Genomic DNA, 57,671 nt, shown 5'->3' with positions numbered 1-57,671 from the left:
ACCGCGTGCCCGGCCGCGATGGCGGCGACACCGGCGACGAGGTTCGCCTCGTCCTGCTCGACCCCGCTCGAGTGGGCGGCGGCTTCTGCAGCGAGGTGGAAGGCGCGCTCGCTGAGTCCCGCCTCCGAATGCTCCCTGGCTATCCGTGTGAGCTCCCCGGCAGTCACCGGTTCGCCGTGCATCGCAGCTCGAGCGCTGTGCCAGTCGGCGTCCACCTGCTCGCCGCGTTCGTGGAAGAGTCGGTGGAGTCGCAGGTGCACTGCAGCAGCCGCGGAGGAGGGCGTCGTCGCTCGCAACCAGATCGCCAAGCGGGGGTCGGACAGACGGACGCGACCGGCGTGGATGTCGAGGAGCGCTCCGAGAGGGCCCGTGGTGAGCTCCGCGGCAGAACGACCGGCGAAATCGACCAGCGGATCCAGCCTGTCGTCGAGGCGCATCGACACCGCGATGAGCACCTCACGGTCGCTGTCGTCCAGCTCCATCTGGGCGAAAAGCGTCTCGACCGATGACACCATCGGCAACGGTGAGGGGAGCGCCCTGAGCCCCTGCCGTTGAGCCGCGTCAAGACGAGCTGCGACGGCCAGGATCGTGGGAGGGTCCTCCGACAGCTCGGCCGCGAGTCGCGCCGCGACATGCGGCGCGCAGCTCAGGTCGTGCTCGAGGAGTTCCTCGAGAATCGTCTCGACAGCTGCCGGTGCGACCGAAGCTGTCCTCTGCGCACGCGAAACGTCGATGCTGAACTCCCCAGTCCCCACGGGCGACCGCCCGTTAGGCCGAGGTTACCAAGACTGCTCACACCCTCAGACGAGGGCGCGATATTCAGGCCTGCGTGTCGTCGTCTTCCTGGCGCAGGTACGGGTCTGCGTCACCGGCGTGCGAGGCGGAGGAGGCGAGCTTCGCCACGTCGGCATCGCGCTGCTGCGCCTCGCGAAGAAGCGCCGAGATGTGATCGGCGTTCTCGGGCAGCGCGTCGGGGATGAACTCGAGCGTCGGAACCAGGCGGGTGCTCAGCTGCTTCCCGACCTCGCTGCGGAGCATGCCGGTCGCGGAGGTCAGCGCCGCACCGCTGGAGAGGCGCTCCTCCTCGGTGCCCAGCACCGTGTAGAACACGGAGGCGTGCTGCAGGTCTCCGCTCACGCGGACGTCGGTGATGGTCACGAATCCGAGTCGCGGGTCGCGCAGACCCTTCTCCAGTCGCTCTGCGAGGATCACACGAATGCGATCGGCCAGACGTGCCTGTCGTTCACCAGCCATTGTTCTCTCCCTCTACGTACCCTTCGGGCGAGGGTGCATGACGCACCCTCGCCCGAAGATATCGAACTCGATCAGCTGCGAGGCTTCTCGACCAGCTCAGTGGTCTCGATCTCGTCGCCGATCTGGATGTCGTTGAACTTGCCGAGGCCGATACCGGCCTCGTAGTCCGTGCGAACCTCGGTGACGTCGTCCTTGAACCGACGCAGCGACTCGATGGCGAGGCCATCGGCGATCACCACACCGTCGCGGATGACGCGAGCCTTGGCGTTTCGCGTGATCGTTCCCGAGCGCACGATGACACCGGCGATGTTGCCGAACTTCGAGGAGCGGAACACCTCGCGGATCTCGGCGACACCCGACTGGACCTCTTCGTACTCCGGCTTGAGCATGCCCTTGAGCGAGCTCTCGATCTCGTCGATCGCGTTGTAGATCACCGAGTAGAACCGGATGTCCACGCCTTCACGCTGTGCACGCTCGCGCGCCTTCGTGTCGGGACGGACGTTGAAGCCCACGATGATCGCGTTGTCGATCGTCGCGAGGTTGACGTCGGACTCCGTGATCGCACCGACACCGCGGTGGATGATGCGGAGCTGCACCGAGTCGTCGACCTCGATCTTGAGAAGCGACTCCTCGAGCGCCTCGACGGCACCGGAGACGTCACCCTTGATGATGAGGTTGAGCGACTCGACCTTGCCCTCTTCGAGAGCACGGGTGAAGTCCTCGAGCGAGATGCGCTTGCGGGCCTTCGCCAGCTGCGCGTTGCGCTCGACAGCTTCACGCTTCTCGGCGATCTGACGGGCCATGCGGTCTTCCTCAGTGACGATGAAGACGTCGCCGGCACGCGGCACGGAGTTCAGACCCTGCACCTGCACGGGACGCGACGGGTAGGCCTCGAGGACCTGCTCGCCGTTCTCATCCGCCATCGCACGCACACGGCCGTACGCCGTTCCGGCGACGATCGCGTCACCGACGCGCAGCGTTCCGGACTGGATGAGCACCGTGGCGACCGAACCGCGACCCTTGTCGAGCTTCGCCTCGATGGCGACACCGCGAGCGGCCTTGTTCGGGTTGGCGGTCAGGTCGAGGCCTGCATCGGCAGTGAGCAGCACCGCGTCCAGGAGCTCCTGGATTCCGGTGTTCGCACGGGCCGAGACATCGACGAACATGACGTCTCCGCCATACTCCTCTGCGACCAGGCCGTACTCGGTGAGCTGCTGGCGCACCTTGGCCGGGTTGGCGTCGGGCTTGTCGACCTTGTTCACCGCGACCACGATCGGCACGTTCGCCGCCTGGGCGTGGTTGAGCGCCTCGACCGTCTGCGGCATGATGCCGTCGTCGGCCGCGACCACGAGGATCGCGAGGTCGGTGACCTGCGCTCCACGAGCACGCATGGCCGTGAAGGCCTCGTGACCCGGGGTGTCGATGAAGGTGATGGCACGCTCGATGCCCTCGTGCTCCGTCCACACCTGGTACGCACCGATGTGCTGGGTGATGCCGCCAGCTTCACCCTCGATGACGTTGGTCTGACGGATGGCGTCGAGAAGGCGCGTCTTACCGTGGTCGACGTGGCCCATGACGGTGACCACCGGAGGACGGATCTCGAGGTCGTCCTCGCTCTCCTCCTCGAGCTCCTGCTCGAGGTTGAGACCGAAGCCCTCCAGGAGCTCCTTGTCCTCGTCCTCGGGCGAGACCATCTGGATCTTGTATCCGAGCTCCGCACCCAGGACCTCGAACGTCGCCTCATCCAGCGACTCGGTGGCCGTGGCCATCTCGCCGAGGTTGAAGAGGATCGTCACGAGGGTTCCGGGCTGGACCGTGTAGCCGGTCAGCGTCTCGATCTTGTCGGCGAAGTCCGAGATCGACGCGCCGCGGCGCATACGGATGATCTCCCCGTTACCGCGGGTGACGTTGACGCCACCGACGACCGGGGCGCTCCGCATCTCGAATTCCTGCCGCTTCGCCCGCCGCGACTTGCGCTGCTTGCTCTTGCCGCCGCCCTTGCCGAAGGCACCTGCGGTACCTCCACCGGGACCACGACCGCGACCTCCACCGCCACCGGGACGACCTGCGAAGCCTCCACCGGGACGAGCGCCGGGACCTGCACCGGGTCCACCGGCACCGCCGGGACGACCGGGTCCACCCGGACGCTGCTGGAACGGTGCGCCACCGGGACGACCGCCCTGACCGCCGCGCGGGGCGCCGGGACGGGGGGAACCGGGACGAGGTGCACCCGGACGCGGCGCGCCGGGACGCGGAGCCTGCGGACGCGGGATGTTGCCCGGCGTCGGGCGCTGGCCCATCCCCTGCGCGGAGGCGAAGGGGTTGTTGCCGGGTCGCGGTCCGTTGGGCCGCTGACCCATGCCCTGAGCGGACGAGAACGGGTTGTTGCCCGGGCGCGGGGCGCCGGGCTTGGGTGCGCCGCCGTCAGCGGGCTTGGAAGCTGCGCTGTCTGCGGACTGGGGAGCTGCCGGCGTGGCGGAAGCCGGAGCGGCGGCCTCGGCCGGAGCTTCGGGTGCCGGAGCGGCAGCAGGCGCCTCGGGCGCGGGCGCGGGCTTGGGCCCTGGCTTCGGTCCGGGTGTCGGTGCACCGGCACCGGGCTTGGCTGCACCGGGCTTGGCAGCACCGGGCTTGGCTGCACCGGGCTTGGCTGCACCGGGCTTGGCGGCACCGGGCTTCGCTGCGGCGGGAGCCGCATCCGCGGAGCCCTTCAGCGAGGCGTCCGACTCGATGGCAGCGCGAAGCTTGCGCGCCACCGGCGGTTCGATGGTCGAAGAGGGGCTCTTGACGAACTCTCCGAGTTCCTTGAGCTTTGCAAGTGCGATCTTGCTGTCGACGCCGAGTTCGGCGGCGATCTCGTGTACGCGTGGTTTACCAGCCACAATTCTCCTGTCTGGGGTCGGTCCACCCGGACAGGGCAGACCACTAGTCGCGGACGGGTCTCATTTCGAGCCGTTCACTTTGTTTCCATAGCCGTTCAGCCTTTGTTTCTTGGTGGGTGCTGTTCGATGATCCGCGTGTCCAGATCGCTGGAGACGCGCAGTGCTCTTCCGAAAGCCCGGCGCCGCAGAGCGGCATCCACGCATTCCGGTGTCGGATGGACCCACGCGCCTCGCCCTGGCAGAACGGCGCGCTCATCGAGGATGAGGATGTCATTCTGGGACACCACTCTGAGAAGAGCGGCGCGGGGAGCACGCGTGCGACAGCCGACGCACGTTCGTACGGGTTCCATCTTACACCTGTGTTCCCGTCCGACTCGCGCGGCTGGCGCGAGTCGGACGTGGCGAGCGGTCAGTCCAGGACGCTGTCCGGCTGGATGTCGATCTTCGCTCCGGTGAGCTTGGCAGCCAGTCGGGCGTTCTGCCCCTCTTTGCCGATCGCGAGCGAGAGCTGATAGTCGGGCACGAGTGCACGCACGGCCCTGGTGTTCGCGTCGAGGATGAACGAGCTCGTGACCTTGGCGGGAGAGAGGGCGTTCGCGACGAACGCGGCGAGCTCCGGGTCGTGATCGACGATGTCGATCTTCTCGCCGGCCAGCTCCTCGGTGACGGCACGAACGCGTCGGCCCATCTCGCCGATGCAGGCGCCCTTCGCGTTGATCGCCGGGTCGTTCGCACGGACGGCGATCTTGGTGCGGTGGCCGGCCTCACGAGCCAGCGAGACGATCTCCACGAGACCTGCGGCGATCTCGGGCACCTCGAGCGCGAACAGCTTGCGGACGAGACCGGGGTGCGTGCGCGAGACGGTGATCTGCGGTCCCTTGAGACCCTTCGCGACGCTGGTCACGTAGACGCGGAGGCGCGACCCGTGGGTGTACTCCTCGCCCGGCACCTGCTCCTCCGGAGGAAGGATCGCCTCAACGGCTCCGAGATCGACGTGGATCATGCGGGGATTCGGTCCCTGCTGGATCACGCCGGCGACGATGTCGCCTTCCTTGTCCTTGAAGTCTCCCAGCACGACATCATCCGCGATGTCCCGCAGGCGCTGGCTGATGACCTGCTTGGCGGCGAAGGCCGCGATACGTCCGAAGTCATTCGGCGTCGCGTCCTCTTCGCCGATGATCGCGCCCTCTTCGTCCTTGACGACCTGCAGCACGGCGACGTGCCCGGTGCGACGATCGAGTTCGACGCGGACCCCCTCGGGGGTGGCGCCGTCGTCCGAGACGTGCTTGGAGTAGGCGGTCAGGATGGCCTGTTCGATGATCGAGACCAGCTCATCGAAGGGGATCGCCTTCTCCTTCTCGATCCCACGCAGCAGACTCAGTTCGATATCCATGACGACTCCCTATTCAGCTCTCGTCGCGCGGGTGTTCACGCGCGACATCCGTACCACGATACCCTGTGCCCACCGCCCGATGCCACGGAGGCGGCCGCACCGACGCGGTGCCGAGCGCGCAGGAGGACTCAGTGACGACGTACGACACCATCGTGATCGGGGCAGGGATGTCGGGTGTGACGGCGGCCCGCATGCTCGACGACGCCGGAGCCGACGTCATCGTCCTCGAGGCGAGGGATCGCGTCGGGGGCAGGATGCACACCGACCGCGCTGCGGGTTTTCCCGTCGATCGCGGTGCGTCATGGGTCCACGGCATCGACGACTCCCCGCTGTGGGATCTCGTGCAGGCGCTCGGCATCCCCACCCTCGAGTACACCGTCGGCAGCTTCCAGGCCGGAGGCAGGCCGATCGAGAACTTCGACGGGGAGGGCAGGGCGATGGATCCTGCGAGCACTTCTCAGTGGGTCGCCGATGTCGAGCAAGCAGATCGACTGTTGGCCGAGGAGATCACCCGGTCCTCCCCCGGCGACACCTATCTGGATGTCACGGAGCGCGCGCTCGACCGCTCGGGCTTAGAGCCGGAGCGCATCGATGAGGTCCGCGAGTTCTTCCGTCATCGCGTCGAGGAGCAGTGCGGTGCATGGGTCGGGGACCTCGACGCGCACGGGCTCGACGAGGATGCGATCGACGGCGACGAGGTCATCTTCCCGCGCGGCTACGATGAGCTCCCGCGTCGGATCGCCGCCGGTCTCGACATCCGACTCGGTCACGTCGTCACCCGCATCGAGCGGACCGACCGGGGCGTCACCGTGTCGACCCGGAACGGAGAGTTCTCGGCCCGCAACGCGCTGGTGACCGTGCCGCTCGGCGTGCTCAAGGCGGAGTCGATCGAGTTCGCCCCTCCGCTGCCCGACGCTGTCGGCGGACCGATCGCGCGACTGGGCATGGGGGTGTTCAACAAGGTGTTCATCCAGTTCCCGGAACGCTTCTGGCGCGAGGACAGCTACGTTCTCCGGGCGCTCGGCGAGGCCGGTGAGCACTGGCACTCCTGGTACGACGTCTCGGCGGTCAGCGGGATCCCGACGTTGCTGACCTTCGCCGCCGGCCCGTTCGGCCGCCGGATGCAGGATCTGTCGGATGAGGAGGTCGTCGCGGACGTCGTGAGCGCCCTGCGGTTCCTCTACCCGGATGCCGTCGGCGACCCCACCGCGCACTGGATCACCCGATGGGGACAGGACGAGTTCTCGAACGGGTCGTACTCGCATCTCGCGGTCGGCTCGTCACACCACGACCACGACGAGCTCGCGGGGCCGGTCGACGCAGTGCTGCACTTCGCCGGTGAGGCGACATGGGGCGACGAGCCGGCGACCGTGGGGGCCGCGTACTACTCGGGGCACCGCGCCGCTGAGCGCATTCTCGGTCGGTCGATCGACCTGGCGGAATTCGCGGCAGGCATCACAGCGCGGGAGCGGACTCCAGCGAGTTGATCGCGCCGATCAGACGGAACAGGTTGCCGACCTGTCGCTGGTCGAGATGCAGGGAGAGACGAGGAAGGTGCAGCAGATCGTCGTCTGCGACCTCCGGCGACCGCGGAGCTGTCCGTTCGATCCGTCCGCTCGCCAGCATCCCGGCGAACCGGTCGTTGAGATCCTCGAGCTCTTCGTCCGTCGGCTCTCCACGCAGTCTCAGCACGAGCGAGTCCCCCACCCAGCGCAGCGAGTCGTAGTTGCGCCAGAACCCGGCGATCACGGCGGCTGCCGACTCGACGGAGTCGGTGATGACCACGCGATCGAAGTCGCCCTCCGAGATCACCCCTGTCGGCGCCAGGTCCTCGTCGATGAATCGCTTGAGGCCGTTCCAGAACGTGCCTCCCGGCTCGTCGAGCAGCACGATCGGCGTCGGCTCGGCCTTTCCGGTCTGCTGGAGGGTCAGCAGCTCGAACATCTCGTCGAGCGTGCCGAATCCGCCAGGGAGACAGATGAAGCCGCTGGACTCCTTGATGAGCATGAGTTTGCGGGTGAAGAAGTACTTCATCGCCACCACATGCTCGCTCGCCGCGATCAGGCTGTTGGCCTTCTCCTCGAACGGCAGCCTGATCGACACGCCGAGCGAGAGCGCGGGGCCGGCACCTTCAGCGGCAGCCTGCATGATTCCCGGTCCTGCTCCGGTCACCACCATCCATCCGTCCGCTGCGAGAGCAGCCGCGACATCACGCGCCTGGACGTAGAGCGGATCGTCGTGGAGGGTACGCGCCGAGCCGAACACCGTGACCTTCGGCACCCCTTCGAACGGTGCGAACAAGCGGAAGGCGTCCCGCATCTCGGCGAGGGCGGCGGAGGCGATCTTGAGATCGAGGCGGTTCGTGCCGTCCTCCCCCAGCAGGACCGCTGTGCGCATCATGCGCATCACGAGTCTGCGATCGGTCTTGACCCCTGCTTCGTCGAGGACGTTGTTGATCTCGGCGCTCAGCGACGCCGTCAGCGGTTCGTCGGTCATGCCCTCAGCCTGTCATGGGAGCGCGTCGGGCGGGCCGCCGCAACGCCGCCCTCCGCCCTCACCACGCTCACGTCCCCGTGTCAACGCCCGTGCCAAGTCAGGTCTCCTGCGGGACAGTGGCTGCATGACAGAGATCACTGGACCGGAAGCACTGGCACGCGTCACCGAACTCGTCGAGGACATCGACTTCACGATGCTGACGACCACCGACGACGACGGCAACCTCGTGAGCAGGCCGATGTCGACCCGGCAGATGGACGACGCCGGCGACATCTGGTTCTTCACCGCCGAAGACACCGAGAAGGTCGAGGAGGCGCGCGCCCATCGACAGGTCGGCCTCTCGTACTGCGACGCGAAGGGCATGCGATACGTGTCGGTGGCCGGCAACGCGTCCGTGGTGCACGACCGCGCGAAGATGGAAGAGCTCTATTCGCCCTCGCTCGACATCTGGTTCGAGGACGGGCTGGACACTCCCGGCATCGCACTTCTCAAGGTGACGCCGACGGTGACCGAGTTCTGGGAGCCCTCCAAGGGCAAGATCGCGATGGCGGCCGGCGCGCTCAAGGCCCTCGTGACCAAGGACACGCCCGATGACGACATCATGAACCACGGCCGGATCGTCTGCTGACGTCCGCTCCGAACGACAGAATGCCGCGCACCCGGTGAGGTGCGCGGCATTTCTCTGTCGTCGAGGTCAGCGCCGGGTCAGCTGATCGACGGCGTCGGCGACGGACACCGCGCTGCGATCCCCCGTGCGCCGGTCCCACAGCTCGACCTGACCGTCCGCGGCCCCTCGGCCGACGATGACGATCTGCGGAACGCCGACGAGCTCGGCGTCTCCGAACTTGACTCCGGGCGAGACCTTCGGGCGGTCGTCGTAGAGCACGTCGAGACCGGCGGACTCGAGCTGAGCGGAGAGCTCAGCTGCCACGTCGAAGGCCACCTGGTCACGACCGGCAGCCACGACCTGCACATCGAAGGGCGCGACCGATGCCGGCCAGATGAGACCCTTCTCGTCGTTGTTCAACTCGGCGATGATCGCCAGGATGCGCGTCACGCCGATGCCGTACGACCCCATCGTGACCGTGACGAGCTTGCCGTTCTCGTTGAGCACCTTGAGTCCGAGCGCGTCCGCGTACTTGCGACCCAGCTGGAACACGTGACCGATCTCCATTCCGCGCGCGAGCTCGACCGGACCGGAGCCGTCAGGAGCCGGATCGCCCGCGCGGACGTTGGCGATCTCGACGATGCCGTCGGCGAAGAAGTCACGTCCGGCGACAACCGAATGCGCGTGCTTCTCGTCGAGGTTCGCACCGGTGATCCAGCTCGTGCCCTCGCTCACACGGGGGTCGACCAGGTAGCGGATGCCGGTAGCCGATTCCTCGCCGAGCACAGCTCCCGTGGGCGACCAGGGGCCGATGTAGCCCTTGACGAGCAGCGGATTCTTCTCGAAGTCGTCTGCCGTGGCGGTCTCGACCTCGGCGGGCGCGAACGCGACCTCGGCCCGCTTCTCGTCGACCTCGCGGTCGCCGGGGATGCCGACGACGACGAGTTCACGGGTGCCGTCGAGGTGCGTGAGCGCGAGCACGACGTTCTTGAGCGTGTCCGCAGCCGTGTAGTCGCCGTCGAGGTGCACGTTCGAGTGCGCGACGAGAGTCTCGATCGTGGGCGTGTTCGGCGAGTCGAAGATCACCGGTGCCGCATCCGCGTCGAACGCGATGGCGTCGGGAACGGCGGTCGTGAATGCCTCCACATTGGCGGCGTATCCGCCGGCGCTGCGGACGAACGTGTCCTCGCCGACGGGAGTCGGGTGCAGGAATTCCTCGCTCCGCGAACCGCCCATCGCTCCGGCATCCGCCTGGACGATGACGTACTCGAGACCCAGGCGCTGGAAGATGCGCTCGTAGGCATCGCGCTGAGCCTGGTAGCTGAGATCGAGACCCTCATCGGAGGAATCGAACGAATAGGCGTCCTTCATCGTGAACTCGCGTCCGCGAAGCAGTCCTGCCCGCGGACGCGCCTCATCGCGGTACTTGTCCTGGATCTGGTAGAGCGTGAGGGGAAGATCCTTGTACGACGAGTACAGGTCCTTCACGAGCAGCGTGAAGGCCTCTTCGTGCGTCGGGGCGAGCAGGTAGTCGCCGCCCTTGCGGTCCTGGAGACGGAACAGCAGGTCGCCGTACTCGTCCCAGCGTCCGGTCGCCTCATACGACTCGCGGGGCATGAGAGCCGGGAAGTGCACCTCCTGTGCGCCTGCCGCGGCCATCTCCTCGCGGACGACGGTCTCGATCTTGGCCTTCACGCGGAGACCCAGCGGGAGCCACGCGAAGATACCGGCAGCCTGCGGCCGGATGTACCCGGCGCGGATCAGCAGCTTGTGGCTCGCGACCTCTGCGCCTGCAGGGTCTTCACGGAGCGTGCGGAGGAAGAATTTCGAAAGACGAGTGACCACCGGGCAAGTCTACTGACCGGTGGTCGCTCGTTTTCGCGATGCGTCAGTTGAGCGCGGGCAGGCCGTTCGGGATCACGCCGCCCGCGTAGAGGCTTGCCGCAAGATCCTGGACTGCGGTCAGGGCGACCCGCTGAGGGAGCGGGCCGTAGGAAATGCGGGCCACACCGAGCTTCTCGTACTCCGAGGCGGCGAGGGTGCCGGGGAGCCCGATGACGCTGAGCTTGCCCTCGCCGAGCCCCTCCACGAGCTGACGCGTGATGTTGGCGTCGAGCATGCCCGGAACGAAGACAGCCGTGGCGCCGGCGTCGAGGAACGCCCGGCCGCGCTGGATCGCATCGGCGATGCTCTCGGCGACAGGACGGTGGCCGGCGCGCACGAAAGCGTCGGTACGAGCGTTCAGAGCGAACGGAACACCCTCGGCCTCGGCGGCCTTGACGATGGCCTCGACGGCCGCGACCGACTCGTCGAACGGCTTCAGACGGTCTTCGACGTTGGCACCCACCACGCCGGCGCCGATCGCGAGTCGCGTGGTCTCTCCTGCGTCGCCGTATCCGTCGTCGAGGTCGGCGGTCACCGGAACGGAGACGGATGCGGCGATGCGGCCGACCATGTCGATCATGATGTCGCGGGTGATGGTGCCGTCCTCGAAGCCGAACGAGGCGGCGATGCCGTGTCCGGCCGTCGCGATCGCCTTCGTCTCGGGAAGCTTCGCGACGGCGCGGGCGGACACGACGTCCCACACGTTCACGACGCGGAGGATCTCCGGAGCTTCGTAGAGTCCGATCAGGGTCTGGGCTTTCGCAGCAGTGGTCATGTCCCCACGCTAACGCCCAGTATTCCGGTCAGGGCCGGACGGACACGCGAATCTCAGGTTCCGGGTGGTGCGCATCGCTGCGGCTGACGGCTCGGCCACTCGGCTCCCGCGGTGCTGCCCCGACGGCACCGGCTCGCGAAAGCGAAGGATCTAGTGTGGGGTCATGCCTCAGCGCCGATCCCACGTTGCTCCGTCAGCCGCGCAGACCGAGCTCGCCGTCGCGCTCGCCACCCTTCGGGAATCTCTGGGCGCCCCTACGGACTTCCCTGCGGCGGTCCTGGCGGAGGCTGCAGCCTCGGATGCTGCCACCCCAGAGCTCGATCTGCGCGACATCCCGTTCGCCACCCTGGATCCGCTCGGGTCGCGCGACCTCGACCAGGCCTTCCACCTCGAGCGCCGAGAATCCGGCTACACCGTCCGCTACGCGATCGCCGATGTACCCGCTTTCGTGCGACCGGGCGGCGCTGTCGATGCGGAAGCCCGTCGGCGAGGTCAGACCCTGTATGCAGCGGACGGCACGATCCCGTTGCATCCGAAGGTGTTGAGCGAGGATCGTGCGTCACTGCTGGCCGATGTGGATCGCCCCGCGCTCGTCTGGACCTTCGCGTTGGATTCCGCGGGAGTCGTCGAGGAGTTCCGGCTCGAACGAGCGCTGATCCGCTCGCGCGCGCAGCTCGACTACGCCAGCACGCAGGCGGCACTCGATCAGGGCGAGGCGGGTCCCGCCGAGCTTCTGCCGGAGATCGGCGCGCTCCGCATCGCGCAGGAGAAGCTGCGGGGCGGCGCGAGCCTGAACCTGCCGGACGAAGAGGTCGTGCGGGGCGTCGACGGAACCTTCGCCATCGAACGCCGGCATCCGCTTCCTGTCGAGGAATGGAATGCTCAGCTGTCGCTCATGACGGGCATGGCAGCCGCGTCGCTCATGATCGACGCAGGCATCGGGATCCTGCGGACGATGCCCCAGCCCGACGAGAAATCGTTCGAGGCGTTCCGCCACCAGACCGAGGCCCTCGGCCGGCCGTGGACGACCGGCAGGTATGGTGACTACCTCCGCGAGCTGGACCGCGAAGACCCCATGACCCTCCCGATCCTCGAAGCTGCGGCGTCCCTGTTCCGCGGAGCGGGGTATGTGACCTTCGACGGCCCGGTACCGCCCGACACGGAACAGGCGGCGATCGCCGCCCCCTACGCTCATGCCACCGCACCATTGCGGCGTCTCGTCGACCGCTGGTCGCTCACTATCTGCCTCGCCGCATCCGAGGGTCGCGAGGTTCCGGGCTGGGTGCGCGAGTCCCTCGCCGAGCTTCCTGCACTGATGCAGGAGTCCGGCCAGCGTGCCTCCCGACTCGATTCCGCGACGATCAACTGCGTCGAGGCTGCGCTGATGACACCGCTGGTCGGCGCATCCGTCGACGCGACCGTCATCGAGATGCGCGGTGAGCGCGCGACCGTCCAGATCGCCGATCCCGCCGTGACGGCCTCCGCCCCTGTGCCGCCCGACACCGTCCCCGGCGCGATCGTGCGCCTCCGTGTCGAGCGGGTGGACGTCACCCGAGGTGAGATCGAGTTCGCCGTCTGACTCTCTCGGAACACACGCGGAGGGACGCTACGCTGGCGGCGTGGACCACCTCGCCATCGCTGAACGATTCGTCGACGCTCACTATCCCGGGGCAGACGTCGCGGTAGTGGCGGGGAGCACCGCGCGCGGTGAGCGGACGCCACCGAGCGACATCGATCTGCTGCTTCTCGGCGACCGCCTCTTCGCGGTCGAGGAGCAGACGAGTGAGGCCTCGACGCACGAGTTCGAGGGCGAGATCTTCGAGGTCTTCGCATACACCCCAGCGGGATTCGACGAGTGGGCCGACCGCGGCGTCGCACAGCACCGACCGGTGACGGTGCACATGCTCGTCGAAGGCATCGCGATCCGAGACGACGGTCGCCTTTCCGCGCTGCGCGCTCGATGGCGGAGCGTGCTCGACGACGGCCCCTCCCTGAGCGCGAAGGAGTCCGCCTTTCGCCGATACGTCATCACCGATGTGCTCGACGATCTCAGGGATGCGACGGATGCGCTGGAGCAGCAGGTCGAGGCCGCCATCCTGTTCGAGAGGATCGCGGAGCTCATGCTGTTGAGCGAAGGACGCTGGACGGCGACGGGCAAGTGGCTTCCGCGACGGCTTCGGAGCCTCAGTCGCGAGCGTGCCGACCTCCTGAGCACCCCTCTGCTCGCGCGGGACTACGCCGCCTTCGCCGCCCGGGTCGAGGACGAGCTCATCCGCGCGGGCGGCCGGGTGCAGAGCGGCTTCGTGCGCTGAGCGGGGCTCAGGATGCGGGCACGGCCCGCGTCGTCATGACCAGCAGCTGCGGATCGGTCAGGTCGAGTGTCACTGAGATCGAGACGAACTCGGCGAGGGACGCCACGTGCGTGCCGCCGCAGAGAATCTCGGCCGTACCCTCCGGCAGCTCGCAGTGCCAAGTACGGCGGTCCACGATCGTCGAGCCTTCGGTCACCACCCTGCTCGATGCGCCGGAGGCCACCCATTCGGCCAGCTGAGCGTTGATCGCCGCCTCGCGCTCAGCGAGCGTCGTCGCGAAGGTCTCCGTGTCGAAGCCTGCCCGGCGCAGGCTCTTTCCCAGTCGGTATTCGTCCACAGCACCGTCAACGTGGATGCGGCTGGACTGATTGGCCTTCCCCTCGAAGTTCGGGTTGCCCAGAGCATCCTCGCCCGGGTCCTTCCGCCAGAGGTCGGCGAGAGCCAGGTCGAGCGCCAACGACGCGAGGTGGCAGGCCGTATGTCCGCGGCTGAGACCAGCCCGCCGGGACGAATCGACCGACAGCTCGACACGTGCGCCCTCGACCAGCCAGGACGGGGCCTCCCCCTCCAGCGGATGACCGACGAGCCATGTCCATCCCTCGGCGCCGCGCTTCACCGGGATGTCGGATGCTACGGCGAACTCGCCCTCGTCGGAGACCGCTGCCATCACAGCCTCGGAGACGCGGACTCTCGAACCGTCCTGCTCGATCTCGCCGCTGTCTCCCGGCTGATCGGGCCAGGTGTGGTCGACGGGGTGGAAGGGCGTCGCGTCGACGACGACGACGACACCTGCGGGAGTCGACTCGACCCGCGCGACGGTGCTCGAACCCGAGACGTCGCCACCGGCGAAGGACACGACAGTTGACGAGGACATGGAGCTCCTTGAGGTGTGCTGGATGGTCGCCGTCCCCCGCCGACAGGACCCGCTTTCGAGTCCGAGGGAGGGAACGCTCCGCGGTCAGACCGTGACGACCTGCGCGGTGCCGAGTGGCGCTTCCGGCCCCATGTCGGCCGCGATGCGGTTCGCCTCTTCGATGAGCGTCGCGACGATGTCGGCCTCCGGCACGGTCTTGATGACCTCGCCCTTGACGAAGATCTGTCCCTTGCCGTTGCCCGAGGCGACCCCGAGGTCAGCTTCGCGCGCCTCGCCGGGACCGTTCACGACGCATCCCATGACGGCGACGCGCAACGGCACCGTCATGTCTTTGAGACCCTCGGTCACGTTCTCGGCGAGCGTGTACACGTCGACCTGTGCGCGCCCGCACGAGGGGCACGAGACGATCTCGAGCTTGCGCTCTCGCAGGTTCAGCGACTGCAGGATCTGGTGACCGACCTTGACCTCTTCGGCGGGCGGTGCGGACAGGGAGACGCGGATGGTGTCTCCGATGCCCTCACCGAGCAGGATGCCGAACGCCGTGGCGCTCTTGATCGTGCCCTGGAACGCCGGACCGGCCTCAGTCACACCGAGGTGCAGCGGCCAGTCGCCCCGCTCGGCGAGCAGGCGGTAGGCCTTCACCATGACGATCGGGTCGTTGTGCTTGACCGAGATCTTGAAATCGTGGAAGTCGTGCTCCTCGAACAGCGACGCCTCCCAGACGGCACTCTCGACGAGGGCCTCAGCCGTCGCCTTGCCGTACTTGGTGAGGATGCGCCGGTCGAGCGACCCGGCATTGACACCGATCCGCAGGGAGACACCCGCGGCCTTGGCCGCCTCCGCGATCTTGCCGACGTTGCCGTCGAACTCCCGGATGTTCCCCGGGTTCACACGTACGGCACCGCATCCCGCATCGATGGCGGTGTAGATGTAGCGCGGCTGGAAGTGGATGTCGGCGATCACCGGGATCTGGCTCTTCATGGCGATGATCTTCAACGCGTCGGCGTCGTCCTGATGAGGGACGGCGACACGGACGATCTCGCATCCGGACGCGGTCAGCTCGGCGATCTGCTGGAGGGTCGCGTTGATGTCCGTCGTCTTCGTCGTCGTCATGGACTGCACGGTGACGGGAGCGTCGCCACCCACGAGCACCTTGCCCACCCTGATCTGGCGAGACTTGCGGCGCGGGGCGAGGACTTCGGGGATCTTCGGCATCCCAAGATTCACTGCTGGCACAACCCCCAGCCTACGCCGCCTGAATGCACACAGGCTGGATGTCGCCCGGCTCGGATGCGCGTCATACGACCGGGAACGCGGCGTTCGGTGTGATAGTTTTCAGCCCATGCTCGCGAACTTCACCTGGTGGCCCGCCTCTTAGGCGGTGTGTTCGCGTTCCCACGAATCCAGACCGCCTCCGGGGCGGTCTTTTCGTTGAGCCGAGCCGGAGCCACGCACAGGAGACACCGATGACCCTCTCACGTCTTGCCGAGCTCACCGCAGATCCCACGGCCTCGTTTGTGCTGATCGCCCGCGACGGCGCCGACACCGTCGAGCTGCTCACAGGCGAGGTCGTCGACGTCGACCTGCTCGCCGACATCCCGCTCACGATCGAGGGCACCCCTCGCGAGATCTTCGCCATGGTGCCGTACCGCCAGGTGCGCGAGCGCGGGTTCGTCGCCCAGGACGACGGCGCGCCGCTGCGATGCATCGTGGTCGACGAGCATCTGCATCTCCCGGCTTCCGAACTGGTCGCCGAACTCCCTTCCGCCCCTGTCCCCCTTCGTGACGGCGGCTTCGACATCGCCGACGACGACTACGCCCAGATCGTCGAGACCGTGATCGCCGACGAGATCGGACGGGGCGAGGGCGCGAACTTCGTGATCCGCCGCGACTTCACCGCCGAGATCGACGTCGACGACCGCACGGCGGCCCTCACCTGGTTCCGCGCCCTGCTCACGCACGAACGCGGCGCCTACTGGACCTTCGCGGTCGTCACGCCCGGACACATCGCCGTCGGCGCGAGCCCCGAGGCGCATGTCGTCGCGCGGGGCGGCGTCGTCACCATGAACCCGATCTCGGGCACCTTCCGCCACCCGGCCGGCGGAGCGACTCGGGACACCCTGGTGGACTTCCTCTCGTCGACCAAGGAGACCGAGGAGCTCTTCATGGTCGTGGACGAGGAGCTCAAGATGATGAGCGCCGTCTGCTCCGACGGTGGGCGCATCACCGGCCCGCATCTGAAGGAGATGTCCCGCCTCACGCACACGGAGTACATGCTCCGCGGGCGCAGCACGCTCGACCCGCGGGACATCCTGCGCGAGACGATGTTCGCGCCGACGGTGACGGGCTCGCCGATGCAGAACGCATGCGCGGTGATCCGCCGGCACGAGAAGAAGCCCCGCGGATACTACTCGGGCGTCGCCGCACTGTTCACTCCGAACGTCGACGGCGGTCACGACCTCGACGCCCCGATCCTCATCCGAACCGTGTACCTGCAGAACGGATCGCTCAGCGTCCCGGTGGGTGCGACCCTGGTTCGGCACTCGGATCCCCACGGCGAGGTGTCGGAGACGCATGGCAAGGCCGCTGGGGTGCTCGGCGCGATCGGAGCGATCGACCGAGACCGCGTCGCCGAAGCCCGCGACGACGCGGACGCCCCGGGTCGGCCGCAGACGCTTGCCGACGACCCCGCGGTCTCGGAGCTCCTCTCGTCCCGCAATGCGCGGCTCGCGGACTTCTGGTTGAATCCGCAGGGCGACGACCTGAGCGGTCCTTTCGCCGGGCGATCGGCGATCGTCGTCGATGCAGAGGATCGTTTCACCACGATGCTGGCGCATCAGTTGCGCCACCTGGGACTCGACGTCGCGATCCGCGCCTGGAGCGACGCCGACGACGCGGAGCTCGATGCAGCCGACCTCGTTGTCGCGGGTCCGGGGCCCGGCGATCCCCGTGACGTCGAGAGCGACCGCATCACTCGACTGCGTGAGGTCGTGTCCCGACGTGTCGACGCCGAGGCGCCACTGCTCGCGGTGTGCCTGAGCCACCAGATCCTCAGTGATCGCTTCGGCATCGAACTGACACCCCTCGCGGCGCCGCACCAGGGGCTGCAGAAGGCGGTGCCCGTGTTCGGCGAGAACGCCTCGATCGGCTTCTACAACACCTTCACCGCCAGGGTTGCTCCGGGCACGACGTCGATCGGCTCGGTCGAGGTGTCGGCAGACCCGGAATCAGGCGACGTCTATGCGCTTCGCGGCGACCGCTTCGCGTCGGTGCAGGGGCACCTGGAATCGATCCTGTCCCGCGACGGCATCCGCACTCTCGAGCGCCTGGTCACGCACGCGCTCAGCTGATCCTCGACCGGGCGCAGTCCGGTGGATCGGCCGCACCGGCCGCTCAACCTCCGAAGAGCTTCACGGGGTTGAACACGTCGGCGAGGAGCAGCACGGCCCCCATCGCGATGAGAAGCGTGGCGACGACGACCGTGAGCGGCACGAGCCTGGTCGCGTCGACGGGCGCGGGCGGCGGACGGCGGAACAGCTTCGCCCAGGCGCGCCTGATGCCGTCCCACAGGGCGACCACGACATGACCGCCGTCGAGCGGCAGCAGCGGAATCAGGTTGAACACGAACAGGGCCACGTTCAGGGAGCCGAGAAGTCCGAGAAGCACGGAGAACCGATTGAGGACCGGCGCATCGGTCGCCGCGACCTCACCGGCGATGCGTCCGACCCCGACGACGCTCAGGGGTCCATTCGGGTCCCGCTCCGAACCGGTGACCAGTGAGACGCCCACGTCCCAGATCCGAACGGGAAGGGTGACGATCATCGACCCCACGCGGGCGACGGTGTCCGCGGCCATCTGGGGGCCGGCGGAGAGCGGCTGCGGCACGAAGCCCATCTGAGCGGCCATACCCACGTAGCCGACCTCTCGCACGACGGGTTGCCCGTCGTCGTCGAGGACGGGCTGCCCACTCGCATCCGTGATGGTGCGCTCAGCTTCGATAGGCGTGATGCTCAGCGTCTCCTCGGCACCGTCCCGCAGCACCACCATTTCCAGGGTCTCGCCCGGCGCCGCCTGCACGATGGCGGTCGCCTGAGCGAACGTCGACACCGGCTGCCCGTCCACGGACACGAGGACGTCGCCCGGGAGGATCCCGGCTTCTGCCGCGGGCGTGGCCGGATCGTCCGGCGTGCATTCGGTCGCCGATGAGCCGGCGGGGAGCACGCACTCGTTCACCGAAGCGATCGTCGTGGTTCCCTGCTGGACGCCGATCCCGGAGACGAGGACGGTGAAGATCACGACCGCGAGGATCAGATTCATCAGCGGACCGCCGAGCATCACGATGACGCGCTTCCACACGGGAAGCCGGTAGAAGACGCGGTCCTCAGCGCCCTCGGCGATCGTCTCGTCATTCGCCGTCCGTGCGTCCTGGACGAGAGCGCTGAACACGCCCTTCGCAGGCCCCGATGCGGCGGAAGCCGGGTACATCCCCGACATCGAGATGAAGCCACCGAGCGGCAGCAGCTTGAACCCGTACTCGGTCTCGCCGATTCGCTTGGACCAGATCCTCGGACCGAAGCCGATCATGTACTGGCCGACGCGCACGCCGAACAGCTTGGCCGGCAGGAGATGTCCGACCTCGTGCAGACCGATCGACAGACCGAGGCCGATCAGCATGAACACGATTCCGGCCAGATAGAGCAGTGCTTCCACTCCCCCAAGCTAGTGCTCGACGCCTAGGAATACGCCCCGAGAGCTGCACGGGGCGACCGCGTCGCACGGTTAGGCTTGTCCCGTGACCTCCCGCCAGCTGCGACTTCTGCGCGCAGCGACGGCATCCGGTGCTGCGACTCTCGTCGCCGCCGCATCGCACACCACCGCTGGCGGGGCCGCGCCGCATCCGCTCCTCGTGGTCGCCGTGGCGATCCTCCTGGTCCCGCTCGCCGCACTGCTCATCGGCGTAGGGATGTCTCGCGCGCGGATCGCTCTGACGGTGCTGATCAGCCAGGGGCTCTTCCACCTGGTGTTCCAGCTGCTCGGCACGCCGACCGGAACGGCGGCACCGGCGGGACATCAGCACCACCTCGATCTCGCCGCTCTGGGCCCGGTGGTCGCGACGACCGCCCCCGACTCCCTCATGCTCATCGGCCACGTCGCCGCGGCGATCCTCACCACTGCTCTGCTGTGTCACGGCGAATCGTCGGTGCGGGCCATCGCCGGATGGGTGCGGGCTCGCCTTCGTCACGCGGTCGCCGTGTTCCGGCCTCTGTCCGAGCACCCCGCGCTCCCCGTGTTCGCGATCCGACTGCCGGATCAGGACCTTCTCGCTGCGTCGGTCTCCCGCCGCGGACCTCCCGCACTCGTCTGATCTCGCATCGCCTCCCCGAGGCGTTTCCCCTTCCCGCGGACGACGCGCACACCGACGCGCCCGCAGATCAGCACACAGGAGTACCACCATGCGTTCCACCAACACCCGCACCACCCGTCGCAACGTCACCGCAGGCCTCATCGGGGGTGCCATCCTCGCACTCGCCATCCCCGCCATGGCCAGCGCGCACGTCAGCGTCAGCCCCGACGAGCTGACTGCAGGAGACCACGGTGTTCTGACCTTCTCGTTCGCGCACGGCTGCGAGAACTCTCCGACCACCTCGCTGAAGGTCACGATGCCGGAGGGGCTCGCGTCGGTCGCGCCCACCATGGACAGCGACTGGACGATCGACGTCGAGAAGGGCGACGACGGACTCGTCAGCGCCGTGACGTACACCGCCGTCACACCGGTGCCCAACGACCTGCGCGGAGCGGTCAGCATGGCGGTCGGCCTCGACGAGAACACACCCGCTTCCCTCGCTTTCCCCGTGATCCAGACCTGCGTCGAAGGCAGCACCGAATGGACCCAACTCGCGGAGGACGGCGAGGACCCGCACAGCCTCGACGCGCCCGCTCCCGTGGTCGAGGTGACCGCGGCCGCTGCCGGCGGGCACGGCGAGCATGACTCTGCCGAAGATGCCGGAGATGCAGACTCCGCCGGTGCGGACGCGGCCGACGATGCGGGATCCGCGAATGCGGTCGGCACGGCGCTGGGCGCAGGCGGCCTCGTCGCCGGCATCGCCGCGCTCGTGGTCTCGGTACTGGCGTACCGCCGCGCGGCGTGACGCGCCGGCACGTCTCCCCGATCGCATGCGGCCGGGGAGACGTGCCGCACCCGGTCATCGCGCCGCGGGCGTGAGATCATGAAAGGGACATGTCGATTGAACAACAACCGAGCCTGCCTCCCGTGCTCCGCCCCGCGAACCCGCCCCGGCGTGAGCTGTCCGAACTCGCCTCTCGATTCGCACGAGACGTTCGTGGCGAGGTGACCGGTGTCACCCTGTCCGGCATCACCCTGGCCACCGCCGATCTCCGCCCCGGCGAGGCGTTCGTCGCGATCCGAGGCGTGAACCGCCACGGCGCCGATTTCGCGGTCACCGCCGCGGAGAAGGGCGCCGTCGCGATCATCACGGATGCGGACGGCGCCGAGATCGCCGAACCCGCGGGCCTGCCCGTGCTCGTGGTGGACGACCCGCGCGCAGTCCTCGGCGCCCTCAGCGCCTGGGTCTACGGCACCGGCGCAGGCGAGCCGCTCCCGCTGCTGTTCGCGACGACCGGGACGAACGGCAAGACGAGTGTCTCGCACCTCCTCGAGGGCATCCTCGACCAGCTCGGCGTCGTCACCGGACTCTCATCGACCGCCGAACGACACATCGCCGGCGAGGTGATCGTGTCGAGACTCACCACTCCTGAGGCATCCGAGATGCACGCGCTCCTCGCCCTGATGCGCGAGCGCGATGTCGAAGCCGTGGCCGTCGAGGTCAGCGCGCAGGCGCTCTCACGTCATCGCGTCGACGGCATCCGCTTCGACGTCGCCGGCTTCACCAACCTCAGCCATGACCACCTCGACGACTACGTCGACATGGAGGAGTACTTCGAGGCGAAGCTGCCGCTCTTCCGTCCGGATCGAGCGACCCGCGCAGTGGTATGCCTCGATTCCCCGTCGGGCGCCACGGTCGTTCAGCGCTCGGAGATCCCCGTGGTCACCGTCGGCACGCCCTCCATCGCCGCCGACCCCGATGCCGCGGCCCGTGCCGACTGGGTCGTCGTGATCGACGACGAACGCGCGTCCGGCACCACGTTCACTCTCACCGGCCCGGCAGGCAGGCTCACGACGACGGTTCCCGTGATCGGTCCGCACATGGCCGCGAACGCAGCACTCGCCATCGTGATGCTGCTCGAGGGCGGCTACGCCTGGGATCGAATCGCCACGGCACTCGACCGCGACGGTGGCATTCTGGCGCACCTTCCCGGTCGCACCCAGCTCGTCTCCGGCGACACCGGCCCGGTCGTCTTCGTCGACTTCGGGCACTCCCCCGACGCGTTCGAGAAGACGCTCGCCGCGGTCCGCCGTGTCACACCGGGCAAGGTGCTGATGCTCTTCGGCGCCGATGGCGACCGCGATGCCAGCAAGCGCTACGACATGGCGCGCACGGCCGTCGAGGGCAGCGACATCCTCGTCGTCACGGACCACCACCCCCGTTTCGAAGACCCCGACTCGATCAGAGCCACTCTCGTGGCCGGCGCACGCGCCGCGCGCCCGGACGCGCAGATCCATGAGTACTCGCCTCCCGAGACGGCCATCGTGGCGGCCGTGGGCCTGGTCGGCGAAGGCGACTCGATCCTGTGGGCGGGACCCGGCCACCAGGACTATCGCGACATCCGGGGCGTTCGCACGCCGTACTCGGCCCGCGAGCTGGCGCGTCGTGCCCTCCGAGCAGCCGGATGGCCCGTGCCCGATTCGCACTGGCCGGTCCCCTACCCGGACGAGGACTGAACCGGGCGCGGATGCCGTCGACGACCGCATCCGCGCCCGGGTCGACCGCGCGGCCTGGGCGGAATACCGCCCAGAACCGTTCAGTCAGGCTCGAGCGATGAGCTGGTCGGCTTTGCGGCGCGCCCACTCCTCGGCATCCGCCAGCGACTCGACCGTCAGCGTCTGCGGGGGCTCGTGGGAGTCGACGACCCGAGAGATCGTGTCGACGATCCCGAGGAACGGCAGGCGACCCTCGTGGAAGGCATCGACGGCCTGCTCGTTGGCCGCGTTGTAGACCGCAGGGAAAGTGGCAGCCGCACGGCCGACGGACTTCGCGAGATCAACCGCCGGGAACGCGACGTTGTCGAGCGGCTCGAAGGTCCAGGAGGTCGCCTGAGTCCAGTCGAGCGGGCGACCGACGCCGCCCACACGGCTCGGCCAGTCGAGACCCAGCGAGATCGGCAGACGCATGTCGGGCGGGGACGCCTGAGCGATCGTCGAGCCGTCGATGAATTCGACCATCGAATGCACGATGGACTGCGGGTGCACGACGACCTCGATGTCGTCGTAGGCGACATCGAACAGCAGGTGCGCCTCGATCACCTCGAGTCCCTTGTTCACGAGCGTCGCGGAGTTCGTCGTGACCATCCGGCCCATGTCCCAGGTGGGGTGCGCGAGCGCTTCCTGCGGCGCGACATCGAGCATCTGATCACGCGAACGGCCGCGGAACGGACCACCGGATGCCGTCACGACCAGGCGGCGCACCTCGGCGTGCGTGCCGCTTCGCAGCGCCTGGGCGAGCGCAGAGTGCTCGGAGTCGACCGGGACGATCTGATCAGGGGCAGCTGCTGCGCGCACCAACTCGCCTCCGACGACGAGGGACTCCTTATTCGCGAGAGCGAGCGTTCTTCCAGCCTTCAGCGCCGCGAGAGTGGCGCCGAGTCCGATCGATCCGGTGATCGCGTTGAGAACGACGTCAGCCTCGACGTCACGCACGAGCTGCTCGGCCTCGGTCGCGCCGAGCGCGATGTTCTCGACCCCGAAAGCGGCAGCCTGCTCTCCGAGCATCTCGGCATTCGTTCCGGCCGCGAGCCCGACGAGTTCGAAGCGACGTGGATTCGCCCGGATGACGTCGAGCGCCTGTGTGCCGATGGAGCCGGTGGAGCCGAGGACGATGATGCGACGCATGCCGCCAGCCTATGGCAAGCCCTCGACCCCTCCGTCTTACTGGGCCTGTTCGATCGGCGTGGTCGCGAGGATGTCGACGACGAAGACCAGGGTCTCGCCGGTCAGATCGGTGTCGTTGATCTCGCCCTCGCCATAGCCATCCTTCGGAGGCATGGCGACGATGACCTGCGAACCGACCTTCTGGCCCTCGAGTGCCATCTTGAAGCCCGTCACGACACCGCTGGTCTGGAACTGCGAGGGAGCTGCATCCCGGCTCCAGCTGGAGTCGAACTCCGAGCCGTCCGACCACTTCACACCGCGGTACTGCACAGTGACCAGGTCGCCTGCGCCGACGACGGCGCCGTCGCCCTGCTTGAGGACGGCCACCTCCGTCTCGGCGGGAGCATCGGAGTCCGGGAGCGTGATCGTCGGCGAGCCCTCGTCGTCGAGCTTCACGGTCGGCATGCCTTCGGTCGCGTCGACATCAGAGCCGGATGCGGTCGTAGGAAGCTGTTCGATCGTCTCGACGTAGAGGACGCTCGGGTTCATGCCCTCCTGCGCGGCGGGGAGCGTCAGCACGACACTCGAACCGATCGGGAGGCACTCGGCCGCCACCGTGAACACCGTGGACTGCGTCGGGTCGACGATCTGCTGAGGCTGCTGCACCGCGAGCAGGGCTGACAGTACCCCGTCGGGGCCCCGCTCCGAGGTGCTGAGCACCTCGTTGGTGGTGGCGTCGATGAGCTGGTAGCGCAGAGACACGAGATCGCCGGGCATGACGTCATCGCCGTCACCCTCGACGACGACCGAGCGCTCGGCCTCCGCGAGGTCGGTGCCCGCCGGCACCGTGACCTTGGCGTCTGCCCCGGATCCCTCGACGGTCACGGCATCGGAGCCGGCGCCCGACGCGATGTCCGCCAGGCAGGAGGTCTCGGCGGCAGGGTCAGGAGTGCTCGTGGACTCGGGGTCCGAGCCTCCGGCGCACCCGGCCAGCAGAAGGGTCGCCGCGGCGACGGTGGACAGGACGATAAGCGGACGCTTGCGCACAGTGGAACCTCAGGATCGCGGGCGGGACACCCCATCATCCCCCATACCCCTTTGCCGATGCTGGGAGACTCGCTCCGGCGCTTCATTCCCACTGGGGCATGATCGCCGGGGTAATCTGCTCTGATGACGTCAGAGCAGTCCGTGGAGCCCGAGACTTCGCCCGCAGAGACTGAGAAGCCTCGACACGCCGGCTTCGCCTATGCGCTCGGGCGTAGCCTCATCACGCCCCTCGCGCGCACGATCTACCGGCCCCGCATCGAAGGCAGGGAGAACGTCCCTCAGGACGGACCGGTCATCTTCGCGAGCAACCACCTGTCGTTCATCGACTCGATCGCGATCCCGGTCGCCGCACCGAGGCCCGTGCACTTCCTCGCGAAGTCCACGTATTTCGAGGGCCCTGGATTCAAGGGCTGGCTCAGCAAGACGTTCTTCGAGTCCATCGGGGCGATCTCGGTCCGCCGTGGAGCGGGGAAGGCCGCCCTCGACGCACTCGACGTGCAGCGTCAGCTTCTCGATGAGGGCCTCGCTGTCGCCCTCTACCCGGAGGGCACGCGCTCGACGGACGGACGCCTCTACAAGGGACGCACCGGCGTGGCGTTCCTCGCCCTGCAGACCGGTGCGCCGGTCGTGCCGGTCGGCCTCGTCGGCACGGACAAGGTGATGCCCGTCGGCGCCAAGATGCCGACCCTGAAGGAGCGCATCACCGTGCGCTTTGGCGAACCTCTCGACCTCTCGCCCCACGGACCCGCCACGAGCGGGCGCGCCCGCAGACTCGCGACGGACGAGATCATGGCCGCGATCCATGCCCTGTCAGGGCAGGAACTGGCGGACGCCTACAACGAGGCTCCCGCGCAGGGCACCATCGAGAAGATCAAGCAGGCGCTGCCCCACGAGCGCCGCTGACGCCGCCGCCGCTCAGCTCTGCTCGGCGCGGACCGAGGCTTCGTGCCGCACGGGGAAGTTCATCGAATTCGCGATGAAGCACCATGCGTTCGCCTGGGCATGGGCACGTTCGGCCGCCTCTCTCATCGAGGCGTCCGCGACGACGACCTCGGGCCGCAGCATCACCTCGACGAACGCGCCGCCGCCGCGCCCGTCCTCTCGCATCATGCCGGAGGCCGTATCGCGGTAGGAGACGACGACGACGCCAGCCGTCACGCACGCGTGCAGATACGAGAGCAGATGGCACTGCGACAGGGAGGCGAGGAGCAGATCCTCAGGGTTCCACCGGGACGGATCGCCACGGAACGGCTTATCGGCTGAGGCCAGGATGTCGGGCTTGCCGTCGACCTCGAGCGTGACATCGCGTCGATACTCGCGGTAGCCGCTGGTTCCGGTGCCAGAGTTTCCGGTCCAGGTCGAGGTGAGTGAGTAACGGTGCTCGCCGAGCGGCGCGAGTCGATCTGCCATATCGACAGTCTGCCACTCGACTCTGCCGGACGATGTGCCGGACGATGTGCCGGACGATGTGCCGGTGGCACGGTCGACACCCATCCGACGATATCCTGGGGAGGTGCTGGAGACTCTCACCGTTCAAGATGCCGTGGAACTCGCCGTCGTCGAACGCAGCGGGTTCATCGAGTCCCGCCACGCGGGGGCGGCGGTGGTCCTCTCACCCGACGGCGACGTCGTCGCTCGATACGGCAACGCCGACGCCCTGATACTTCCGCGCTCGAGCCTCAAGCCGCTGCAGGCCGTGGCGTGCATCACCGCGGGTGCCGCTCTCGAGGACGAGCAGCTCGCCATGTCGACCGCGAGCCACAGCGGCACGGATCGTCATGCCTCCGTCGTTCGCGACGTGCTCACCGAGGGCGGTCTCACCGAGGACCACCTGGGCTGCCCGCCGGCGTGGCCGGGCGACACCGCCGCTCGCGATGAGCTCGTGCGCGAACACGGCGCACAGACACGTATCCGCATGAACTGCTCAGGCAAGCACGCGGCCATGCTCCGTGCCTGCGTCGCGACGGGCTGGCCGACCGACAGCTACCTGGACCCGGCGCATCCGCTTCAGCTGCACATCCGCGACGTGATCGAGCGTCTCACCGGCGAGAAGGTCGCTCACACGGCCATCGACGGCTGCGGCGCCCCGGTATACGCGATCACGCTGACGGGCCTCGCCCGATCGATCCACCGGATCGGCACCGCCTCGGACCGCTCGCCCTTCGCCCTGCACCGGGTGGCCGGCTCGCTGGTGCGCGCGGTGCGTGAGCACCCGTGGACGATCGACGGCCCGGGGCGCCCGGACACCATCGCGATCGAGACACTCGGCGTGTTCGCGAAGGGCGGTGCCGAAGGGATCATGGTCATGGTCGCCCCGAACGGCACGACCGTCGCGCTGAAGATGCTCGACGGCGGGGCGCGCGCGTCGACCATCGTGGCGGCGACTCTGCTGGCGCGCGCAGGCGGGCTCACCGATTCGGACGTGGCGACACTCGCCGCCGCGCTGCCTCTCGAGGTGCTCGGCGGTGGGGCGACGGTCGGAGCCGTTCGCCCCGGCAGTGCCATCTGACCAGGAGACGACACGCTTCTCATCGCCGGGGCGCGAGTGCCGGGATCACGATTCGTCGGGGCCCGGAGTCGCCGACCAGCGACCACGCCCGGCCCGCATGCGGTCGCGAATACGGCGGGAGCTCTCGCACACCGGCGAGCTGCCGCAGCTCCGCGGCATTCTCCGCGCGGATGAGCACTTCGCCCTCTCGACGCACCCGCTGCCACAGCGTCCAACTGCGCTGCCACGCGTCTGCATCGCCGAGCACGACGGTGGGACGCGTGGGTGCCTGAGCATCGCGCGGTTCGCCGCTCAGAGTGACGACGTCGCAGTCGGGATACGCAGCCGCCACTGACTCCGCCACCGCAGACACCCCCGGCGTGATGAGCGCCGTGAGGGCACGCCGCGGAGCCCAGCCGTCACTTTCCCGTTCCCGATATCGAGAGGTGCCACTGGATGGACCCGACGACCGCAGTCGCTCCTCGGGGACCCAGACCAGTTGGATCTCCCGATCCCCCATCCGCATCCGTCCCGGACCGCGCTGCGGATCGAAACCTGCGGAGTCCCCACCCGCAGCAAGGTGATCGACCCGACTCGGCATCCTGAGCAGCCCCCGACGCGGCAGAGCATCGAGAAGCCGCCCGACGGGCCCCGATGCTCTCGTCGCCGTGATCGCGATCGTGGCTCCGGCCCCGTTGCGGAGGATCTGCTCCCAGAGCTGCGCCAGCTGTTGGCCGTACTCGACGGGCAGCTCGCCGATCCGGACGTCGATGTCGTCGCACAGCACGAGCCCCCCGCGCGGAACTCCCCCTTCCGCCAGAGCCACGACGGCGTCCCACGAATGCTCTGGATCGGTCGGTATCCAGAGTGGATGCCCATGCTGCTTGGCGAGCGCACGCAAGGCCGAGCTGCGCCCCGACTCGGGTCCTCCGAGGAAGGCGATTCCTCGATCGGATCCGATCGACAGCCGCTCGAGTGGCTGCTCCTGACGTTCCGGCTCGTCGGCTCGACCCAGGATGACTTCGCCGTCCTTGCGTGTCTCAGCCCGAAGCTCCGCGAGAGGAAGCATCCGCGGCAGCACCGGCAGCCACGGGCTGCCCGGAACGTCGGCGTCAGCCCATCTCAGCGCGATCGCCCTGAGATCGGCGACGCCGGTCAGCGCTACTCGCATCGCGATCGGCGCAGCGTCCTGCGGGCGCCGAACCAAGCCAAGCCCCTCGACTCGACGCCGCCCGGGAGCTCAGCCGCGTCGTCGGCACCGATGACGGCCCGACTGTCAGCGGCGTCCGCAACACGCAGGCTCACTCTCAGCGGACAGTTCGCCGCCAACGCATCGCGGATCACGCCAGACGCGCGCTGCGTCCCGAGGACCAGGTGCATGCCCAACGCCCTTCCCCGAGCGGCGATGTCCGTGAACACAGCCCCGAGGTCCGGATGATCCTGGAGCAGCGCGGCGAACTCGTCGACCACGATGACCAGCCTCGCCATGCCGACCTCACGGACGTCTCGTGCGCCGGCCTCGGCGAGGACCGACTCGCGGCGCCGCAGCTCGGCGGTCAGGCTGAAGACGCCCCTCCGCGCCCCCTCCTCATCGAGGTCCGTGATCACTGCAGCCACCTGCGGGAGCATCCGAAGCGGTTCGAAGGCTGTGCCGCCTTTGAAGTCGGCGAGGACGAATGTCACTCGATCGGGTCCATGGCGGCTCGCCATGGCCGTCACCCACGAGACCAGCAGCTCGCTCTTGCCCGTTCCGGTCGTGCCGGTCACGATGGCGTGCGGCCCGTCATCGACGATGTCGAGGAGCATGTCCTCCCGCTCACCACGGCCGATTGCGGCCGGCAGACCGACGAGCGATTCCGGCTGCAGCAGGTCGCTGAGCGCCACCGACGCGGGGACAGAATCGAGTTCCTCTCCCTCTCCTGTGCGACTGACCCCGATCGCGATCGTCTGATCCCGGGACATGCACTCGGCGTCGACCTCGACGATGCCCTGCGCCGTGCGGACGCGCGCCCGGTGCGGCTCGGTGACATCGATGACGGTCGTTATCCCCTCCGGAACATCGTCATCCCGATCCAGCAGCCAGATCACGGCGTCGGCCGCCGGTCGAGGATCAGCGCCCTGCACCACGGCCACCCGGAACGAGCCGCGCCGCGCGGCGTGGGCCTGCGGGAACCCCGCGAGCCCCAGCTCTTCAAGACGGCAGCCGATGATGGACATCTGGGCGGCGCCGAATCTGAGACACAGCTGCACCACGAGCGCTCTCGTCGCGGCGGCGACGAGCGGATACGAGCCGCGCAGTCCGATGCCGCCGCTGAGGGGCACCGTCACCGGCACCCGCTCGACCCTCGCGCATCGCATCCGGAAGTCCCGTTCGCGCTCCCCATCCCCGCCCGAAGCGCGCACGCCGCTGTCGCCGGCACCGCTGCCGACGACGACCTGAGTGGCGGCGGCGGGTGGATCGAGGCCGCGCAGCGGCGGCTGCGCCAGGCCTGCCGATGCGTCGGGATGTCGATGCCACCGCAGCTGACGCTCATCATCGTGAAGCTGCGTCAACTGAGCTTCGACGAGCGACCACGCAGCCTCGCTGTCGGTCGCAGCCACCCGCGATGCCTTGCGTCGGGATCGCGACCCGTCGATCAGCGACGCGATGATCATCAGGGGACCCAGAACCGCGAAGCACAGGGAGAACAGCGAACCGGTGACGAGCCAGAGCACCACTCCAGCGGCTACGGGAACGAGTGCCGCGACGAACGGTGTCGGAGGCCTACGAGCCGGTGCGGGAGCGGCAGGGATCGCGATCGGCAGAGAGTCCATGCCTCCAGTGGACCGCACATGCGGGGCTCAGAATCAGCCCTCCACAGTGAAAGGACGTCAGACGGAGGACTCGTCCGTTGTGGAGGAGGACTCGTCCGGCACCGAGGGCGACTCGTCCGCGATCTGCACGATGACGAGCGTCACGTTGTCGCGACCGCCATTCTCGAGTGCCGCAGCGAGCATCGCATCGACGGCGGCAGCCGGATCGGCGTTCTCGCGGAGGAAATGCTGGATGCCGTAGTCGGTCAGCTCCTTCGTGAGTCCGTCAGAGCAGATCACGAAACGATCTCCCGGGCGCACATCGAGCGTGACGTAGTCGGGAGCGGTGAGCTCGCTCGCCCCGACCGCTCGTGTGATCACATTGCTGTACGGATGACCTTCGGCCTCTTCAGGGCTGATCTTGCCTGCCGCGATGAGTTCCTGCACGACCGAGTGGTCGGTGGTGATCTGCACCAGGCGGTCGTCCCTGAGGAGGTACACGCGCGAGTCGCCGATGTTGAGCGACGTCCAATGCGGCTCGTCGCCCTCGAACTCGAGGAAGACTCCGGTGAGCGTCGTCCCTGTACCCTCGTCTGTGGTCTCCGGATGGTCGGCGATGTCGGCCACCGCCATCTCCAACGCACCCTCGATGGCGCCGCGATCGACCGCGCCGGCAGCGACCACGGCGTCGAGCCGCTTCACCGTGCTACGGCTCGCGATCTCGCCGCCCGCATGGCCACCCATGCCATCCGCGACGATGAAGAGCGGATAGTCCGCGAAGAACGCGTCCTGGTTCGTCTCCCGTCGCCGACCCACGTCGGTGACGCCTGCCCAGGAAAGGAGCAGCTGACGCTGCGCAACCGTGACGCGGCGCGTCTTCGTCGTCGTCTCAGCCACTCGTCGCCTCCGGATTTCCTGCGGTTCGGGCTACCCCAGGACACTCACATATCGTAGTGGACGCCGCGACGGCCGCACGCGCACCCCCGGCCATCACGCGGAGTCCTGCGGCGCCGACTCTGGGCTGCGACATGAGCATGCCTCCACGTTATCGTCTTCCACCGTTGCTCTTCACCACGCCGCGAGCGCCCCCTACAGCACAGAGCCCCCGACCGAAGTCGAGGGCTCTGTGCGGTATGCGATCAGGCCGGAGGCTGCGTGGGATCCGTGGGCGGAACCTGCGGAGCGGCCGGAGGCGCTGCGGGCGGAGCCGGCGGAGCGGTGGGCGGTGCCGTGGGCGGCGTCGACGGAGCAGCCGGCGGAGCACCGGTGGTCGACGGGGCCGCGGGCGGAGCGTAACCGGGCTGCGCGGGCGGAGCGTAGCCGGGCTGCGCGGGCGGTGCGTATCCCTGCGGAGCGGGGGGTGCATAGCCCTGCTGAGGAGCGCCGTAGCCCTGCGGAGCGCCGTAGCCGGGACCTGCTGCCGGACGCGGCTGCACAGGAACGCCATCCCAGACGGTGGAATCGGCGAGGAAGCTGTTTCCTGCCCACGGTGCGGGAACGATGTTCGGGTTCCAGCGCGACTTGTCGAACGCGTTGATGCCGTACCAGACGATCGAGAGCAGAACGAACAGGACCACCCAGACGGCATCCTTCTGCAGCTTCAGTCCGACCCGCCATGCGGCCAGAGCGAGCACCACGGCGAGAGCGATGCCGGTCAGGAAGTTGAGGTACGGAATGAACGAGAGACCGATGCCGATGAGGACGACCCACGGCGAGATGTCACCCAGCTTCGCGAAGATCATCGTGTTGTACACCGGCACCCACGCACGCCACTTGCCCTGGACGCCAGCCTTTTCGAAGATCTTCATGAGGAAGATCGACGAGATCACATAGAACGCCAGCGCGAAGAGCAGACTGATCAAGAAGACGACGAACAGACCGGCGATAGCCGCCCCGTTGTCGTAATAGTCGTTGTACATGATCCCCTCCGGATCCGATGGAGCGGACGCTGTGCGCGCCGCGAGACCCACCATATCGGTGTGCTGATATTCGGGGCAACGACACACGCGGAGACAGCGCACTGCCCGTCATGCACCGTCATTCCGCGACGACGAGCTCCTCGACACCGCGGTCGTCGGTCGGTCGAAGGACGAGACCCCTGCTCGCCGCCCATGTCCGAAGCGTGCGAAGCGACCGAACTCTCGGGCGGTCCTCCGCCAGGGCGCGCACGAGAAGACCCTTGGACTTCTTGTTGAAGTGATTGAGAGCCCGTCCGTGCTCGGTGACGACCCGCACATAAGCGGAGGGCACGGAGTCCGGCACGGGGCCGAGCGCGACGTAGGCCTCACTGCGCAGATCGAGAATGAAGTCGGGGTCCTCTCCCGCTATGGCCGCCGTGGTCGCGTCTGCCCAGTGCCTGCGCAGCGCAGCCAGGCCCGGCACTGAGGTCCCGGCAGCGAGCCGGTACGGCGGAATGAGATCGAGCGCTCCGATCGGCCCCAGCGGCGCCGAGTGGATCCAGACGTGCGAACCGAGCCAGCGGCGAGACGCGGGGTCGAGACGGCCCGCGTCGAGAGCGTCATACAGAACGCCCGTGTAACGGTCGACCGCCGGCATCGTCGCGGCCGAGCGCAGCATCCGATTGTGCTCGACATCGCCTGCCTGCTTGGGGCTCAGCTTCAGCGCTCTGCGCGCTGCCTGCTCGTCGTGCGCCAGATCGATGAGCGCATCGATCACCGCTCGGCGCTCGGCGACCAGCCCGGGGAGCGCCAGCGAGCTCTCGTCGAGAGGCGCATCGCGTCCTCCGGGTCGCTTGGTCTCCGACGGGGGCAGCAGAATCTTCATGAGACCTCGGGATACAGACGCGTCCGCCCCGACCCACTGAGGGTCGAGGCGGACGCGAAGAACTGGGACTGATCAGGCGATGAGAGCCGCGTTGCCTGCCACGATCGTCAGGACGTCGCTCTCCATCGAGAGGAATCCGTCCTGCGCGTTGGCGAGCACCTTGGTGCCATCCGTCTGCGTGATCCGGACCTCGCCCTGGGCGAGGATCGCCAGGACCGGCTCGTGGCCGGCCATGAATCCGATCTCACCCTCGACGGTCTTGGCGACCACGAGGCTCGCCTCTCCCGTCCAGACCTCCGCATCCGCGGAGACGAGGCTGACATGCAGTGCCATGATCAGCCGTTCTCCTTCTGGATCTTCGCCCACTGCTCTTCGACATCGGAGATGCCACCGACGTTGAAGAAGGCCTGCTCGGCGACGTGGTCGAAGTCACCGCGGGCGATCGCATCGAACGACTCGATGGTCTCCTTGAGCGGGACGGTCGAACCCTCGACACCCGTGAACTTCTTGGCCATGTAGGTGTTCTGCGAGAGGAACTGCTGGATGCGACGTGCACGAGACACGACGATCTTGTCCTCTTCGGAGAGCTCGTCGACACCGAGGATGGCGATGATCTCCTGCAGTTCCTTGTTCTTCTGGAGGATCTGCTTGACCGTGGTGGCGACGCGGTAGTGGTCCTCGCCCAAGTAGCGGGGGTCCATGATGCGCGACGTCGAGGTCAGCGGGTCGATGGCCGGGTACAGACCCTTCGACGCGATCTCACGCGAGAGCTCCGTGGTGGCGTCGAGGTGGGCGAACGTGGTCGCCGGTGCCGGGTCGGTGTAGTCATCGGCGGGCACGTAGATCGCCTGCAGCGAGGTGATCGAGTGGCCACGGGTCGACGTGATGCGCTCCTGGAGGAGGCCCATCTCGTCGGCGAGGTTCGGCTGGTAACCCACGGCGGAGGGCATGCGGCCCAGCAGCGTGGAGACCTCGGAACCGGCCTGCGTGAAGCGGAAGATGTTGTCGATGAAGAGCAGCACGTCCTGCTTCTGCACGTCACGGAAGTACTCCGCCATCGTCAGAGCCGAGAGGGCGACGCGCAGACGCGTTCCCGGCGGCTCGTCCATCTGGCCGAAGACGAGGGCCGTCTTGTCGAAGACACCTGCCTCTTCCATCTCGTGGATGAGGTCGTTGCCCTCACGGGTGCGCTCACCGACACCGGCGAACACCGAGACTCCACCGTGGTCCTGCGCGACGCGCTGGATCATCTCCTGGATGAGGACGGTCTTGCCGACACCGGCTCCACCGAACAGACCGATCTTTCCACCCAGGACGTACGGCGTGAGGAGGTCGATCGACTTGATGCCGGTCTCGAACATCGTGGTCTTCGACTCGAGCTGGTCGAAGTTGGGAGCCTTGCGGTGGATCGGCCAGCGCTCGGTGACCTCGATGGTCTCGCCGGGCTCGAGGTTCAGGACCTCGCCGATCACGTTGAAGACCTTGCCCTTGGTGACGTCGCCGACCGGGACCGAGATGGCCTCGCCCGTGTCGCGGACTTCCTGGCCGCGGACGATGCCGTCGGTGGGCTTCAGCGCGATGGCGCGAACGAGGTCGTCGCCGAGGTGCTGAGCGACCTCGAGGGTGATCTCCGTGGACTCCTCGCCGATGACGATGGTGGTCTTCAGAGCGTTGTAGATGTCGGGGATCGAGTCGTGCGGGAACTCGATGTCGACAACCGGACCGTTGACGCGCGCGACGCGCCCGACGACCGCGGTCGCCGGCTGGTCAGCCGTAGCGGTGGGGGTCATTTCTTCGTCTCTTTCCTGATGGTCTATTTGCTCGACGAGAGGGCGTCGGCGCCGCCGACGATCTCCGCGATCTGCTGCGTGATCTCCGCCTGACGCGCGTTGTTGCGCAGACGGGTGTAGTCGGTGATGAGCTTGTCGGCGTTGTCGCTGGCCGACTTCATCGCCTTCTGCGTGGCGGCCTGCTTGGCGGCAGACGACTGCAGGAGAGCGTTGAAGACGCGGCTCTGGATGTACACCGGCAGGATCGCGTCGAGGACTGTCTCGGCATCCGGCTCGAACTCGTACAGCGGGTAGACGGCGCTGCCCGCTTCCGAGTCATCGGCTTCCGCGATCTCCAGCGGGAGCAGTCGCACGGATTCCGGCGACTGCGTCATCATGCTGACGAAGCGGTTGTACACGAGGTGGATCTCGTCGACGCCACCCTCATCCGCACCGCGCGAGAAGTCCTCGAGCAGCGTGGCCGAGATCTCCTCCGCCGTGTGGAACGACGGGGTGTCGGTGTCGCCCGTCCACTCCGCAGCAGCCGCGATGCGGCGGAACTGGAAGTAGCCGACGGCCTTGCGTCCGACGAGGTAGAACACCGGCTCCTTGCCCTGCCCCCGCAGGAGCTCCGCCACCTCGAGACCCTCACGGAGGATCTGCGAGTTGAAGGCTCCGGCGAGACCGCGGTCCGACGAGAAGATCACGACCGCAGAGCGGCGGATCGTCTCGGGCTCGCGGGTGAGCGGGTGGTCGACGTTCGAGTGCGTCGCGACGGCGGACACGGCCCTCGTCACGGCCCGCGCGAAGGGGCTGGACGCTTTGACGCGTGCCATCGCCTTCTGGATGCGCGAAGCCGCGATGAGTTCCATCGCCTTCGTGATCTTCTTGGTCGTCTGAGCAGAAGAGATCTTCTGCTTGTAGACCCTGAGTTGAGCGCCCATGAAATCAGTTCCTCACGCGACTACGCGCGACGACCCTTGACGATCTTCTCCTGGTTGACGTCCTCAGCCTCGGCTGCAGCGTGCTCCTCGTGACCCGGGGCGCCGATGGCCTGCCCCTTGCCACCCTGGAACTCCAGAAGGAAAGCGTCGGTGTGCTTGTCGAGCTCGGCGACGGTGTCGTCATCGAGGACGTTGGTCTCGCGCAGGGTCTCGAGCACCTTCGTGTTGCGACGCAGGTAGTCGAGCAGCTCGCGCTCGAAGCGAAGCACGTCCGAGACCTCGAGGGTGTCGAGCTTGCCCTTCGTTCCGGCCCAGATCGAGACGACCTGCTCCTCGACGGGGTACGGCGAGTACTGAGGCTGCTTGAGCAGCTCCGTCAGGCGCGCTCCACGGGAGAGCTGACGACGCGAAGCCGCGTCGAGGTCGGATGCGAACATCGCGAACGCCTCGAGGGAGCGGTACTGCGCGAGCTCCAGCTTCAACGTTCCGGAGACCTTCTTGATCGACTTGACCTGAGCGTCACCACCGACTCGCGACACCGAGATACCCACGTCGACCGCCGGACGCTGGTTGGCGTTGAAGAGGTCGGACTGGAGGAAGATCTGGCCGTCGGTGATCGAGATCACGTTGGTCGGAATGTATGCCGAGACGTCGTTCGCCTTGGTCTCGATGATCGGGAGACCGGTCATCGAACCTGCGCCGAGCTCGTCTGACAGCTTCGCGCAACGCTCGAGCAGACGCGAGTGCAGGTAGAAGACGTCACCCGGGTAAGCCTCGCGGCCCGGCGGACGACGCAGGAGGAGCGACACCGCACGGTAGGCCTCAGCCTGCTTCGACAGGTCGTCGAAGATGATGAGGACGTGCTTGCCGCCGTACATCCAGTGCTGGCCGATGGCCGAACCGGTGTAGGGAGCGAGGTACTTGAAACCGGCGGGGTCGGATGCCGGAGCCGCCACGATGGTGGTGTACTCCAGAGCGCCGGCCTCTTCGAGCGCGCCCTTCACCGAAGCGATGGTCGAGCCCTTCTGACCGATGGCGACGTAGATGCAGCGCACCTGCTTGTTGACGTCGCCCGACTCCCAGTTGGCCTTCTGGTTGATGATCGTGTCGATCGCGATGGCCGTCTTGCCGGTCTGGCGGTCACCGATGATCAGCTGACGCTGACCGCGGCCGACGGGGATCATGGCGTCGATGGCCTTGATGCCGGTCTGCATCGGCTCGTGCACCGACTTGCGCTGCATGACACCCGGTGCCTGCAGCTCGAGCTCGCGAACGCCTTCGGTGGCGATGGAGCCGAGGCCGTCGATCGGGTTACCCAGCGGGTCGACGACGCGACCGAGGTAGCCGTCGCCGACGGGAACCGAGAGGACCTCACCCGTGCGGGTGACTTCCTGGCCGGCCTCGACGCCGGTGAAGTCACCGAGCACGACGACACCGATCTGGTGCTCGTCGAGGTTGAGCGCGAGACCCTTGGTGCCGTCCGCGAAGGTGACGAGTTCGTTCGCCATCACCCCGGGCAGTCCCTCGACATGCGCGATGCCGTCGGCTGCGTCGATGACGGTGCCGACCTCGGTCGCCGCGGCCCCAGTGGGCTCGTATGCTGCGGCGAAGTCCTTCAGCGCGTCACGGATGACGTCGGGGCTGATCGATAGTTCTGCCATTGTCTTCCCTTTGTATCTGGGTGCGCGGTTCCCCGCGCGAAGTCGTGTTAGCCGGCGAGCTTCTGGCGAAGATCGGCGAGACGGGCGGAGATACTGCCGTCGATGACGTCATCGGCGATCTGCACGCGCAGGCCTCCGACGACAGAGGGGTCGTTGACCTCGTTGAGCGAGATCTTGCCGTCGTAACGACGCGAGAGAGCGTCGCTGAGACGGGTGCGCTGTGCGTCGGTGAGCGGTGTGGCGCTGTGCACCGTCGCGACCACACGGTCGCCCTGGTCGGCGACGACCCGCGTCGCACGGGTGAGCATCTGCCGAACGCGACGGTCACGAGGCTGGCGCACCAGCGACGAGACGATCACGGCGGTCGCGTCGCTGACGCCCCCGGCGAGAAGCCTGTCGACGAGCGCGCCCTTGGCGTCTTCGCCCCCGAGGCGGCTTCCGAGCGCGAGCTCGAGCTCCGCGTTCGCGGCGATCACCCGGGTGAAGCCGAAGAGCTCTCCCCCGATGTCAGCCTGCGGTTCGGCGATCGCGGCAGCCCTGATCGCGAGTTCCTCGACGCCGTCCACGAGCTGGGAAGCCGATGACCAGCGCTCGGCGACGACCGTCTTCAGGACGGTCTGCGCGTTCTGCGAGAACCCGCCGAACACCGCGGCGACGACGTTCTGTCGCGCCACGACCGGAGCCGACGGGTCAGCGAGCGCGCCGCTCAAATGAGACGACTCCGCCACGGCGCGTGCGGCTGCGAACAGCTCCCGCGCCGTGTCGAGAGTGACGTCCGTCGCTGCGGCAAGCGTCTGAGTGGATGCCGCGAGTGCCTGAGTGGTCGCGCTGCCCATTACTGAGCCGCCTTCTCGGATGCTTCGAGGTCGGCGAGGAAGCGGTCGACGACCGCGGTCGCACGTGCATCGTCGGAGAGCGTCTCGCCGACCACGCCACCGGCGAGGTCGATCGCGAGCGAGCCGACCTCGCTGCGCAGCGAGACGAGAGCGGTCTGCCGCTCGGCCTCGATCTGCGTGTGCGCGGTCGCGGTGATGCGAGCTGCTTCGCTCGACGCGGCTTCCTTGGCCTCGGCGACGATCTTCTTGCCGTCCTCACGGGCGGCTTCGCGGATCTCACCGGCCTCGGTGCGTGCCTCGGCGAGCTGACGGGTGTACTCCTCGAGCGCGGCCTCAGCCTGCTTCTGTGCTTCGTCCGCCTTGGCGATGTTGCCCTCGATGGCGGCGGACCGCTTGTCGAGCATTGCCGTGAACTTCGGAAGGGCGACCTTCCACACGACGATGAGGATGACGAGGAACCACAGACCCGACCAGATGATGTCGTACCACGCAGGGATCAGAGGGTTGGGTGTTTCACCCTCTGCTGCGAGGTTCGTGACAAGAGCGTTCAGCATCCTGTCTCCTTCAGAAGTCGGTTCGGATTACGGGAAGGGGATGAATCCGACGGCGATGCCGACGAATGCAAGCGCCTCGGTGAAGGCGATACCGATCCACATGAGGACCTGCAGGCGGCCGGCCAGCTCGGGCTGACGAGCGACACCCTCGATGGTCTTGCCGACGACGATACCCACGCCGATGGCCGGACCGATCGCTGCGAGGCCGTAGCCGACCGATGCGAGGTGACCGTTGATGTCTGCGAGAACCGTAGTAGCGTCCACGGGTTTTTCCTTTCGTTGGGTGGGACGGCAGTTGCCGACCCGCTCAGTGCTCTTCTGCGACCGCGAGCTGGATGTAGACCGCGGTGAGGACGGTGAAGACGTATGCCTGGAGAACGGCGACCAGGATCTCGAAGAGAGTGAAGGCGCCGCCGAAGGCGAGGGTTCCGACACCGAGAGCGGCCCAGCCGCCACCTGCGGTGAAGAAGAAGAACTGGGTGGCTGCGAAGCACAGCACCAGGAGCATGTGGCCGACCACCATGTTCATCAGGAGTCGGAGCATCAGCGTGACGGGCCGGATGATGAACGTCGAGAGGAACTCGATCGGCGTCACGATGATGTAGACCGGCCACGGAACGCCGGCCGGGAACAGCGCGTTCTTGAAGAAGCCCAGCGGGCTCTTCTTGATACCCGCGTAGATGAAGGTGATGTAGCTCACCAGCGCGAGCGTCAGCGGCACGGCCGCGATGCTCGTGCCTGCGATGTTCAGGAACGGGATGATTCCCGTGATGTTCATGAACAGCACCATGAAGAAGATGGTGGTGAGGATCGGCAGGAATCGGTTGCCGTCCTTGCGTCCGAGCAGATCGTGCGCGATATTGGTGCGGACGAAGTCCAGGCCCATCTCGACGACGCTCTGGAAGCGTCCGGGGACGATCTTCATACGGCGGGTTCCGAGAACGAGGATCAGCACGACGGCGACCACGGCGAGGAACTGCACGAGGTGGATTCGGTGCACGGGGATACCCGCGACTTCGAAGAGGATCTCCGGGAAGAACTCGTCGATCGAAGGTCCGTGGAACTCGCCGTCAGAGGCGAGTTTGGGCATCAGGGTCGCAGCAAGATTGAACAGCGCGGGCTCCAGCTTCGGGGCACCGGTCAGAACCGGGGCGACGATGGTCGGTGTGCTTCAAGCGCAAGCGCTCGCGGGCGAGCGGCGGGCACGTCTCAACACTATCAGAATAAGAGGGTGTCCTAAGACCGCGGGGGCTGTTCGTCGGAGCCTTCCTGCGCAGGGGGTTCGGGCACGATGTGGTGGCGCCCGGGCGCACGATCCTCCGGCACGACGGTCGGCAGCTCCACCCCCGGCGCGCGGTCGATCGGAGCCTCGGAGGGAAGGGACGCGTCGCTCACGTGCGGAAGGCGCATCCGCGTGATGACGATCACGTCGATGACGAGGGTCGCCACCACTCCCGTGACGATCGACAGGAAGAACACCATCGGCTCGATCCACGGCTGACCGCTCAGGACGATCATGATCACGACGAAGAGACCGAGCTTCAGAAGCCATCCGCCGAGCACGATCGCGAAGAACAGCTGCACGTAGAGCGGATCGCCGAACCAGCGGTTGGCGATGAGGATGCTGAGGGCCGTGATGCCGAGGAACAGCATGGCGAGCACGACGCCCAGCAGGCCGCTGACGAGACCTTCCGTCCCGCCGACGAGGAGGCCGATCGCTCCGGCGACGATCGCGAGGACCGCCATCGAGACCGCGGACCAGATCAGCGTCCTCCGCAGGATCGGATTGCTGGAAACAGGGCTCGGGCTCACGGGGACTCCACGGGTGTCGGGTCGGACTCAGCAGACGCCGCGGGCTTCCGTCGGCGCAGAGGATTCAGGGTGATGACGAGGCACGCGGCGATTCCCACCAGGCCGAACACGACTCCGGGGAGGTACTGGCCGGGCCAGTCCTCACGCGCGCCCACGTACATGAGGAGGACGGCCAGGGAGATGACCGCGGTCCAGGCGTAGAAGATGAGCACGGCGTCGCGGTCGCGGTGGCCGAGGTCGAGCATGCGGTGATGCAGGTGCTTGCGGTCGGGTGAGAACGGCGACTTCCCCGCGTTCATCCGTCGCAGCACTGCGAGCCCGAAATCGAGGAGCGGCAGCAGCACGACCAGAAGAGGAAGGAGGATCGGGATGAACGCGCCGAGGAGCTGCGATCGTCCGAGTCGCTCGGGATCGAGGGCCGACGGCTCGAGCTGCCCGGTCACGGCGATCGCGGACGTCGCCATCAGCAGACCGATCACGAGCGCTCCCGAATCGCCCATGAAGAGCTTCGCAGGACTCCAGTTGAACGGGAGGAAGCCGAGGCACGCGCCGATCAGCACTGCGGCGAGGAAGGATGCGAGGTTGAAGTAGCTCGATGCTCCGGTGTCACGCGTCAGGATGTAGGAGTAGGCGAAGAACACGCCGTTCGCGATCAGGCAGACGCCGGCGACGAGGCCGTCGAGGCCGTCGATGAAGTTGACGGCGTTCATCACGATGACGATCGCGAACATCGTGATGGTGATGCTCAGCCAGCTCGAGAAGACGATCAGATCGCCGAACGGCAGGGAGAGGATCTGCAGCCCGCCACCGACGGTGATGATCCCGGCGGCGAGGAACTGTGCGCCGAGCTTGATCATCCAGTCGAGATCCCACAGATCGTCGACGACGCCGATGACGGCGATCAAGAGGGATGCGGCGAGGATCGACCACATCGTCTGCGGCGGCATCCACATGGTGGTGAAGAACGGATTCAGAGCCGAGACCCCGATCGCCGCTGCGATGCCGAGGAAGATCGCGACGCCACCGAGACGGGGAGTGGGAGTCGTGTGCACATCCCGCTCTCGGATGCCGGGGTACAGCTTGAAACGCAGGCTCAGCTTCCAGACCGCCCAGGTCAACGCGAAGGTGATCGCGGCGGTCAGGATGATCGTGAGGAGGTACTGCTTCACGAATCCCCGTCCGATTCCGGCGACGGCGCCTCGGGTTCGAGCAGGTCGCCGAGCACCTCCTCCAGCCGTTCGCGGCTGACGGCGCCGGCTCTGAGGATGCGAACACCACCGGCGGCGGGCTCCGCGCCGCGGGGAACCAGGGAGGTCGCGTCGACGATCGTCGACGCGACCCCGTCGCGACTGACGCCGTCTGCGAGATACACCGACACGCTGTCTCCGAGCATCCGCTCGGCATCGAACGCGGAGATCGCCGACTCACGGCCGGTGAGGTTCGCGCTGGAGACGGCCAGCGGTCCGGTCTCCGCCAGGAGCTCCAGCGCGACGCGCCCCTCGGGCATTCTGACGGCGACGGTCCCCTCCGTGTCGCCCAGGTCCCAGACGAGAGAGGGCTGAGCGGGGAGAACGATGGTCAGGCCGCCGGGCCAGAAGGCGTCGACGAGTCGCTGGACGGGCTCGGGAACGGACTCCGCCAGCGCGTGCAGCGTCTCCTTCGTGCCGATGAGCACGGGAGGCGGCTGATTGCGCCCTCGCCCTTTGGCGTCGAGGAGGCGCTGTACGGCAGCGGGAGAGAACGCGTCAGCGGCGACGCCGTAGACCGTGTCGGTGGGCATGACGATGAGTTCGCCGCGGGCGATGGCCTGGCGGGCGTGGCGCATGCCGGCGAGGAGCTGGGCCTCGTCGCCGCAATCGAAGATGGAGGACATGACGATCCGATTCTAGTTGGCGATGTCTGTGCGGTTCGTGTCTGCGCGTCAGGGACGCAGAGCGGTCGTCGCGCGGTCTCGCGACGTGAGGTCGCGGTGCGTCGCGGCGGCACGCCAGCCGTCGCGCGTGAGGATGCTGCGGATCTCCTCGCCCTGGAGCTCGCCGTGCTCGATCACCAGCAGCCCGCCCGGATGCAGCAGCTCGAGCGCACGGACGCTGAGCACACGCACGATGTCGAGCCCGTCTTCTCCCCCGTACAGCGCCATCGACGGATCGAAGAGCCGAACCTCAGGGTCACGAGGCACCGCGGCGTCCGGAACGTACGGCGGGTTCGAGATCACGACGGAGGCAGTGCCGTCGAGCTCCGCGAACGCGTGCGCCAAGTCGTCGTTCACGAGGGTGAGGTTGGCCACCCCCGCCGTGTTCCGAGCCGCCCACGGATACGCGTCGGGCGAGAGCTCGGCGGCGAAGATGCGCGCATGGGGCACCTCGGTGGCCATGGCGAGTGCTATCGCCCCGCTGCCGGTGCCGAGATCGATGCCGATCGGGTCGGGAAGCGCGGACCCGAGGAGCGCGTCGATCGCGTACTGCACGACCGTCTCGGTCTCAGGTCGCGGGACGAAGACTCCGGGCCCGACCGCGAGCTCGAGGTGGCGGAACGGCGCCGTTCCGGTGATGTGCTGCAACGGCTCCCTGCTCGCACGACGGGCGACCAGAGCCCGCAACGCCTCGGCGTTCGCCTCCTCCACCGCATCACCGCGGATGATCGATGCCTGCACCTCACCACGCCGCGCGCCGAGGACGTGACCGGCGAGCAGCTCCGCGTCGACGAGAGGATCCGTGACGCCGGCGTCGGCGAGCTGTCGGGCCGCCGCATGCACGGCGGAGGCGAGGGAGAGATCGGACATGGATCAAGCGTAGAGCGCGGCAGGTGTCATATTGCCCACCCCCCTAGGGCTCTCGCCTAGGCTGGAGCGCGCAGTCCCCCGTACAGGAAGGCTCTCCCCATGCCCGGTATCCACTCCGACATCACCTCCGCTTTCGGCAACACTCCCCTGGTTCGTCTGAACCGGGTCACCGAGGGCCTCGGCGCGACAGTTCTCGCCAAGCTCGAGTTCTACAACCCGGCCTCGAGCGTCAAAGACCGGCTCGGCATCGCCATCGTCGACGCTGCGGAGGCCTCGGGCGAGCTGAAGCCCGGAGGCACGATCGTGGAGGCGACCAGCGGCAACACCGGTATCGCGCTGGCGATGGTCGGCGCCGCACGTGGGTACAAGGTGATCCTCACGATGCCCGCGTCGATGTCCAAGGAGCGGCGCCTCCTTCTCAAGGCGTTCGGCGCCGAACTCATCCTCACGGACCCCACGAAGGGCATGACGAACGCGATCGCCGAGGCGGAGGCGATCGCCGCCCGCACTCCGGGTGCCATTCTCGCGAAGCAGTTCGCCAACGAGGCGAACCCCGCGATCCACCGCCGCACGACGGCCGAGGAGATCCTCCGCGACACGGAGGGCTCCGTCGACTACCTCGTCGCCGGCATCGGCACGGGCGGAACCATCACGGGCGTCGGTCAGGTCCTGAAGGAGCGCGTCCCCGGCGTGAAGATCGTCGCCGTCGAACCCAAGGATTCGCCCATCCTCACCGAGGGACACCCCGGGCCGCACAAGATCCAGGGCATCGGACCGAACTTCGTGCCTCCCATCCTCGATCGTGATGTCCTCGACGAGGTCATCGACGTCACGTTCGACGATGCCATCCGTGTCGCGCGCGAGACCGCGAGCCGCGAGGGCATCCTCGTGGGCATGTCGAGCGGAGCCGCGATCTGGGCCGCTCTGCAGGTCGCCCAGCGCCCGGAGGCTGCGGGGAAGACGATCGTCGTCATCATCCCCTCGTTCGGCGAGCGTTACCTCTCGACCGCGCTCTACGAGGATCTGCGCGAGGCCTGAACTCCCGATGGACATGATCGGCCGAATGCGCGAGGACATCGCGGCAGCCCGACTTCGCGACCCCGCCGCGCGCAGCGGCGCCGAGGTGGCACTGCTGTATCCGGGGATGCACGCGATCTGGGCCCATCGGGTCTCGCACGCGCTGTGGCGCCGCCGGCTGCGGCTGCTCGCCCGTGCGACATCCCAGGTGTCGCGATGGCTCACCGGGATCGAGATCCACCCCGGCGCGCGGATCGGTCGACGCTTCTTCATCGACCATGGCATGGGCGTGGTCATCGGCGAGACGGCAGAGGTCGGCGACGATGTGATGCTGTATCACGGGGTCACTCTCGGCGGCCGCACGCGTGACTCAGGCAAGCGGCATCCGACGCTCGGCGACGGCGTGGCCGTGGGAGCAGGCGCGAAGATCCTCGGACCGATCACGATCGGCGAGGGCTCCGTGGTCGGAGCGAATGCCGTGGTCACGCGCGACGCCCCGGCGGACAGCATCCTCGTCGGCGTGCCGGCCAAGCCCCGTGCACGGGTCATGGGCGAGGACACCCGAGCGGTGCTCACCGCACCCGACTACTCGATCTGACGCGCCCGCGCTCTCAGGCCGCCCCACGGCGAGACCTCACCTTGTCGACCTTCTTGCGAAGGAAGATCAGTGGCAGCAGCACGCTGCCGAGCGCGGTGATCAGCCAGACGATCACCGATCCGAGCAGCCAGCCCACGAGATCGACGATGCGCAGCCCGCCGATCGGCAGCAGGACGACGACCACGAGGGCGATGAGCGTCGAGAAGATGCCGATGCCGCCCATCAGGACCGGTGCATAGCGATCCGCGATCTTGCTGACCCATGGTGAGAGCACGCTCTGCAGCACGGCGAAGATCAGGATGCAGAGCACGAACCCCCACCACTGGTCCCACTGGATCTGGAATCCCTCGAGCGCGAGGTCGGCCACGATGAGACCGAGACCGGCCGAGATGACGTACATCAGCGCGCGGAAGAGGAAGGTGATCACGCGCCGAGCATATCGCTCTCACTGGGCGACGAAGAAGGGGATCGCGCCCGACAGGATGCCGACGGCGAGCATCACGAGCGACACGATCACCGCGCGCCACAGCACCTTCCTGTGGTGATCGCCCAGGTTGACGCTGGCGAGCGAGACGAGCAGCAGGATCGCCGGCACGAGCGGGCTCTGCAGGTGGACCGGCTGACCGATGATCGATGCCCTCGCCATCTCGACGGGGCCGATGCCGAACGTCGCCGCGCTCTGCGACAGCACCGGCAGGATGCCGAAGTAGAAGGCGTCGTTCGACATGAAGAACGTGAACGGGATCGACAGAACACCGGTGATGGGTGCGAGGAAGGGGCCGAGCGCAGGCGGAAGCACGTCGGTGATCCAGGTCGCCATCGCATCGACCATCCCGGTGCCGGTCAGGACGCCGACCAGGACTCCGGCCGCGATCACCATCGAGACGACACCGACGATGCTGGGCGCATGGGCCACGATCTCGGACGCCTGTTCCTTGATCCCTCGGAAGTTGACCAGCAGCGCGACGGCGGCACCGACCATGAACACGTACGGGAGCGGCATGATGTCGAGAACGAGCAGCACCATGACGGCGACGGTGAGCGCGAGGTTGAACCAGATCAGTCGCGGCCTCAGCGTCGGGCGCGCGGGGTCGAGCATGGTGTCCGCCATGGCGGTGTCGGCCGGGTCGACGCTGGCCGCGGCGACGGGCCCTCGCCCACCGGCGACGACGACGATGTTGCCGGTGCGGAGCGCTGCACGGGCGCCGGGCTTCGGTCCGGCACCGCGGAAGATCTTCGGCACTGTAGAAAGAGCACCGCCGTCGGAACCCGTGAGCAGCCCTTCGGAGTCGAGGCGCCCGAGTCGGCGGCGCTCCCCCAGCCCGAGCATCCAGGCGAAGCCCAGCGTCACGACGATGCCGACGCCGAGAGCCGGCAGCATGGGGACGAAGATGTCCGTCGGCTGCAGTCCCAGAGCGGTCGCCGCGCGCACCGTCGGCCCGCCCCAGGGAACGATGTTCAGAGTGCCGTTCATCAAGCCGGCGACGCACGTGAGGACGACCGGACTCATGCCGAGACGGAGGTAGATCGGCAGCATCGCCGACGTCGTGATGATGAACGTCGTCGAGCCGTCGCCGTCGAGCGAGACGGCTCCCGCGAGGATCGCGGTTCCCAGCACGACCTTCGCCGGGTCATCACCGAGAACACGTGTGATCACCCGGATCAGCGGATCGAACAGGCCGACGTCGATCATGATGCCGAAGAACATGATCGCGAACATCAGCAGCGCTGCGGTCGGGGCCATCGTGGCGATCGAATCGAGGATCATGTCGCCCATGCCGAGCCCCGCACCGGCGAACAGCCCGAACACGGTCGGCACGAGGATCAGCGCCACCATGGGCGTCAGTCGCTTCGTCATGATCAGCGTCATGAAGGCCAGCACCATGGTGAATCCCAGGAGGACCAGAACCCATTCGGGCGGCACGAACGCGAGGTCGTAGGTCGGCGCCTCTTCTGCGGCCGTGGACAGGCCGGTGAGTGCATCGAGCATGCTGTGACTCCTTCGTCGAAGCTCCGTCGACTGCGACGGATCCTGACGAGACTAGGCAATCCCTCCCCGCAGAGCGCGGTATGCCGCATTCTCGGATGTTGTGCGCGTAGCGTGGTTTCTGCGCATATTGCGCGGGAGCAGAGAGGGAAGGACCACGGTGTCGACGACGACGACGCGACCTCGGTTCGCGACCCGCACGCTGCTGCTGCATCTCGCCACGGTCGCCCTTGTCGTCGTGATGTGCACCGGCGTGTACCTCCTACTCGCCGTGCAGCAGCTTCGCACCGAAGCCGAGTCCACCGCCCTCGGCATCGCCCGGACCCTCGCCGAGGACCCGCAGGTCCGCGACGAGGTCGCACGGATCTCGGCCGCCGAAGAGGCGCCGGACCCGGACGAGCTCAGGAAGGGCGAGCTCGCGCGCCTTGCAGCGGACGTCTCTGACCGCACCGGTGCACTGTTCGTCGTCATCGCCGATGAGGACGGCATCCGCCTCGCCCATCCCACCAGTTCACGCATCGGCCAGATGGTGAGCACACCCTTCGAGGAGGTGCTCGCCGGGAACGAGGTGGTCGACTGGCAGACCGGAACCCTCGGCGAGTCGGCTCGCGCCAAGGTCCCCGTGCTCGACGATGCGGGGATCCCCGTCGGCGAGGTCAGCGTCGGATTCGAGCGCACAGGCGTCTTCGATGACCTGCCTCCGCTGCTCGCGGTGATCGGCATTACCGCCGCCGGTGCCCTGGCGCTGGCTCTCCTCGCGTTTCTGCTGCTGCGCCGTCGCTGGGAGCGCCTGACGCTCGGCGTGCAGCCCGAGGAGCTCGTGGCGCTCGTGCAGAACCAGACAGCAGTGCTGAATGGCGTGGATGACGGCGTCCTGGCCGTCGACACGGCAGGGATCGTGCGGGTGAGCAATGATGCGGCCGATCGGATGCTCGGTCTCGCCGCCGCTGTGGGACGACCGCTGGCGGAGCTCTCGCTGCCGAGCGCTGTCGTCGAGACCGCGACGGGAGCGCCCACGACGTCGAGCACCGTCGTGGACCACCGCGTGCTCTACCTCGATTCCCGTCCGGTGATCCGCGACGGCAGGCCGCTCGGACATGTGCTGATCATCCGTGACCGCACGGACCTCATAGCTCTGACGGAGCGACTGGAGACCGTGCAAGCCGTGACCGCCGCTCTGCGCGTGCAGCGTCACGAGTTCGCGAATCGGATGCACGTGGTCGCGGGGCTCATCGACGCAGCCAGGATCGACGATGCTCGGGGATTCCTCGATGAGCTCGTCGAGCGCGGCTCGGTCGCATTCCCCGTCGCCGGGCTCGACCTGCTCAGCGACCCGTTCCTGCACTCTTTCCTGGGCGCCAAGGGGATCGAGGCCGGTGAACGCGGCGTCTCCCTGCGCGTCGCGGACGAGAGCCAGCTGATCGGCAGTGTGGCAGAACCGGAGGACGTCGCCGCCGTCGTGGGCAACCTCGTCGACAACGCGGTGACCGCCGCCGTCGCCGGAGCGCGGACTCCCCGCTGGGTCGAGGTCGCGGTGCTCGGAGACGGCGACGCGCTCGTCGTCACGGTCGCAGACTCGGGACCGGGACTCGCGGGGATCGACCCGATGGCTCCGAGTCAGCCGCGCGACGACGACACAGACCGCGTGCACGGCCGCGGGCTCGGCATCCCGTTGGCTCGAGACATCGCGCGCCGCCGCGGCGGCGATCTCTGGATCATCGACGCAGGAGGCGAGGAGCACGGTGCCGTGTTCGCCGCTCGACTCGGTGGCACCGTCACCGACACATCGACGACTGAGGAGAACCGATGAACGATCCCCTGCGGGTGCTGATCCTCGACGACGACTTCCGCGTCGGACGACTGCACCGGAGCATCATCGACGACCAGCCCGGATTCTCGGCACTGGAGCCCGTCCGCACCCTCGCCGAGGCACGGGACGGCATCCGCTCATCACGCCCTGACCTCCTCCTGGCGGATGTCTTTCTCCCGGACGGAGACGGCATCGCCCTCGTGCGTGAGAGCGGCGTGGACGCGATCCTCATCTCGGCCGCCGACGACGCGCCGACGATTCGACGCGCGCTCAGATCGGGCGCCGTCGGGTACCTGCTGAAGCCGTTCGATCGTCGGGCGCTGGTCGGCCTGCTCGAGCGCTACGCGCGGTACCGCAACCTGCTCGCCGGAGATCGTCCCCTTCGCCAGGAGGACACCGATCGCGCCCTGGCGATCCTCCACGGATCCGGGGAACCTGTGTCTGTCTCGCGATCCGCGACCGAGCAGCTGGTGCTCACCGCTCTCGGCGACGGCGAGGCGTCGGCGGCAGAAGTCGGAGAGCGCGTCGGGATCTCGCGTGCCACCGCGCAGCGCCACCTCGCGGCTCTCGCTGCTCGGACGGTCGTGGAGGTCCGCCTGCGGTACGGGGCGACCGGACGGCCGGAGCACCGGTACGCGGCCCGCTCCTGACCCGCGCCGCAGCTCAGCGGCGTCAGCTCAGGAGTCGGAGCCCACCGCGGCGAGTCGAGCCTCTTCGTCGGCCTGGATCGCACTCTCGATGATCGGCTCGAGAGCGCCGTCCATCACCTGATCGAGGTTGTAGGCCTTGAATCCCGTGCGGTGGTCGGCGATGCGATTCTCGGGGAAGTTGTAGGTGCGGATGCGCTCGGACCGATCCATGCCGCGGATCTGCGACTTGCGTGCATCGGATGCCGCGGCATCCAGCTCCTCCTGCTGCTTCGCCAGCAGTCGCGCCCGGAGCACGCGCATCGCGGCCTCACGGTTCTGCAGCTGCGACTTCTCGTTCTGCATCGACACGACGATTCCACTGGGCACGTGTGTGATGCGCACCGCCGAGTCGGTCGTGTTGACGGACTGTCCGCCCGGGCCCGAGGACCGGAAGACATCGATCTTCAGGTCGTTCTGATTGATCGCGATCTCGTCGGGCTCGTCGACCTCGGGGAACACCAGCACTCCGGTGGTCGAGGTGTGGATCCGCCCCTGCGACTCGGTCGCGGGCACGCGCTGCACGCGGTGCACGCCGCCTTCGTATTTCAGGTGCGCCCAGACGCCCTGGGCGGGGTCCGTGGACGATCCCTTGATCGCGACCTGAACGTCCTTGTAGCCGCCGAGATCGGATTCGTTGCGCTCGAGGAGCTCGGTCTTCCAGCCCTTGGAGGCTGCGTACTGGATGTACATGCGCAGCAGATCCGCGGCGAACAGCGCCGACTCGGCGCCGCCCTCCCCCGCCTTGATCTCCATGATGACGTCGCGCGCGTCATCGGGATCGCGTGGGATGAGCAGTCGGCGCAGCTTCTCCTGCGATGACTGCACCCCCTCTTCGAGGGTCGGGATCTCAGCGGCGAACGCCTCGTCCTCGCGGGCGAGCTCCCTCGCGGCGTCGAGGTCATCGGATGCCGCCGCCCACGCCTCATAGGCGGCGACGATCCGCGACAGCTCGGCGTAGCGACGGTTGACGCGCTTCGCCCGAGCAGCATCGGCGTGCACCGCCGGGTCGGAGAGTTCCTCCTGCACCCGGCGATGCTCGTCGATCAGAGTCTGGACGGACTCGAACACCCCGGCTCCGCTCAGCGGATGTTGTTGTCGTGTCCGTGCGCACCCGAGGGGAGCGTCGGAATCGACTTCTGCATCTGCACGAGGAACTCGACGTTCGAGTGGGTCTCCCTGAGCTTGCCCAGGACGACCTCGAGCGCCTGCTGCTGGTCGAGGCCCGCAAGGGCGCGACGCAGCTTCCAGGTGATCTTGACCTCGTCGGTCGACAGCAGCATCTCTTCGCGGCGGGTGCTCGACGCGTTGACGTCGACGGCCGGGAAGATGCGCTTGTCTGCGAGCTGGCGCGACAGGCGCAGTTCGCTGTTGCCGGTGCCCTTGAACTCCTCGAAGATCACCTCGTCCATCTTGGAGCCGGTCTCGACCAGCGCCGTGGCGAGGATCGTCAGGGATCCGCCGTTCTCGATGTTGCGCGCAGCACCGAAGAAGCGCTTGGGCGGGTACAGCGCCGAGGCGTCGACGCCACCCGAGAGCACCCGTCCGGATGCCGGAGCAGCGAGGTTGTACGCACGGCCGAGGCGGGTGATCGAGTCGAGCAGCACGACGACGTCGCGGCCCAGCTCGACGAGACGCTTGGCGCGCTCGATGGCGAGCTCGGCGACCGTGGTGTGGTCTTCTGCCGGACGGTCGAAGGTCGAGGCGATGACCTCGCCCTTCACCGTGCGCTCCATGTCGGTGACCTCTTCGGGGCGCTCGTCGACGAGCACGACCATGAGGTGGACCTCGGGGTTGTTCTGCGCGATCGCGTTGGCGATCTGCTGCAGGACGATCGTCTTGCCGGCCTTGGGCGGCGCGACGATGAGGCCGCGCTGTCCCTTGCCGATCGGGGCCACGAGATCGATGATGCGCTGCGTGAGCTTCTCGGGCGCCGTCTCGAGGCGCAGACGCTCCTGCGGGTAGAGCGGCGTGAGCTTGCCGAACTCCACACGGGTCGCGGCGTCGTCGATCGACAGGCCGTTGATCGAGTCGACCTTCACCAGCGCGTTGTACTTCTGGCGGCCCTGCTGCTCGCCCTCGCGGGGCTGCTTGATCGAGCCGACGATCGCGTCGCCCTTGCGGAGGTTGTACTTCTTGACCTGTCCGAGCGACACGTAGACGTCGCTGGGGCCGGCGAGGTATCCGGTCGTGCGGACGAAGGCGTAGTTGTCGAGCACGTCGAGGATTCCGGCGATCGGGACGAGGACGTCGTCCTCGCCGATCTCGGTGTCGAACTCGTCCGTCGGCGCGCCGCCGCGGCGCTTGTTGCGCTGACGATTGCGGCCGTTGCCGCCCTCGTCTTCGGCGGGTGCCGTCTGCGGCTGCTGCTGCTGCTGGGGCTGCTGCTCGCCGCCCTGGCCGTTGCCGTTCTGGCCGCGTCCGCGGTTACGGCTGCGGTTGCGGTTGCGGTTGCGACCGCCCTGCTCCTCGCCGTCGCCGGAATCAGAGGAGGAGTCCGCCGCGGGTGCTGCCTCGGCCGGTGCGGCGTCAGCGGGCTTCTCGGCTGCGGGAGTCTCGGCCTCGGCAGCAGGCTTCTTCGCCGTGCGGCGTCCGCGACCGGTGGTCTTCTTCGGCTCGTCGGCAGAACCCGCCTCTGCGGAACCGGCGTCCGCGGAGCCGTTGGACTCTGCGGTCTTCGCTGCGGGAGCCTCGGTGGATTCGGCGGGTGCTGGCGCGGAGGCTGCAGGAGCCTCGGCGGTCGTCGCAGGAGACTCAGCGTTCTCTGCGTCAGCCTTCTTCGCACGGCTGCGGCGAGGGGCCTTCGCCTTGGGTGCCGCGTCGGCGGCGGGTGCCTCGGCTGCGGGAGCCTCGGTGGCCGGTGCGCTGTCGGTGGATGCTGCGGCCTTCTCGGCCTTCTCAGCCTTCGCGGCGGCGGTCGCGGTGCTCGCACGGCGCGGAGCGCGCTTGCGGGCCGGTGCGACCTCGGTCGCGGCGGTCGTCGCGGCGTCGGAGCTCGCGGCCTTCGCCGCAGCCTCGGCGGCGGGTGCCGCCTGGTCGTTCTGGGTCTCGGAGAAATTCTCCACGAGTACTCCCTCTTTGGTCTCGGGGACATGAGCGGCACGCGCACAACGGGTGCTGCGCGCGATCGCACGGGCTGACGCTCGGCGTCAGCCAGCCTCTGCACTGGGTTCTCGGAAAGAACGAGGTTCTCGGTGAGAGCAGTGCGACAGGGGTTTTGCGTGCGGGTCTTGCAGAGTTGCAATGGGGCCAGATTCACGCAGTTACGTGGAGCCCTCCGCTCGATTCCCCACTGTACCACCACGCACGTCGACCGCGAGCAGCAGCGCATCCCACGGGGTGTCGGTCGTCGATTCCGCCAGTTCCACGGCGTCCTGACGACTTCCGGGGCCGTCTGCGAGAACCAGCACGCTGGGTCCGGCGCCGGACACCACGGCGGCGAAACCTGCCGCACGGAGCGTCTGGACGAGCCGCTGCGTCTCGGGCATCGCCTCGGCGCGGTAGTCCTGATGCAGTCGGTCGGCGGTCGCGTCGAGCAGCAGCTCCGGGCTCTGCATCAGCGCGGCGATGAGCAGCGCCGAGCGCGAGACGTTGAAGACCGCATCGGCCGTCGACACCTGCGGCGGCTGCAGCGATCGCGCCTTCGACGTCGACATCGTGTACGACGGAACGAGCACGAGCGGCGAGACGCCGCGGTGCACGAGGAGCTTCTTGTGCTGGGGACCTCGTTCGCCGACCCAGGCGATCGTCAGACCGCCGAACAGCGCGGGAGCCACGTTGTCGGGGTGCCCTTCGATCTCGGTGGCGAGGCGCAGCATGTCGGCGTCGTCGATGTCGACGTCGCCCTCGAGCAGGCCCTTCGCCGCGAGGATCCCCGCCGCGACCGCCGCGCCGGAGGACCCGAGTCCGCGCCCGTGGGGCACCCCGTTCTCCGCGACGATGCGCAGGCCCGGGACGGCGCGATCGACGTCGGCGTACACGTGAGCGATCGTGCGGACGATCAGGTTCGAGTCGTCACGAGGGATCTCGCTCGCGCCGGAACCCGAGACCTCGATCTCGAGCTCGCCGGCGGCGAGCTCGGTCACGAGAAGCGTGTCGTAGACGCTGAGCGCGAGTCCGAGCGTGTCGAATCCGGGACCGAGGTTGGCGCTGGTCGCCGGCACGGTCACCTCGACCGTGCGCCCTGCCGCCATCGTCACTCGCCTTCCACGCGGAGCACCGAGACGACCCGCTCGACGACAGAGCTGGCGGCGAGTGCGTCGACCGTGGCGCTGAGCGCGGCGTCCGTGGCCCGGTGCGTGCCGATGACGAGACGAGCGGTGGGCTCGTCCTCTCCTTCGACCGTCTGCACCACGGTCGCGACGGAGACCGATCCGTCGCTGAGGATGCCGGCGACGGTCGCGAGCACACCGGGGGCGTCCGAGACCTCGAGGGTGATCTGGTAGCGGGTGGTGACATGACCGATCGGCACCACCGGGAGGTTGGCCCTGGTGGACTCCCCCACGCCGACGCCGCCGGCGATATGGCGTCGAGCCGCCGACACGACGTCTCCGAGCACGGCGGATGCGGTCTGCACGCCACCGGCGCCTGCGCCGTAGAACATGAGCGAGCCCGCAGCCTCGGCCTCGACGAACACGGCGTTGTTGGCGCCGTGCACCGACGCGAGAGGGTGCGACGTCGGCACGAGGGCCGGGTAGACGCGCACCGAGATCGACTCGGTGCCGTTGGCCTCGATGCGCTCGCACACGGCGAGCAGCTTGATGACGAAGCCGGCTGCGCGCGCCTCATCGATCATCGACGCGGTGATGGTCGTGATGCCCTCGCGGTACACGGCGTCGAGCGGAACAGCCGTGTGGAAGGCGAGGCTCGCGAGGATCGCGGCCTTCTGCGCGGCGTCGTATCCCTCGACGTCGGCGGTCGGGTCGGCCTCGGCGTATCCGAGACGCTGCGCGTCGGCGAGCACATCGGCGAAGTCGGCGCCCTCGGTGTCCATGCGGTCGAGGATGTAGTTGGTCGTGCCGTTCACGATTCCCATGATGCGCACCACGCGGTCACCGGCGAGAGAGTCGCGCAGCGGGCGGATGATCGGGATGGCACCGGCGGCGGCGGCCTCATAGTAGACGGATGCGCCCACGCGGTCGGCCGCTTCGAAGAGCTCGGGGCCGTGAGTGGCCAGCAGCGCCTTGTTGGCGGTCACGACGTCGGCACCGGAGCCGATCGCCTGCAGGATGCTCGTGCGGGCGGGCTCGATGCCGCCGATCAGCTCGATCACGATGTCGGAGCCGAGAATCAGCGATTCGGCATCGGTCGTGAACAGCTCTTTCGGCAGATCGGTCTCGCGCGGCGCATCGAGGTTGCGCACCGCGATGCCGGCCAGCTCCAGCGTGGCACCCGCCCGGTCGGCGAGCTCATCGCCGTGGCGCAGCAGCAGGGCGGCCACCTGGGAGCCGACCGCTCCGGCGCCGAGCAGCGCCACCCGAAGTCGTCGATACTCAGTCGTCATTGCATCTCTCCTTAGGAGGGTGGTTCAGTCGTGCTTCGTCGGGGACCGCGTCGTTCGTCGCGCGGATCACCCGTGGCTCTCGGGGGCCGCGACACCGACGTCGCGAGACAGCACGTCGGCGATCGTCTCACCGCGGACGATGACCGCCGATCGGCCGTCGCTCACAGCGACGATCGGAGGGCGAGGGACATGGTTGTAGTTGCTCGCGAGCGGCGCACAGTACGCACCGGTCGAGGGGACCGCGAGCAGATCGCCGGGAGAGACGTCGGCCGGAAGGTACTCATGGTCGACGACGATGTCGCCGGACTCGCAGTGCTTGCCCACGACCCTGCTGAGCTGCGGCGAGCCGATGCCGACCCGGGAGGCGAGTCGAGCCGAGAACTGCGCGTCGTACAGCGCCGTCCTGGCGTTGTCGCTCATTCCGCCGTCGACGCTGATGTAGCGCCGGGTCGCGCCCGAGTCGAGCGCGACGTTCTTGGTCGTCCCGACCTCGTAGAGCGTCACTCCGGCAGTGCCGACGATGGCCCTGCCCGGCTCGAACGACAACGCGGGCACGGCGATGCCTCGCGCGGCGCAGCCTTCGGCGACGGCGGCGACGATCTCGCCCGCGAGGGTCTCGATCGGCGTCGGATCGTCGACGCTCGTGTAGGCGATTCCGAACCCCCCGCCGAGGTTGAGCTGCGGAACCGGTCCGCCCTCGAGGAGAGTCGCATGGAGCTCGAGCACGCGCGACGCCGACTCGCGGAAGCCCGCGACGCCGAAGATCTGCGATCCGATGTGGCAGTGAAGGCCGGCGAACTCGATTCCCGGGATCTCCCTGATGCGGGCGACGGCCTGCTCGGCCTCGGGCAGCGGGAAGCCGAACTTCTGGTCTTCGTGGGCCGTCGCGAGGAAGTCGTGCGTCTCGGCGTGCACGCCGCTGATGACCCGCACCAGCACCCGCTGCACAGCGCCGGTCCTGGCGGTGATGGCCGCGAGACGCTCGATCTCGATCGCGCTGTCGACGATGATCGTGCCGATGCCCACCTCGACCGCGCGCTCGAGCTCGGCGACCGACTTGTTGTTCCCGTGGAACCCCAGCGACGACGGAGAGACGCCGGCCGCGAGTGCGACCTCGAGTTCACCACCGGTGCACACGTCGACGTTGAGTCCCTCTTCGGTCACCCAGCGCGCGATCGTCGTGGTCAGCAGCGCCTTGCCGGCGTAATACACCCGCGCGGTCGTGCCGTGGGCGGCGGCGGCCGCGTCGAAGGACGAGCGGAAGGCGCGGGCCCGAGATCGCACCTCGTCCTCGTCGATCACGAGCAGCGGCGTGCCGTACGACTCCGCGAGATCGGTGGCGGAGATCCCCGCGAGCCGCAGCGCTCCGTCGTCACCGCGGACGGCGGACGCCGGCCACACGGCGGTGGGAAGATCATTCGCGTCGTCGGGCACGACGAGCCATTCCGGGGCGAGCGAGTCGGCAGGGGAAAGCAAGGAACACCAATCGTGGGACGGGTCTCGGGCGGATGCGCGCACTGCGAGGTTGCCCCCGATTCTAGGGCACCGTGCATGCCGCATCAGTCATGGTGACGCCCGGCGTCAACCCCCTGCGGACACATCCCACCGACTCCTAAGGTGGTGGAGATGAGCACCGAATCCGCAGCACCCGATGCCCGACGCCCCGGCCTGATCGCGCGCGTCAGCGCGTCGGCGATCCGCTGGGCTCTGACACGGCGCCCGGTCCGCGCGTTCCTGCTCTACTCCGAGCGGCGGGGCCCGATGCTCGCCGACAGCGTGACATACCGCGCTCTGTTCAGCGTCTTCGCCGCCGTGCTCCTGGGGTTCTCGATCGCCGCTCTCTGGCTCGCCGGCAATCCCGACGCCTGGAACGCGATCATCTCCGCCGTGCAGTCCGTGGTGCCCGGTCTCATCGGCGAAGACGGCGTCGTCAATCCCGACGATCTCAAGGAGCCGATATCGCTCTCCGTCGCGGGCGCCATCTCGACGGTCGCGCTGATCGGCTCGGCGCTCGGCGCCGTCGGATCGCTGCGCACCGCGGTGCGCGTCCTCGCTGGAACCGCGCATGCCGACGTGCTGTTCATCTGGGTCATGCTCCGCAACCTGCTGCTCGCGGCCGGCGTCGCCGTGCTGTTCGTCGCCGCAGCGGCCGTCACATTCGCCGGTCGGCTCGGGATCACCTGGATCAGCGGTCTGCTCGGCATTCCCGAGGATTCGCCCGCGGCATCCTGGAGCATCCGGATCGTCTCCCTGGTCGTCGTGCTGGCACTCGACACGGTGCTCATCGCCGGGGTGTTCCGCCTGCTCTCCGGGCTGCGCCCCGCAGCCCGCTCGCTCTGGATCGGGTCCCTCATAGGCGGAGTCGGGCTGCTCGTGCTGCAGGAGCTGTCCGGCCTGTTCATCGGCGGCGCGACGAGCAACCCTCTCCTCGCCTCCTTCGCCACCCTGCTGGCGCTGCTCATCTGGCTCAATCTGTCGACCCAGGTCATCCTGATCGCGTGCGCCTACATCGTCACGTCGGAGGAGGAACGCAAGGACCGGGTGCACGCGCGGTTCGGCGCGACGACCTTCCCCCAGCGACGCGTGCAGCGCGCCGAAGCGGAGGTCGCGCTGGCGACGTCCGAGCTTCGGGAGGCGCAGAAGGCCGAGCGCGAGGCCCGTCTCGGAACCGACGAGGACTGAGCCCGTCTCAGGGGCAGGTGCCCTTTCCGAGCAGGGTCTGATCGGTCGCGATCGCACCGTCGACGTCGACGTCGATCACAGCCTCCGATCCGTCGATCTTGAGGCCCGTGAGGGTGATGCCGGCGGGAAGCTGGTCGGCGATGCAGATGCGCTGCGTCTGGGTGAGCTGCTCCCCCAGAGCACCGAGACTCGAGCCGACCTGATCCGCGTCGACCTCGAGTCCGCCGACGGTGAGGCCGACAGGAGTGAGCTCGAGATCTCCCTCGGCCACCCCCGGGGTCACCGTGAGCGATACCGGGATGGCGAGGCCGAGAACGCTCACCGAACCCGCGACCGTCGCGTTCGGCGATTCGAGCGTGACCGTGTCGATCGGCAGCTCGGTGTTCGAGAGCAGGGACGTGAACTGGGACTCGTCGATGCGGATCGTGCCGGATGCG

At 68.0% G+C, this 57,671-nt stretch carries 54 protein-coding genes (2 of these 54 cut by a window edge); 15 read left to right on the top strand and 39 right to left on the bottom strand.

Annotated features, from left to right (window positions below):
* The 5 genes from AKG07_RS17985 to nusA all read right to left on the bottom strand — a co-directional run.
* Positions 1–755 carry the start of a helix-turn-helix transcriptional regulator gene (locus tag AKG07_RS17985; RefSeq protein WP_053095789.1) on the bottom strand. The gene continues 1,444 nt to the left of window position 1, outside the view, so 755 of the gene's 2,199 nt are visible here — the first part of the coding sequence; it begins with the start codon at positions 753–755; its stop codon lies off the left edge, out of view.
* Between the two features lie 64 nt (positions 756–819).
* Positions 820–1,254: a 30S ribosome-binding factor RbfA gene (gene rbfA, locus AKG07_RS02335; protein ID WP_053095788.1), complete on the bottom strand. Its 435-nt coding sequence runs from the start codon at positions 1,252–1,254 to the stop codon at positions 820–822.
* 71 nt (positions 1,255–1,325) lie between these two features.
* Positions 1,326–4,133: a translation initiation factor IF-2 gene (gene infB / locus AKG07_RS02330; RefSeq protein ID WP_053095787.1), complete on the bottom strand. Its 2,808-nt coding sequence runs from the start codon at positions 4,131–4,133 to the stop codon at positions 1,326–1,328.
* A gap of 95 nt (positions 4,134–4,228) precedes the next feature.
* A complete protein-coding gene (locus AKG07_RS17380; protein WP_072591126.1) occupies positions 4,229–4,483 on the bottom strand; it encodes a YlxR family protein in 255 nt (84 codons plus the stop codon).
* 59 nt (positions 4,484–4,542) lie between these two features.
* Positions 4,543–5,526 carry a transcription termination factor NusA gene (gene nusA, locus AKG07_RS02325; RefSeq protein ID WP_053095786.1) on the bottom strand — a complete coding sequence of 328 codons (984 nt, stop codon included), beginning with the start codon at positions 5,524–5,526 and terminating at the stop codon, positions 4,543–4,545.
* Positions 5,527–5,657: 131 nt separating this feature from the next.
* On the opposite strand from nusA, the gene AKG07_RS02320 reads away from it, so the two are divergent.
* Positions 5,658–7,013: a flavin monoamine oxidase family protein gene (locus AKG07_RS02320; protein ID WP_082298017.1), complete on the top strand. Its 1,356-nt coding sequence runs from the start codon at positions 5,658–5,660 to the stop codon at positions 7,011–7,013.
* On the opposite strand, the gene AKG07_RS02315 is transcribed toward AKG07_RS02320, so the two are convergent.
* The gene (locus tag AKG07_RS02315; protein WP_053095785.1) at positions 6,982–8,022 is read right to left on the bottom strand and encodes an LOG family protein; all 1,041 of its coding nucleotides are present in this window, start codon (positions 8,020–8,022) and stop codon (positions 6,982–6,984) included. The genes AKG07_RS02320 and AKG07_RS02315 overlap by 32 nt on opposite strands.
* A gap of 124 nt (positions 8,023–8,146) precedes the next feature.
* Here AKG07_RS02315 and AKG07_RS02310 point away from each other — a divergent pair, with 124 nt between their 5' ends.
* Positions 8,147–8,650: a pyridoxamine 5'-phosphate oxidase family protein gene (locus tag AKG07_RS02310; RefSeq protein WP_053095784.1), complete on the top strand. Its 504-nt coding sequence runs from the start codon at positions 8,147–8,149 to the stop codon at positions 8,648–8,650.
* 66 nt (positions 8,651–8,716) lie between these two features.
* On the opposite strand, the gene AKG07_RS02305 is transcribed toward AKG07_RS02310, so the two are convergent.
* Both AKG07_RS02305 and AKG07_RS02300 read right to left on the bottom strand, forming a co-directional pair.
* Positions 8,717–10,474, bottom strand: a complete 1,758-nt coding sequence (locus tag AKG07_RS02305) for a proline--tRNA ligase (RefSeq protein ID WP_053095783.1) — start codon at positions 10,472–10,474, stop codon at positions 8,717–8,719.
* Positions 10,475–10,517: 43 nt separating this feature from the next.
* The gene (locus AKG07_RS02300) at positions 10,518–11,288 is read right to left on the bottom strand and encodes an isocitrate lyase/PEP mutase family protein (protein WP_053095782.1); all 771 of its coding nucleotides are present in this window, start codon (positions 11,286–11,288) and stop codon (positions 10,518–10,520) included.
* Between the two features lie 163 nt (positions 11,289–11,451).
* On the opposite strand from AKG07_RS02300, the gene AKG07_RS02295 reads away from it, so the two are divergent.
* Positions 11,452–12,867, top strand: a complete 1,416-nt coding sequence (locus tag AKG07_RS02295) for an RNB domain-containing ribonuclease (RefSeq protein ID WP_053095781.1) — start codon at positions 11,452–11,454, stop codon at positions 12,865–12,867.
* 40 nt (positions 12,868–12,907) lie between these two features.
* On the top strand, positions 12,908–13,600 hold the full coding sequence (locus AKG07_RS02290; protein WP_053095780.1) for a nucleotidyltransferase domain-containing protein: 693 nt from the start codon (positions 12,908–12,910) through the stop codon (positions 13,598–13,600).
* A 7-nt stretch (positions 13,601–13,607) separates the two neighbouring features.
* Here the strand turns inward: AKG07_RS02290 and AKG07_RS02285 are convergent, their stop codons facing one another.
* Positions 13,608–14,474 (bottom strand): hypothetical protein, encoded by an 867-nt coding sequence (locus tag AKG07_RS02285; protein ID WP_053095779.1) that lies wholly within the window; start codon positions 14,472–14,474, stop codon positions 13,608–13,610.
* Between the two features lie 84 nt (positions 14,475–14,558).
* Entirely contained in the window at positions 14,559–15,710 is a 1,152-nt protein-coding gene (ispG, locus tag AKG07_RS02280; protein WP_171821905.1) for a flavodoxin-dependent (E)-4-hydroxy-3-methylbut-2-enyl-diphosphate synthase, read from the bottom strand.
* A gap of 230 nt (positions 15,711–15,940) precedes the next feature.
* Here ispG and AKG07_RS02275 point away from each other — a divergent pair, with 230 nt between their 5' ends.
* Positions 15,941–17,824, top strand: coding sequence for a chorismate-binding protein (locus AKG07_RS02275; RefSeq protein WP_053095777.1), 1,884 nt, complete (start codon positions 15,941–15,943; stop codon positions 17,822–17,824).
* A gap of 43 nt (positions 17,825–17,867) precedes the next feature.
* Here the strand turns inward: AKG07_RS02275 and AKG07_RS02270 are convergent, their stop codons facing one another.
* On the bottom strand, positions 17,868–19,184 hold the full coding sequence (locus tag AKG07_RS02270) for a M50 family metallopeptidase (RefSeq protein WP_150115054.1): 1,317 nt from the start codon (positions 19,182–19,184) through the stop codon (positions 17,868–17,870).
* 82 nt (positions 19,185–19,266) lie between these two features.
* Between AKG07_RS02270 and AKG07_RS02265 the strand changes: the two genes are divergently transcribed.
* The 3 genes from AKG07_RS02265 (at position 19,267) to AKG07_RS02255 (ending at position 22,335) form a co-directional block, all read left to right on the top strand.
* Entirely contained in the window at positions 19,267–19,839 is a 573-nt protein-coding gene (locus AKG07_RS02265; RefSeq protein WP_053095776.1) for a hypothetical protein, read from the top strand.
* 88 nt (positions 19,840–19,927) lie between these two features.
* Positions 19,928–20,623 (top strand): YcnI family copper-binding membrane protein, encoded by a 696-nt coding sequence (locus AKG07_RS02260; RefSeq protein ID WP_053095775.1) that lies wholly within the window; start codon positions 19,928–19,930, stop codon positions 20,621–20,623.
* Positions 20,624–20,712: 89 nt separating this feature from the next.
* The gene (locus AKG07_RS02255) at positions 20,713–22,335 is read left to right on the top strand and encodes a Mur ligase family protein (protein ID WP_053095774.1); all 1,623 of its coding nucleotides are present in this window, start codon (positions 20,713–20,715) and stop codon (positions 22,333–22,335) included.
* Between the two features lie 84 nt (positions 22,336–22,419).
* Here AKG07_RS02255 and dxr read toward each other — a convergent pair whose 3' ends face one another.
* On the bottom strand, positions 22,420–23,502 hold the full coding sequence (dxr, locus tag AKG07_RS02250) for a 1-deoxy-D-xylulose-5-phosphate reductoisomerase (RefSeq protein ID WP_053095773.1): 1,083 nt from the start codon (positions 23,500–23,502) through the stop codon (positions 22,420–22,422).
* A 36-nt stretch (positions 23,503–23,538) separates the two neighbouring features.
* Positions 23,539–24,528: an FKBP-type peptidyl-prolyl cis-trans isomerase gene (locus AKG07_RS02245; RefSeq protein WP_053095772.1), complete on the bottom strand. Its 990-nt coding sequence runs from the start codon at positions 24,526–24,528 to the stop codon at positions 23,539–23,541.
* 123 nt (positions 24,529–24,651) lie between these two features.
* Here AKG07_RS02245 and AKG07_RS02240 point away from each other — a divergent pair, with 123 nt between their 5' ends.
* Positions 24,652–25,431, top strand: a complete 780-nt coding sequence (locus AKG07_RS02240; RefSeq protein ID WP_053095771.1) for a lysophospholipid acyltransferase family protein — start codon at positions 24,652–24,654, stop codon at positions 25,429–25,431.
* Positions 25,432–25,443: 12 nt separating this feature from the next.
* Here the strand turns inward: AKG07_RS02240 and AKG07_RS02235 are convergent, their stop codons facing one another.
* Positions 25,444–25,938 carry an OsmC family protein gene (locus AKG07_RS02235; RefSeq protein WP_053099076.1) on the bottom strand — a complete coding sequence of 165 codons (495 nt, stop codon included), beginning with the start codon at positions 25,936–25,938 and terminating at the stop codon, positions 25,444–25,446.
* 103 nt (positions 25,939–26,041) lie between these two features.
* On the opposite strand from AKG07_RS02235, the gene AKG07_RS02230 reads away from it, so the two are divergent.
* Positions 26,042–27,037 (top strand): asparaginase, encoded by a 996-nt coding sequence (locus AKG07_RS02230; protein ID WP_053095770.1) that lies wholly within the window; start codon positions 26,042–26,044, stop codon positions 27,035–27,037.
* A gap of 19 nt (positions 27,038–27,056) precedes the next feature.
* Here AKG07_RS02230 and AKG07_RS02225 read toward each other — a convergent pair whose 3' ends face one another.
* From AKG07_RS02225 to prmC, 17 genes are all read right to left on the bottom strand, one after another.
* Complete coding sequence (locus tag AKG07_RS02225) at positions 27,057–28,187, bottom strand: hypothetical protein (RefSeq protein ID WP_150115053.1); 1,131 nt, start codon at positions 28,185–28,187, stop codon at positions 27,057–27,059.
* A complete protein-coding gene (locus tag AKG07_RS02220) occupies positions 28,178–29,830 on the bottom strand; it encodes an FtsK/SpoIIIE domain-containing protein (RefSeq protein WP_053095768.1) in 1,653 nt (550 codons plus the stop codon). The genes AKG07_RS02225 and AKG07_RS02220 overlap by 10 nt, the downstream gene beginning before the upstream one ends.
* Positions 29,831–29,887: 57 nt before the next feature.
* The gene (locus tag AKG07_RS02215; RefSeq protein WP_053095767.1) at positions 29,888–30,706 is read right to left on the bottom strand and encodes a PP2C family protein-serine/threonine phosphatase; all 819 of its coding nucleotides are present in this window, start codon (positions 30,704–30,706) and stop codon (positions 29,888–29,890) included.
* Between the two features lie 242 nt (positions 30,707–30,948).
* The gene (locus AKG07_RS17790) at positions 30,949–31,728 is read right to left on the bottom strand and encodes a DUF5684 domain-containing protein (RefSeq protein ID WP_157538147.1); all 780 of its coding nucleotides are present in this window, start codon (positions 31,726–31,728) and stop codon (positions 30,949–30,951) included.
* 118 nt (positions 31,729–31,846) lie between these two features.
* Entirely contained in the window at positions 31,847–32,593 is a 747-nt protein-coding gene (locus AKG07_RS02205) for a YaaA family protein (protein WP_053095765.1), read from the bottom strand.
* Between the two features lie 72 nt (positions 32,594–32,665).
* The gene (locus AKG07_RS02200; protein ID WP_053095764.1) at positions 32,666–32,926 is read right to left on the bottom strand and encodes a F0F1 ATP synthase subunit epsilon; all 261 of its coding nucleotides are present in this window, start codon (positions 32,924–32,926) and stop codon (positions 32,666–32,668) included.
* A gap of 2 nt (positions 32,927–32,928) precedes the next feature.
* Complete coding sequence (atpD, locus tag AKG07_RS02195; RefSeq protein ID WP_053095763.1) at positions 32,929–34,383, bottom strand: F0F1 ATP synthase subunit beta; 1,455 nt, start codon at positions 34,381–34,383, stop codon at positions 32,929–32,931.
* A gap of 23 nt (positions 34,384–34,406) precedes the next feature.
* Entirely contained in the window at positions 34,407–35,306 is a 900-nt protein-coding gene (locus tag AKG07_RS02190; protein ID WP_053095762.1) for a F0F1 ATP synthase subunit gamma, read from the bottom strand.
* A gap of 20 nt (positions 35,307–35,326) precedes the next feature.
* Entirely contained in the window at positions 35,327–36,967 is a 1,641-nt protein-coding gene (gene atpA, locus AKG07_RS02185) for a F0F1 ATP synthase subunit alpha (protein WP_053095761.1), read from the bottom strand.
* Positions 36,968–37,014: 47 nt separating this feature from the next.
* Positions 37,015–37,803, bottom strand: coding sequence for a F0F1 ATP synthase subunit delta (locus tag AKG07_RS02180; RefSeq protein WP_053095760.1), 789 nt, complete (start codon positions 37,801–37,803; stop codon positions 37,015–37,017).
* Complete coding sequence (locus tag AKG07_RS02175) at positions 37,803–38,357, bottom strand: F0F1 ATP synthase subunit B (RefSeq protein ID WP_053095759.1); 555 nt, start codon at positions 38,355–38,357, stop codon at positions 37,803–37,805. Before AKG07_RS02175 ends, AKG07_RS02180 begins: the two co-directional genes overlap by 1 nt.
* Positions 38,358–38,384: 27 nt before the next feature.
* On the bottom strand, positions 38,385–38,621 hold the full coding sequence (gene atpE, locus AKG07_RS02170) for an ATP synthase F0 subunit C (protein ID WP_042541851.1): 237 nt from the start codon (positions 38,619–38,621) through the stop codon (positions 38,385–38,387).
* A gap of 43 nt (positions 38,622–38,664) precedes the next feature.
* Positions 38,665–39,447 carry a F0F1 ATP synthase subunit A gene (gene atpB / locus AKG07_RS02165; protein ID WP_053095758.1) on the bottom strand — a complete coding sequence of 261 codons (783 nt, stop codon included), beginning with the start codon at positions 39,445–39,447 and terminating at the stop codon, positions 38,665–38,667.
* 146 nt (positions 39,448–39,593) lie between these two features.
* A complete protein-coding gene (locus AKG07_RS02160; RefSeq protein WP_053095757.1) occupies positions 39,594–40,169 on the bottom strand; it encodes a hypothetical protein in 576 nt (191 codons plus the stop codon).
* On the bottom strand, positions 40,166–41,338 hold the full coding sequence (locus AKG07_RS02155) for an MraY family glycosyltransferase (RefSeq protein ID WP_053095756.1): 1,173 nt from the start codon (positions 41,336–41,338) through the stop codon (positions 40,166–40,168). Before AKG07_RS02155 ends, AKG07_RS02160 begins: the two co-directional genes overlap by 4 nt.
* A complete protein-coding gene (locus tag AKG07_RS02150; RefSeq protein ID WP_053095755.1) occupies positions 41,335–42,042 on the bottom strand; it encodes an L-threonylcarbamoyladenylate synthase in 708 nt (235 codons plus the stop codon). The genes AKG07_RS02155 and AKG07_RS02150 overlap by 4 nt, the downstream gene beginning before the upstream one ends.
* Positions 42,043–42,090: 48 nt before the next feature.
* Positions 42,091–42,951 (bottom strand): peptide chain release factor N(5)-glutamine methyltransferase, encoded by an 861-nt coding sequence (gene prmC / locus AKG07_RS02145; protein ID WP_053095754.1) that lies wholly within the window; start codon positions 42,949–42,951, stop codon positions 42,091–42,093.
* Positions 42,952–43,050: 99 nt separating this feature from the next.
* Here prmC and cysK point away from each other — a divergent pair, with 99 nt between their 5' ends.
* Together cysK and epsC are read left to right on the top strand one after the other, a co-directional pair.
* Positions 43,051–43,989, top strand: a complete 939-nt coding sequence (cysK, locus tag AKG07_RS02140) for a cysteine synthase A (RefSeq protein WP_053095753.1) — start codon at positions 43,051–43,053, stop codon at positions 43,987–43,989.
* Between the two features lie 7 nt (positions 43,990–43,996).
* Positions 43,997–44,566, top strand: coding sequence for a serine O-acetyltransferase EpsC (gene epsC / locus AKG07_RS02135; RefSeq protein ID WP_053095752.1), 570 nt, complete (start codon positions 43,997–43,999; stop codon positions 44,564–44,566).
* A 13-nt stretch (positions 44,567–44,579) separates the two neighbouring features.
* Here epsC and AKG07_RS02130 read toward each other — a convergent pair whose 3' ends face one another.
* Complete coding sequence (locus tag AKG07_RS02130; RefSeq protein WP_053095751.1) at positions 44,580–44,993, bottom strand: hypothetical protein; 414 nt, start codon at positions 44,991–44,993, stop codon at positions 44,580–44,582.
* 18 nt (positions 44,994–45,011) lie between these two features.
* Positions 45,012–46,556 carry a CitMHS family transporter gene (locus AKG07_RS02125; RefSeq protein ID WP_053095750.1) on the bottom strand — a complete coding sequence of 515 codons (1,545 nt, stop codon included), beginning with the start codon at positions 46,554–46,556 and terminating at the stop codon, positions 45,012–45,014.
* A 157-nt stretch (positions 46,557–46,713) separates the two neighbouring features.
* Here AKG07_RS02125 and AKG07_RS02120 point away from each other — a divergent pair, with 157 nt between their 5' ends.
* A complete protein-coding gene (locus AKG07_RS02120; RefSeq protein WP_308418035.1) occupies positions 46,714–48,363 on the top strand; it encodes a sensor histidine kinase in 1,650 nt (549 codons plus the stop codon).
* Positions 48,360–49,013: a response regulator gene (locus AKG07_RS02115; protein ID WP_053095749.1), complete on the top strand. Its 654-nt coding sequence runs from the start codon at positions 48,360–48,362 to the stop codon at positions 49,011–49,013. Before AKG07_RS02120 ends, AKG07_RS02115 begins: the two co-directional genes overlap by 4 nt.
* 27 nt (positions 49,014–49,040) lie before the next feature.
* Here the strand turns inward: AKG07_RS02115 and prfA are convergent, their stop codons facing one another.
* The 5 genes from prfA to lysA form a co-directional block, all read right to left on the bottom strand.
* Entirely contained in the window at positions 49,041–50,120 is a 1,080-nt protein-coding gene (prfA, locus tag AKG07_RS02110; RefSeq protein WP_053095748.1) for a peptide chain release factor 1, read from the bottom strand.
* Between the two features lie 11 nt (positions 50,121–50,131).
* Positions 50,132–52,114 carry a transcription termination factor Rho gene (gene rho, locus AKG07_RS02105; RefSeq protein ID WP_053095747.1) on the bottom strand — a complete coding sequence of 661 codons (1,983 nt, stop codon included), beginning with the start codon at positions 52,112–52,114 and terminating at the stop codon, positions 50,132–50,134.
* 198 nt (positions 52,115–52,312) lie between these two features.
* Entirely contained in the window at positions 52,313–53,242 is a 930-nt protein-coding gene (gene thrB / locus AKG07_RS02100; RefSeq protein ID WP_053095746.1) for a homoserine kinase, read from the bottom strand.
* 2 nt (positions 53,243–53,244) lie between these two features.
* A complete protein-coding gene (locus tag AKG07_RS02095) occupies positions 53,245–54,552 on the bottom strand; it encodes a homoserine dehydrogenase (protein WP_053095745.1) in 1,308 nt (435 codons plus the stop codon).
* A 66-nt stretch (positions 54,553–54,618) separates the two neighbouring features.
* Positions 54,619–56,028, bottom strand: a complete 1,410-nt coding sequence (lysA, locus tag AKG07_RS02090) for a diaminopimelate decarboxylase (protein ID WP_053095744.1) — start codon at positions 56,026–56,028, stop codon at positions 54,619–54,621.
* A 150-nt stretch (positions 56,029–56,178) separates the two neighbouring features.
* Here lysA and AKG07_RS02085 point away from each other — a divergent pair, with 150 nt between their 5' ends.
* Positions 56,179–57,234: a YihY/virulence factor BrkB family protein gene (locus AKG07_RS02085; protein ID WP_053095743.1), complete on the top strand. Its 1,056-nt coding sequence runs from the start codon at positions 56,179–56,181 to the stop codon at positions 57,232–57,234.
* A gap of 7 nt (positions 57,235–57,241) precedes the next feature.
* Here the strand turns inward: AKG07_RS02085 and AKG07_RS02080 are convergent, their stop codons facing one another.
* Positions 57,242–57,671, bottom strand: the 3' portion of a protein-coding gene (locus tag AKG07_RS02080; protein ID WP_053095742.1) for a DUF2993 domain-containing protein. It continues 422 nt past the right edge of the window; 430 of the gene's 852 nt are visible here — the last part of the coding sequence; the start codon falls outside the window, past its right edge — the gene reads right to left on this strand; it ends in the stop codon at positions 57,242–57,244.

It is taken from the genome of Microbacterium sp. CGR1 (genome assembly GCF_001266755.1).
In the GTDB taxonomy this organism is placed as follows: Bacteria; Actinomycetota; Actinomycetes; order Actinomycetales; family Microbacteriaceae; genus Microbacterium.
This window is presented reverse-complemented; position numbering and strand designations above follow the sequence as displayed.

Excerpts from the sequence above, each read along its gene's own strand:
- rbfA (WP_053095788.1), bottom strand. The coding sequence starts at position 1,254 with ATGGCTGGTGAACGACAGGCACGTCTGGCCGATCGCATTCGTGTGATC.
- AKG07_RS17380 (WP_072591126.1), bottom strand. The coding sequence starts at position 4,483 with ATGGAACCCGTACGAACGTGCGTCGGCTGTCGCACGCGTGCTCCCCGC.
- nusA (WP_053095786.1), bottom strand. The coding sequence starts at position 5,526 with ATGGATATCGAACTGAGTCTGCTGCGTGGGATCGAGAAGGAGAAGGCG.
- AKG07_RS02315 (WP_053095785.1), bottom strand. The coding sequence starts at position 8,022 with ATGACCGACGAACCGCTGACGGCGTCGCTGAGCGCCGAGATCAACAAC.
- AKG07_RS02310 (WP_053095784.1), top strand. The coding sequence starts at position 8,147 with ATGACAGAGATCACTGGACCGGAAGCACTGGCACGCGTCACCGAACTC.
- AKG07_RS02300 (WP_053095782.1), bottom strand. The coding sequence starts at position 11,288 with ATGACCACTGCTGCGAAAGCCCAGACCCTGATCGGACTCTACGAAGCT.
- AKG07_RS02295 (WP_053095781.1), top strand. The coding sequence starts at position 11,452 with ATGCCTCAGCGCCGATCCCACGTTGCTCCGTCAGCCGCGCAGACCGAG.
- AKG07_RS02285 (WP_053095779.1), bottom strand. The coding sequence starts at position 14,474 with ATGTCCTCGTCAACTGTCGTGTCCTTCGCCGGTGGCGACGTCTCGGGT.
- AKG07_RS02275 (WP_053095777.1), top strand. The coding sequence starts at position 15,941 with ATGACCCTCTCACGTCTTGCCGAGCTCACCGCAGATCCCACGGCCTCG.
- AKG07_RS02260 (WP_053095775.1), top strand. The coding sequence starts at position 19,928 with ATGCGTTCCACCAACACCCGCACCACCCGTCGCAACGTCACCGCAGGC.
- AKG07_RS02255 (WP_053095774.1), top strand. The coding sequence starts at position 20,713 with ATGTCGATTGAACAACAACCGAGCCTGCCTCCCGTGCTCCGCCCCGCG.
- dxr (WP_053095773.1), bottom strand. The coding sequence starts at position 23,502 with ATGCGTCGCATCATCGTCCTCGGCTCCACCGGCTCCATCGGCACACAG.
- AKG07_RS02240 (WP_053095771.1), top strand. The coding sequence starts at position 24,652 with ATGACGTCAGAGCAGTCCGTGGAGCCCGAGACTTCGCCCGCAGAGACT.
- AKG07_RS02235 (WP_053099076.1), bottom strand. The coding sequence starts at position 25,938 with ATGGCAGATCGACTCGCGCCGCTCGGCGAGCACCGTTACTCACTCACC.
- AKG07_RS02225 (WP_150115053.1), bottom strand. The coding sequence starts at position 28,187 with ATGCGAGTAGCGCTGACCGGCGTCGCCGATCTCAGGGCGATCGCGCTG.
- AKG07_RS02220 (WP_053095768.1), bottom strand. The coding sequence starts at position 29,830 with ATGGACTCTCTGCCGATCGCGATCCCTGCCGCTCCCGCACCGGCTCGT.
- AKG07_RS17790 (WP_157538147.1), bottom strand. The coding sequence starts at position 31,728 with ATGTACAACGACTATTACGACAACGGGGCGGCTATCGCCGGTCTGTTC.
- AKG07_RS02205 (WP_053095765.1), bottom strand. The coding sequence starts at position 32,593 with ATGAAGATTCTGCTGCCCCCGTCGGAGACCAAGCGACCCGGAGGACGC.
- AKG07_RS02200 (WP_053095764.1), bottom strand. The coding sequence starts at position 32,926 with ATGGCACTGCATGTCAGCCTCGTCTCCGCGGATGCGGAGGTCTGGACG.
- atpD (WP_053095763.1), bottom strand. The coding sequence starts at position 34,383 with ATGACCCCCACCGCTACGGCTGACCAGCCGGCGACCGCGGTCGTCGGG.
- AKG07_RS02190 (WP_053095762.1), bottom strand. The coding sequence starts at position 35,306 with ATGGGCGCTCAACTCAGGGTCTACAAGCAGAAGATCTCTTCTGCTCAG.
- atpA (WP_053095761.1), bottom strand. The coding sequence starts at position 36,967 with ATGGCAGAACTATCGATCAGCCCCGACGTCATCCGTGACGCGCTGAAG.
- AKG07_RS02180 (WP_053095760.1), bottom strand. The coding sequence starts at position 37,803 with ATGGGCAGCGCGACCACTCAGGCACTCGCGGCATCCACTCAGACGCTT.
- AKG07_RS02175 (WP_053095759.1), bottom strand. The coding sequence starts at position 38,357 with ATGCTGAACGCTCTTGTCACGAACCTCGCAGCAGAGGGTGAAACACCC.
- atpB (WP_053095758.1), bottom strand. The coding sequence starts at position 39,447 with ATGCCCAAACTCGCCTCTGACGGCGAGTTCCACGGACCTTCGATCGAC.
- AKG07_RS02150 (WP_053095755.1), bottom strand. The coding sequence starts at position 42,042 with ATGTCCTCCATCTTCGATTGCGGCGACGAGGCCCAGCTCCTCGCCGGC.
- prmC (WP_053095754.1), bottom strand. The coding sequence starts at position 42,951 with ATGTCCGATCTCTCCCTCGCCTCCGCCGTGCATGCGGCGGCCCGACAG.
- cysK (WP_053095753.1), top strand. The coding sequence starts at position 43,051 with ATGCCCGGTATCCACTCCGACATCACCTCCGCTTTCGGCAACACTCCC.
- epsC (WP_053095752.1), top strand. The coding sequence starts at position 43,997 with ATGGACATGATCGGCCGAATGCGCGAGGACATCGCGGCAGCCCGACTT.
- AKG07_RS02125 (WP_053095750.1), bottom strand. The coding sequence starts at position 46,556 with ATGCTCGATGCACTCACCGGCCTGTCCACGGCCGCAGAAGAGGCGCCG.
- AKG07_RS02115 (WP_053095749.1), top strand. The coding sequence starts at position 48,360 with ATGAACGATCCCCTGCGGGTGCTGATCCTCGACGACGACTTCCGCGTC.
- thrB (WP_053095746.1), bottom strand. The coding sequence starts at position 53,242 with ATGGCGGCAGGGCGCACGGTCGAGGTGACCGTGCCGGCGACCAGCGCC.
- AKG07_RS02095 (WP_053095745.1), bottom strand. The coding sequence starts at position 54,552 with ATGACGACTGAGTATCGACGACTTCGGGTGGCGCTGCTCGGCGCCGGA.
- AKG07_RS02085 (WP_053095743.1), top strand. The coding sequence starts at position 56,179 with ATGAGCACCGAATCCGCAGCACCCGATGCCCGACGCCCCGGCCTGATC.